Source organism: Pantoea sp. GD03673, from assembly GCF_029844725.1.
Classification (GTDB): domain Bacteria; phylum Pseudomonadota; class Gammaproteobacteria; order Enterobacterales; family Enterobacteriaceae; genus Pantoea.
Window position 1 is genome coordinate 283584 of sequence record NZ_JAOCKJ010000007.1, and the last position, 57671, is coordinate 341254.

Consider the following 57671-nt stretch of genomic DNA (forward strand, 5'->3'; position numbering starts at 1 on the left):
CTGCCGTTATCAGCCACATTAATCCTTATCCGGAGCAGAGCCATGTCAACACTTCCTCAGCAGTTAACCTTCGGCGTCATTATTGGCAACCGGGGTTTTTTTCCCAGCTATCTGGTGGGCGAGGCACGGCAGCAGGCCGTCGCGCTGTTTGAAAAGATGAACATCAATACGGTAATGCTGGATGAAACCCAGACCAGCCTGGGCGGCGTCGAGACGCGGCAGGAAGCCAAAATCTGTGCTGCGCTGTTTCGTCAGCATCGCGAAGCGATTCACGGCATTGTGGTGCTGCTGCCTAACTTTGGTGATGAAAAAGCGATTGCCGAGGCGCTGCGTCTGGCGGACCTGAATGTGCCGGTGCTGGTGCAGGCGGAAGAGGACAACCTCGATAAAATGGGGCTGGCGACCCGCCGCGACAGCTTCTGCGGCAAAATTTCGCTCTGCAATAATCTGCGGCAATATGGCATTCCGTTTACCCTGACCCGGCAGCATGTCTGCGCCCTGAGCGGCGAGATCTTTATGCAGGACCTGCAGCGGTTCAGCCAGCTTTGTCGGGTAGTGAATGCCATGCGCCGGGTGCGCGTCGGGGCGATTGGTGCGCGGCCCGCCGGATTCAACACCGTTCGCTACAGCGAAAAGCTGCTGGAGAAGATGGGCATCGCGGTGGAAACCCTGGATTTATCGGAGATTTTTACCCGCACTAACCGGCTGCGTGATGATGATATCCGCGTAGCAGAGAAGCGTGAGATCCTGGAAGCCAACGCCGATGCACGCGGTATTCCGGGTGACAAACTGCTGACCATGGCCAAACTGTTTGTCGTGATCAGCGAGTGGATCAGCGACAACGATATTGATACCACCGCCATTCAGTGCTGGACGTCCCTGCAGGAGAATCTGGGTATTAACGTCTGCTCAATCATGAGCGTTATGTCGGGCCAGCTGATGCCCAGCGCCTGCGAAGTGGATGTGATGGGCGCGCTGTCGATGTATGCGCTCGCCAGCTGTTCGCTGAGTCCCGCCTCACTGGCGGACTGGAACAATAACTTTGGCGACGAGCGGGATAAATGCGTGCTGTTTCACTGCGGGAATTTTGCCAGCGCCAGCCTGGAGTCACCGACTATGGGTACGGCGGATATTATTGGCACCACCGTCGGCAAAGAGAACACCTGTGGTGCGGTGCATGGCCGCATGAAGCAGGGCGATCTCACCTATTTCCGCCTCTCGACCGACGACTTCAGCGGCGAAATCAAGGCCTATGTTGGCGAGGGCGTGTCGGTCACCGATCCGCTGGACACGGTGGGCTGTCGTGCGGTCATTCAGGTGCCGCAGCTGGAGACGCTGCTGGCATGGATCTGCCGCAATGGCTTTGAGCATCATGTCGCGATGAATCACTCGGCGACAGCCGGTGTGCTGCAGGAAGCCTTCAGTGAGTATCTTGGCGTGAATTGTTACCGGCATCAGTAAGCGGTGAGCGTGAGCGGCAGAATCGCTGAACGTCACAACGGCCATGCAGGGGCAGCCTATGTGGCTCCGGTTCTGGCCGCAGCTGCTTTTATGCCCGCCCTCCCGAGAAGAGGAGAGCGGGCAGGGGCTTAACGCGCCATTCTGCGCACCTCGCCGTCGTCACTTCCCACGGCAACCAGATCCACTGGCGGCAGGTTGCCACCGCTGAACTCAACCTGACGAATCGGGAAGGCGAAGCGGATATTGCGCTCTTCCATGGCCGCCATCAGCTGCAGGTTAATCTCCTGCTGAATATCCATGTACTTGTTGTAATCCGCATCCAGCACAAAATAGACCACTTCAAAGGTCAGCTTCGAGTCCTCAAAGGCAAGGAAATGGGCGCGGTCAAAACGGGTGGTCTCAACGCCCTCGATAATCTCTTTCACCAGGGGACTGATCGACCGCACCTGTTCAGAGGGCGTGGCGTAGCTGATGCCGAACCTAAACACGATGCGGCGCTGCTGCATACGCTTGTAGTTGTGGATGGTCTGCTGCAACAGAATCGTGTTTGAGCAGACAATTTGCTCGCCACTCAGGCTGCGCAGTCGGGTGGTTTTCAGGCCGATGTGCTCAATGGAACCGGCAATATCACCAAAAACAATAAAATCGCCATGCTCGAACGGCTTATCGAAACCGATCGCCAGTGATGCAAAGACATCGCTCAGCACGGTCTGAATGGCCAGCGCGATCGCGATACCCCCGACGCCCAGGCTTGCGACCAGCGCGGTAATGTTGATGCCCATATTCGACAGAATGGCCAGGAACATCATAATCCAGACCACGACCCGCAGCAGAATGCCAAGGATCACCGTCGTCACCGGGTTGCGCACATGCAACGGGTCGCGCAGCAGGCTTTTCAGCCATAACCGGATGCCGCAATCAAGCCACAGGGCGAGCTGTACGATCAGCGCCAGGAACCAGCCGTGTGCGATGGTCACACTCCAGGACTCGGGCAGATCAACAAACTTCAGGGCAATCAGCAGCGAAAAAATCAGCAGCAGGGTCTGGCTGGTGCTTCGCAATATCTCCACCAGAATCGCGGTAGCGCGCACATGACGATGTTCGCTGTAAAGCGCAATCCGGTTGGAGATAAAGCGAATCAGGGTTCGTAATACCCAGTAAATCACCAGGGTGGAAACCACCACGATGGCGCTGTTGAGCCAGAGTTCCTGGTTAAAAAAGAGGGAGTGAAAACGACGTGAAGAGAGCCAGTTTTCCATTGGGGAGGGTCTCCTTGCTGGGTTCCGGTTTAAAAGAAAACAAGCAAGAAGCATAGCCTGGATGCGGCCCACCTGTGTGGCGCATCCCTGAAGCCGTTACTGGAAACGGGTCGATTTATCGCGAGCCAGCCGCTCAAGAGCAAAAATAATCTGCTGAAGCTGCCGCTCCTGCGCCGGGTTCAGCGTGGCAAATCGAAAGCTCAGTCGGGGAGTGACACGGGTTTCATTTTTGCGGTTTACCACGCAACGCTCGCCAATGTGCAGCAGCTTTACCGGCACGTCAAAATGACCATACTCGCCCAGCTCGACCCGGAACGAATTAAAGCTGTCGCCGTTCTGCAACCCCTCCGGTAGCGGTTCATCCACCAGCACGCCGATACCGCCCAGTGAGAGATCCTGCAACCGCAGGCGCGTTTTACTGCCATCCGGCCAGACGGTATGACACCAGAACTGCGGCTCCAGCGGGGCGCTGACGCGGAAAAACTCACGTCGCTGAATCTGCCACAGCAGCTCCGGTAACGGTGCGCTAAAGGCAGGCAAGCCTTCAAACGTCACCTTCTCCAGCGAGGCGAGGCTGAACTCTACTTTTGCGCCATAGGTTTCAGCGGTAATGCTGATATCGTCGCTGCTCAGGGCGTATTCGTTATCCAGATTGTTACTGCCCAGGTCAAACAACAGGCGATCTTCATCGGCAGCCAGCATCCGGCTGATAAACTGCCCGCGCGCGAAGCGCACCAGTAATGGCGTCTGCAAGCGCAGCAGATCTTTCATTACGCCCAGAACCGCCAGCGTGCCACGTTTTAAATATTGTTCCTGGTCGGCTTCTTTCACGTCCTGCTCCGCAAGGGTTACTTTATTGTGTTTTTTTGACTCATCCCGGTTATCGGCTCGGTTAAAAAAAGCTTTAGCCAGGGCCTCCCGAAAAATTAGTGTGAGCAGACAGGCATATTTCAGAAAGCTGACTATACTTATCGCAGTAAACCGCTTGATTAATCAGGCGTTCACGCTTTAATCATAAAAAGGAAGGAGCAACAGATGGGTATTATTTCCTGGATCGTCTTTGGCTTAATCGCGGGTATTCTGGCGAAGTGGATTATGCCGGGTAAAGACGGTGGCGGTTTCATTCTGACTATCGTTCTGGGTATTATCGGTGCCGTAGTGGGTGGCTGGATCAGTACGCTGTTTGGCTTCGGCCGCGTCGATGGGTTTAACTTCGGCAGCTTTGTGGTCGCTGTAATCGGTGCCATCGTGGTGCTGTTCGTATACCGCAAAGTACGCAGTTAACCGTAACGGTTTAAACAGAAAAGGGGACGCATCGCTGCGTCCCCTTTTTTTATCTTTCGTTTAATCAGAAGTCGTAACCGACAGTGGCCATCACGCTGCGTTCCGCGCCCCAGTAGCAATAGCCTGTGCCATAACAGCCCGCCACATAGGTCCGGTCGGTCAGGTTATTGGCGTTCACCTGTACCCAGGCACCTTTCAGGCTGCTGTTCCAGACGCCAAGATCGGCACGTACTGACGCATCAAACAGCGTCACGGATGGCACGCGGGTGGTGTTTTGATTGTCCGCCCACTGCTTGCCGATGTAACGCACGCCAGCGCCCGCACTCAGACCGTAATCAAACTGATAATGACCCCAGAGTGCAGCCATGCTGTTGGGGGTAACATACGGGGTATGTCCGCTGTTGCCATCTACCGAATCTTTAAAGCGCAGATGGTTCAGCGTGTAGCTCGCCACGGTGCTCAGACGCGGGGTTAACTGATTACGCGCTTCCAGCTCGATACCCTGTGAATGGACTTTACCTGAGGGGGTAAAAGTGCCGTCCTGGACATTGCGGTTCGCCACATCTTTCTGGGTCAGGTCATAAACGGCCAGGCTGTAGAGATCGCGGGTGCCATTAGGCTGATACTTCACCCCGGCTTCATACTGTTCGGCGGTGGTCGGCTTCAGCAGATTATTGTTGGGATCGGTGAGCGCAGTCGGGGTAATCGCCTGGCTCCAGCTCACGTAAGGCGAGATACCGTTGTCGAAGGCATAAAGCAGTGCCGCGCGTCCGCTGATGTGATCATCCTGACGGCGATCGCTGCCGCTGTTTTCGGCGACGATGCGGTCATAACGGCCGGAAAGATCCAGATGCCAGCGATCCAGCTTCATCTCATCCTGCAGATAGAGGCCGGTCTGGTAATAACGACGGGTGCTGTCTGCCCAGGTCTGAATCGGCATATCACCCACCTGCTCACCGGTCAGGGCATTAAGCTGGTTAGCCGGACCGGAAGCCTCGATGATCTCATTTTTATAGCGGTGATACTCGGCCCCCACGCTGACGCGGTGCTCCAGTTCGCCCGTGGCAAACTCTGCCTGTAAACGGTTATCGGTGGACCAGGCAGAGAGCGACGAGCGCTCGCCAGAGTAATAGCGGTTCAGCAGATCGGGATTATTTTCGTCCCAGCCAATCTGATAGACCTGATCGAGATCGACATTCGAGTGGCTGTAGCTGCCGGTTGAAGAGAATGACCAGACGTCGTTAAAGCGATGGGCAAAATCAAAGCTGTAGATCTGCTCGCGGCGCTTGAACTGGTCGAGATCGCTGTTGCCCTCATAAAAGCCGTTGCTCAGCTTATAGCCGTTGTGTTCGGTGAGGCTGCCATCGCCCGGAACGGAGCCGTGGTAGCCGCCCGAAGGATCTTTTTGCAGATACGCTTTCAGGATCAGATGGGTATCTTCGTCCGGCTGCCACATCAGCTGCGGCATCAGCGCATATTTCTCTTCGCGGGTGTGATCGTACTGTGTATCGCTGTTACGGGTCACGCCGGTCAGGCGAAACGCCCACTGGTCGTTGATCGCATTGGTATAGTCAAACATTGTGCCGGTGGTGGCATTGCTGCCTGCCTGCAGCTGGATATGACCCTCTTCGCTGAACTGCGGACGTTTGGTCACCATGTTCACCAGACCACCCGGCACCGTCTGACCATACAGGGCAGAAGAGGGGCCTTTGATCACGTCGATGCGCTCAAGGAAGGCATTATCGACCTGTAATACGTTGAAACTGCCGGCGTCGCTCATCAGCCGCATGCCGTCGAGGAAGGTATTGTCCACATCGCCGCCGTGGAAGCCACGCAGCGCAATGGTGTCGTAGCGCGTGGCGGCACCGCCAAAGTTAGTGAAGACGCCGGAGCTGTAGCCCAGCGCCTGATTCAGGGTCAGCGCGCCCTGATCCTGCATCTGCTGGCGGGTGACCACGGACACCGACTGCGGCGTGGTGATCAGCGGACGATCGCTTTTGGTTGCGCCCTGACTGGTGGTGGCCAGATAGCCCTGAGTTGGCGAGGTCGAGTCTTCCTGCGGTTGCGCAGTCACCACCATATCGGCAGCAAAACTCAGAGCAGGCGCGGTCAGCGCCAGGGTGCAGAGGCGAATATACCCTCTCAGCGACAGTGACAGTTTCATCAAAATTCCTTTCTTAGCAAAGGTTCAGGCAGGTGAGTAAAGTTATTAATAGGTAATCTCATTATCATAATGAGAATTATTACCTTTTGTAAATTGGCTGCAATTTTGCCTGTTGGCGTAAGAAGGTCAAGTAAAATTCGCGGAAATCGGGTGCGGATACCTCCGGCAAGGCCAGAGGTATCCAGAGGGGGTTAGGGTTGTGAGGCAGATGCCTGCGGAATATCGTGGGCGCTGTTACAGGTTTTATCTTTCGGGCAGTACTTGTCGAGCAGTTTCAGCGTGACGCCATTGGTCCAGCCGAAGCCATCCTGCAGCGGATACTCACCGCCGCCACCGCCGCCGAGATTGTTGCCCTCTACGACATATTTCTCCACCAGCTTATGCTCACGGTCATAGGTGTTCTGGACGTTTTGCAGGAAGCGTAACCCCACCTCTTTTGCCAGTTTCGGCTGGTTGTAGTGCTCCAGACCTTCCACGGCGACCCACTGCAGCGGTGCCCAGCCATTCGGTGCATCCCACTGCTGGCCGTTGTTCACGGTGGTGGTCACCAGACCGCCAGGTTTCAGCAGCTGCTTTTCAACCGCGCTGGCGGTGCTTTCAGCCTGCTTATCACTGGCGACCTGCAGATAGAGCGGGAACAGCGCGGCAGCCGTCAGCTGCCGATGAACCTGCTTTTTCTGCCAGTCATAGTCGGCATACCAGTTCTGTTTGCTGTCCCACAGATAGCGGTTGATCGCCGCCTGGCGCTTCTCCGCGCGATCGGCGTACTGCTTCGCCAGATCGCTCTGCTTGTTCATCTGATAGCCTTTCGATAGGGTCTGCTCCAGGTGGAACAGCAGGCTGTTCAGGTCAACCGGAGCCAGCTGGGTGGTACGGATTGTCGACAGGTTATGCGCGTCGGTGAACCAGCGTGAGCTGAAATCCCAGCCCGATGCGGCACCGGAACGCAGCTCGCGGTAAAGTTCCGCTTTATTACGCTGCGGCGCTTTCTGCGCGGTGGCAATGTCATCCATCCAGGATTCGGTGCGTGGTACATCGCGCGCATCCCAGTAGCGGTTGAGCAGGGTGCCATCTGCCAGCCTGATTACCCGCTTACTGGCTGCGCCCGCCGCGACGTTATCGCTGTCTGCCATCCAGTAGTCATACTCTTTCTGCAACTGCGGCAGGTAGTGGGTATAGGCTTTGCCGTCATCGTGCGTCGCCAGCAGATCAACCATCAGGCTGAAGAACGGCGGCTGTGAACGGCTCAGGTAGTAGCTGCGGTTGCCGTTGGGGATGTGGCCATACCGGTCGAGCAGCGAGGCGAAGTTATCCGTCATATCCTGGACTTTATCCCAGTGTCCGCTCTCGGCCAGGCCCAGCATGGTGAAGTAGCTGTCCCAGTAATAGACTTCGCGGAAACGCCCGCCTGGCACCACATAGGGCTTAGGCAGCGGCAGCAGCGAGTCATACTGACCGGCGCTGCTGGTGGTGCGGGTCAGCACCGGCCACAGGCCATCAATGTGTTCACGCAGGTTTTGTCCGGCTGGCGGCACATATTTGTCACCGGCAGCGGGCAGGGTAAAGTTAGCATCAACAAAACGTCTGAGATCGAAATTGCGCTGTTTCTTCTGCATCTGCCAGTCGGCAAGAATCGAAGCGGGATCGAATTTCGGCACCGCATCTGCAAAGGTCTTCTGATCGGGATAGAACTTCGCCTGCTGCACGGCATTAAACAGCGGCCCTAAACGAACGTCCGGCGGCTGCGGCTGATTATTCAGCATCCGGCTGTTGTCGTCGGCATGGACGGTGAAGGCGGGGACGCTCAGCAGCAACGTGAGCAGAAAAGGCGCATAACGCTGACGCCGTTCTGCGGCGTTTACCTCAATTTTTGTCATCGGTTTTTCTCCTTGTCCGAAACGCGGCCGCACGTAACGCATTGACCACAGGACCAACTTTAGACCTTATCTGACCACTTCACCCTGAAGCGAGCCGGAAATGTGAAGCCACGGGAATTATTTTTATGGAAAAAACCGCGTTGTCAGGCTGGTTTTTTCTTGCTCTCCCCCCGCTTTTCCCCGACGCTGAAAGAAAAAAGGAGAGCAGGATGGAGATCATCTGGTATCACCCGTCGCAGTCTGCAACGGCCTGGATTAACGGTTTACAACAGCGTCTGCCCCACGCGCGGGTGCGTGCCTGGCAGCCTGGTGACAGCGCTCCGGCGGATTATGCGCTGGTGCGTTCACCGCCCGCAGAGATGCTGCAGGGACGTGCCACACTGCGCGGCGTGTTTGCGCTGGGTGCAGGCGTTGACGAAATTCTGAAACAGCTGCAGCAGCACCCAGAGATGCTGCCCGACAGCGTACCGCTCTACCGGCTGGAGGATACCGGTATGGCGCGCCAGATGCAGGAATATGCAGTTCATACCGTGCTGAACTGGTTCCGTCGTTTTGATGACTACCGTCTTCAGCAGCAACAACAGTGCTGGCAGCCGCTACCCGCTTACCCGCGTGAAAGCTTCACCATTGGTATCCTGGGCGCGGGCGTGCTGGGACAAAGCGTGGCGGAAAGCCTGAAACCCTGGGGATTCCCGTTACGCGTCTGGAGCCGTTCCCCAAAAGAGATCGACGGCGTGACCAGCTTTGCCGGACGGGATGCCTTGCCCGCCTTTCTGCAGGATACGCGGGTGGTGATCAACCTGCTGCCGAGCACGCACGAAACTATCAATCTCATCGACCAGCACTTTTTACAGCAGCTGCCGCACGGCGCGTTCTTCCTCAACATCGCGCGTGGCGCACAGGTGGTGGAAGCGGATCTGCTGGCCGCGCTCAATAGCGGTCAGCTGAAAGCGGCGGCGCTGGATGTGTTTCAGATTGAACCGCTGCCCGAAGCACATCCACTCTGGTCGCATCCGCGCGTGACGATCACGCCCCATAATGCGGCGGTAACGTTGATCGACGAAGCTATCGACTACATTGCCCGCGCCATTACCCAGGATCAGGCAGGCGAGCCACCGCAGGGCAGGGTTGATCGTCAGCGCGGCTATTAATGAACCGGCCCCGTCAGGGGCACTCAGCAGGAGAAGAGGATGTATCCGGTAGATCTGCACATGCACACCATCGCCAGTACACACGCCTACAGCACGCTGCACGACTACGTGACCCAGGCGAAGCAAACCGGCCTGAAACTGTTTGCCATCACCGACCACGGCCCCGACATGGCTGACGCGCCGCACTACTGGCACTTCATTAACATGCGCGTCTGGCCACGGGTGATCGATGGCGTCGGGATTCTGCGCGGTATCGAAGCCAATATCAAAAATCAGCAGGGTGAGATCGACTGTTCCGGTCCGATGCTTGATGCGCTGGATTTGATCGTCGCCGGTTTTCATGAGCCGGTTTATGCGCCGCGTGACAGAAAGCATCATACTGACGCGATGATTGCCGCCATGGCGGGCGGGCTGGTTCATATCATCAGCCATCCGGGCAACCCGAAATTCCCGGTCGATATCCCGGCGATTGCCGAAGCAGCCGCACATTACGATGTGGCGCTGGAGCTGAATAACTCCTCCTTTACCCATTCACGTCCGGGCAGCGAACCCAACTGCCGGGCTATCGCCGCCGCCGTGCGCGATGCGGGTGGACGGCTGGCATTTGGCTCCGATTCCCATACGGCGTTTACGCTAGGCCATTTCGATCACTGCCTGCGGATTGCCCGCGAAGTGGATTTTCCTGAGGATCGGGTGTTAAATGTCACGCCGCGTCGCCTGCTCGACTTTCTGGAGCAGCGCAGCGGCAAACATATTGCTGAACTGGCTGACTTTTAATTTATTTTGCCTCAAGGAAACCTGACTCATGAATGAGTTTTCCATTCTGTGCCGCGTGATCGGCTCACTGTTTAATCGTCAGCCGCAGGATCCGCTGCTGGTGCCGCTGTTCACGCTGCTGCGAGAAGGTAAACTGCATTCGCAGTGGCCGCTGGAGCAGGACGATCTGCTGACGCGTCTGCAGCAGAACAGCGATCCGCAGGCGCTGGCCGCTGATTACAACGCGCTGTTTGTGGGCAGCGACTGCAACGTGCCGCCTTATGCCTCACAGTGGCCGGAAGGCAAGACGGAGCCAGACGTGCGTGCGTTCTTAACCTCACGCGGCATGCCGCTGAGCGATGCGCCAGCTGACCATTTTGGCGTGCTGCTGCTGGCCGCGTCATGGCTGGAAGATCAGTCAGCGGAGGATGAGAGCGCGGCGCAGCTGGCCCTGTTTGAAGAGTACCTGCTGCCGTGGTGCGGTGCGTTTCTGGGTAAAGTGGAAGCACACGCGACTACCGCTTTCTATCGCACGCTGGCGATGCTGAGTCGTGAAGCGATTCAGGCGATGTACAACGAACTGCTTGAGAGCCGCGAGCAGAATCCCGACGCCTGATTCACCACACCGCCGGGTGCGACCCCGGCGCACAGCCCGGTGTTGCGCAGATCTGCGGGGTGCCGGGCAGCCAGGCGGCCGCCCGCAGCCTGACCCCAAAACCCCACGGCGTTAATTCATAACAGGGCAGATTGTCTTTCACCTGTGGCGTAATACCGGACCCCGCGCTCGCCCCGGCAGGATGCTGCTGCAACAGCCACGCGGTGCGTGCCAGCGACAGCCGCACCTGGCTGCCGTGTCCTTCCGTCACGCGTCGTCGTAATCCCTCCAGCACCGCGGCGGCCAGCAGATACCCGGTGGCATGATCCAGCGCCTGCACCGGCAGCGGAACCGGTCTGTCGCTCTGCTGCCACTGCATGCCCCGTTCGGCAATGCCGCACCCCATCTGGACCAGACTGTCAAAACCACGGCGGTTGCGCCACGGCCCCTGCCAGCCCCAGGCATTCAGACCGGCGTCGACAAGGCCGGGTGAGAGACCCTGAAGCGTCTCCGCGTCAAACCCGAGCCGTTCCAGCGCATCTGCCCGGTAGCCATGCACCAGTACGTCCGCTTCGCGCAGCAGGTGGATAAACTGCTCGCGATCGGCAGACTGGGTCAGGTCGAGCACCGCACGGCGCTTGCCGCAGCTCATCTCCTCATCCAGCGTTGGCTCCTGCCAGCCGGGTGGATCGATGCGCAGCACGCTGGCACCCAGACTGGCAAGAAATCGGGTGGCGGCCGGTCCGGCAATGATCCGCGTCAGATCCAGTACCTTAATGCCCGATAACGGACGCGCTTCGGCCAGCGGCCACATCGGAGCCGCTGCCGCGTGGGTCGTTTTCCAGCTAAACAGCGGCTCGCGCTGCACGGCCTGGCCCTGCGGATGCTGCTGCCAGGCGGCGGCGCTGCGCATTTCAGCGGCACAGCCACCGGCATCAACTATTGCCTGCTCCAGTTCGCTGGCCTGCCACTGTTCCACCTGCTTCGCCAGCGCCGCGCGATCGGCGTGTACGCCCAGCACCTGCTTCATCGCCAGCCGGTGATGTGCAGCATTGGTGTGCAGGCGGATCCAGCCATCCCGACTGCGATAGTCACCGGCAAACGCATCCCACATGGCGGGCGCAGGCCTGTTCAGCGGGATAAAGCTCTGCTGAAACCAGCGTGACGCCAGGCGCACATTGACGGCGACGGGCGGAGAGAGATATTCAGGGCAGGAGGTGGCGATCAGTGCAGAAGAGGCCTGGGTTGCCAGACCGATGCTGGTGGCCGCCAGTTCACTGACGGCAAAGGCAGAGGAGAAGGTGTCGCGATCAACGAAAGCGGGAAGCGGCCAGACGGCTTCGCCGCATCCTCGTAATCCCTGCTGCATCTGCTGCCATAACGAGGCGGCGAGCTGTGAGTCCATGCTGTGCTTCCTGTGAGGGGAGATTTCTCAAGCATAGCATGCGCGATTAACGCCGCCGCAGGCGCGGGAAGCGGGCATGCATCCGCAGGTTTCGCAGGTTGAGCACTGCAATAGCCGTGCCCAGTATCACCAGCGATGCCCCGATAATCTTGAAGCTGTTGAGGCTGTCGCCCAGCACCACAATCCCCATCACCACCGATAAAACCGGCGTCAGCAGCGAGTAGGGCATGATCAGATTAACGTTATATTTCTTCAGCAGCATGTACCACAGCGTATAGGCCACAATCGACGAGGCGATGGCGCTGTAGAGAATGGCAAACCACCCGCGCCAGCCCGCATGTTCCAGCGCATACAGCTGATGTGATTCCATCACCAGGCTGGAGCAGCCGACGATGGGAATGGCCAGAAACGCAATCCAGCCGGTCATGGTCAGCGGTTTAATCGGCGGTGATTTTTTCACAATCAGGTTGCTGACGGCCCAGCCGGTGGCGCTGCACAACAGCAGACAGAGTACCCACCACGCGGGAATCGTCGGGCTGCCTGACAGCACCACCACGCCGCTCAGCGAGATCATAATGCCCATCAGCTGCACCAGCTTCAGCTTCTCTTTCAGCACCACCATCGCCAGCAGCATCGCAATCGGCGTGCCCAGCTGCACCACAATGGCCCCGGTCCCGGCATCGGTATAGCGCAGGCCAACAAACAGCAGCGAGAAGTGCATAAAGCCGAAGGTGAAAGCCAGCAGCAGCAGCCAGGGCAGCTGCTGACGGTTAATGCGGCAGAACGGCACCAGCACCACGGCGACGACCACAAAGCGCATGAATGTCAGAAACAGCGGCGGCAGCTCCATCAGCCCCCATTTCACCGCTACGTTGTTGAAGGCCCAGATAGAAACCACCATCAGAATCAGAAAAAAATGCCGCACAGCCACGATAATATCCTTTCGATGATTTTTGCTTAGCCCGCTAATGATGGCACGAACTGCGGCACTCCAGCCAATCGCATAAAAAATTTTCTGCGATTGCGGTGCAGTCAGGTGAGACTTTCAGACGTGTTGCTGGCAGACTGATTTGAAACGACTTCTTAAAGGAACCGATTTGGTATGACCCCTACGTCCGCCTTACCCCTTGCGTTAATTCAGCTTGAAGTCCCTCCCGCAAACGTCGTCTCGGAGATTGGTGAACAGCCGCGCTGGTTTATTGATGCACTGAATCTGCAACCGGATGAGTACCTGATTGTCCGGCCCCATCTGGGCGAAGCGCTACCCGATTTCGACCGGATTTCCGGGGCGATCCTCAGCGGTTCCTGGGCGATGGTCACCGATCACGCCGACTGGAGTGAACGCAGCGCCGCGTGGGTCAGGGCGGCGATAGATAAAGGGCTGCCGCTGCTGGGTGTCTGCTACGGCCATCAATTGATGGCTTATGCGCTGGGCGGCGAAGTGGCAGACAATCCCAACGGCTGGGAGCGCGGTCTGTTGCCGATCCGCTGCTCAGATCAGGCGCAGCGCGATCCGCTGCTGCAGAGGCTGCCCGCCGACTTCAGCGTCTGGCTGTCGCATCGCCAGTCGGTGATCAGCGCGCCGCCCGGTGCGCAGGTGCTGGCCGCGTCTGCACGCGATGGCTGTCAGATTGTGCGTTATTCACCGCAGGCGCTCTCGGTGCAGTTTCATCCCGAATTTTCACGGCACATCATGAATGTCTGTCTGCCGCAGGGCTGCACAGAGGATGGGGCAAACGCGATGGAGGGGAAAGACTGGGCGCGTGCGTTGCTGGTGGCATTCTGGCAACAGACGCGTCCGGCAATGGAGTGTGCTCAGGGCGCGTAGTGGCGCGTGCAGCGGTAGACCCAGGCGGGAGGGACATTTTTCAGCACCCGCTGGCGCTCCCAGGTGAAGTAGCGCGACAGATCAGGCTGGGTCAGCGAGGTGTACTGAAACTGCATGAAGACGCCGTCCGGGCCAAGTGCGTTAAACACCGCACGCAGAATGGCGTCACGCAGTTCGGGCGGTAATGACAGCAGCGGCAGGCCGGAGAAAATGACGTCATAGTTGCCGTTCAGGTACTCCGCAGAGCAGGTACGCACGGTCATGCGTGGGTCTTCCAGTGCGGTGAGCTTGTCTGCCAGCGTAGTGCAGATCTCAAAGGCATCCAGCGTCGCGTCGGGTGCCATCTGCGCCAGTATCTGCCGTGTCAGTACGCCATCCCCCGCGCCAAGTTCGGCAATGCGTGACGATTCAGGCCATTTCACCGACGCAATCATGGTCCGGCACAACGCTTCAGACGAGGGGGTAATGCTGCCCATCTTGCGCGGATTGCGGATAAACTGATGCACGAAATTGGCTTTAGCGCGCATCTGGGTAAAAGTTGAAGCCAGCATGCTCATCTCCAGAATGAATTCATCCTCAGGTTGACCCCCTTTATGACGCACAAGTTTCTCTTTGACGACGCTTTTGGGAAAAAGTCGGAATTTTCTCTAAGCGCAGCGTAAACGGCTATTCCTTCGGGGCGGTCACAGTTTCCGTTCAACAGACCTGACAGGCTCACAATGATCCTTCATGTTAATAATAAGTTTCATCATTGTTACGTCAGTCACCTGTCAGGAGAATGATCATGCGTTACGCTGCCCCCGGAGAACAGGGTTCTCTGATTACGCTACAGAAGAATTATGGCAACTTCATTAATGGTGAATTCGTCGCGCCGGTGAAGGGTAACTACTTTACGAATACCTCGCCGGTAAATGGCTCTGCGGCCGGTGAGTTTCCGCGCTCAGACGCGGCTGATGTGGATAACGCGGTGGCCGCTGCGGCAGCGGCAGCGGAGGCCTGGGGTAAAACCTCGCCACAGCAACGTGCGCTGGTGTTACTGAAAATTGCCGATCGGCTGGAACAGCATCTGGAAACGATGGCGGTTTATGAAACCTGGGATAACGGCAAACCGGTGCGCGAAACCCTGGCGGCGGATTTGCCGCTGGCGGTCGATCACTTCCGTTACTTTGCCGGGTGTGTCCGGGCGCAGGAGGGGAGCGCGGCAGAAATTGATGAGTTCACCGCCGCCTACCATTTCCATGAGCCGCTGGGCGTCGTGGCGCAGATTATCCCCTGGAACTTTCCGCTTTTAATGGCGGCATGGAAACTGGCTCCCGCGCTGGGCGCAGGGAACTGCGTGGTGCTGAAACCGGCTGAACAGACGCCGCTGTCGATCACTGTCTTTGTCGATCTGATTAAAGACCTGCTGCCGCCGGGCGTGCTGAATGTGGTGCACGGATACGGTAAAGAGGCGGGGGAAGCGCTGGCGTCCCATTCCGGCATCGCCAAAGTTGCCTTTACCGGTTCCACCGCCACCGGCGGGCATATTCTGGAGCTGGCAGCCAAAAGCCTGATTCCGTCCACGGTCGAGCTGGGCGGCAAGTCCCCGAACATCTTCTTTGAAGACATCATGCAGGCAGAGGAAAGCTTTATTGAGAAAGCAGCCGAAGGCGTGGTGCTGGGCTTCCTCAATCAGGGCGAAGTCTGCACCTGTCCGTCGCGTGCGCTGGTGCAGGAGTCAATCTATGAGCCGTTTATGGCGGCGGTGATGAAGCGGGTAAAAACCATCAAACGGGGCGATCCGCTGGATACCGACACCATGGTCGGCGCGCAGGCGTCGCAGCAGCAGTTCGATAAGATTCTTTCTTATCTTGACGTTGCCCGGCAGGAGGGCGCGGAAGTGCTGGTGGGCGGTGGCGTAGAGAAGCTGGATGACTCACTTAACAGCGGCTACTACATCCAGCCAACCCTGCTGAAAGGCAACAATAGCATGCGTGTTTTCCAGGAGGAGATCTTTGGCCCGGTGATTGGCATCACCACCTTTAAGGATGAAGCAGAGGCCGTCCGCATCGCCAACGACTCTATCTATGGGCTGGGGGCAGGCGTCTGGACCCGTGACATCAACCGCGCTTATCGGGTGGGCAGGGCGATCAAAGCCGGACGCGTCTGGACCAACTGCTATCACCTCTATCCGGCACATGCGGCCTTTGGCGGCTACAAAAAATCCGGGATTGGGCGTGAGACCCACAAAATGATGCTCGATCACTATCAGCAGACCAAAAACCTGCTGGTCAGCTACAGCATCGAACCGCTGGGCTTCTTCTGACGGTCTTAATCGTGCCGGACTAACCTTGCTCGTTCCCCGCTAAACCACGCTTCGGCGTGGTTTTTTTATGCCCTGTCCGCTGTGAGCTGCTGATGAAGCGAGCCGGTAAAGCACAATTAATCAGTCTGCGCTTAAAGCGGGCATGACCGGCTCCGCGCTTCGCTTAATGCCGTTTTATCGCCTTCTGTTTTCTGTTTACGTCACGTCAGGTGTAAACCCGATTAATTATCTGATAGACAAGCCTTTTTCGCGCTTCTGGCTGACGGAAAGTGCTGCAGTTGCCTGTCCGCACGACATGAACTTCCTCTGATTTGCCTTAAATCAGAACCATTCAAAACATGAGTGATTTTAATGGCAGTCTCAGAAAAAACGTATTGATGTTCAAAAATACTTCATATTTTCGCAAGTTGTTAAGATTAGTCCTAACTGCGTGCTTAAAAGTAACACATATTTGTATTAACTTAATTAGTTAAGCTTTACTTAAGTAAATTCTTCTGAAAGTGGCCCGTTGAAATTTTGTCAATCTTCTGTAAACTCGCAGCTTATATTTACACATGGATTGTAATTTCAGACACACGGGCAGGATCTACCTGACTCGTGCGGTAGCTATGAAATTTCCGCAAAAGTGTAATCTTATGAATTTAAACGAATTTTATTGAGATGACTCAGGCGTAATAAGTGATTTATCATCGCCGGTTACTGAGCATAGTGTGAATGGCTTAATTCAATTCGACGGTTTTTCGACCAGGGATGGCATAAGGAAAGCTTGGGTTTACTCCACCTTCTAAAATTTGCCGGGAATAAATTGATCATGTTTCTGATCATTGTTTGCCAGGTCAGATTCCTCCCGTTTTCCTTTCCCGTCCCCGGCGATGCTTTTTTATACTTAACTTTTGCTGATCGGTTGTCTTCTGGCTGCAAGGCGGTTGAGCGCTTTTCGTTTAAGGATTGTTTTTTAATCTGGCACTAAGTGGCTTCCTGTGAAGATGACATCCCCGATTTTCATTACTGACACCCGGCCTCTGGCCACTCTCCAAGGTATGAATGGAACACAACATGAAAAAAATGGTGAAGCTCCGTATGGCGTTAGGCCTGATGTTTGTTTTCTCTGTCGCGGGTTGTAAAACGCCGCCAAAAATGACGGATGACACGCTGGTCACCAGCACGGTGGACGGCGTGGCGATCAGCCACCGTTATGCGGTTAAATCGCCCGCGCAGTTCAGCCCGGTCAACGAAGCCTATCGCGCACTCTATCCCGGCTCGGTGATGAGCCAGCCGGGTTACGGCGGCAAGGTGGTGGAAACCCTGAAAACCGGCGAAAGCTACACCGTGATTGGTCAGGTAGAGAACAACTGGCTGGCATTGGGTGACGCTGCGCCAGCAGCAGCAGAGCCACAACCGGGCAACGCCACCGCCAAAGATGCGCCTCAGTCTGCCGCGCCGCAGGCAACCGTGCAGCTGACAGGCTATGTGCCGTTCCGCGCTGTGGTGAAAAGTGCACTCTACGATCAGACCGTTAAAGCCGATCAGCCGAAACGCCGCGTGCGCAGCAGCAAGAAAAAAACCTGCGTCGCTGTTAACGGCGACAGCACCGCCTGTCAGAACAGCACTAACGGAACCTGGATCATTAACTAAGCGTACTGAGCAGGGAGGGCTTGATGATGAGAACAACACAACTGCGCGGTGGGCTCATAATGCTGCTGGTGTGGCTGCTGACGGCCTGCAGCAGCAGTAAGCCGCCGGTGACGTACTACAACCTGGATTTTCAGGGGCAGAATCAGCTCAACGGCGGTGCGCCGCTGAAAGTCCGCGTGGTGTTACTGAGCTCTGATGCGGAGTTCATGTCAGCGGACTTCTACTCCCTGCAAAACCCCTCCGCCACCGCGCCGGGCAGCGCGCAACTCAATACCCAGCAGTTCTTCCTGACGCCAGACCAGCGCAGCAAAACGCTGCGGATCAAGAGTCTGCCAGAGGCACGCTTCATCGGCATCATGGCGGAATATCAGGCGCTGGATGGCAAGGTGTGGCGACTGTCGCTGCCGGTTCCCGAAGGGGAATCACCCTCATTCTGGGCATTCTGGAAACGTGACGACAGCGAGCTGAACGCGCGCATCGTGGCGGGAACGAATGGCCTTCGCGTGGAAAAACAGTGATGCCTATGAACAGAGCCGAAAAGGTCGTCTGGACCGAGGGGATGTTTCTGCGTCCTCACCATTTCCAGCAGTCAGAAAATTATCTTCTCAGTACCCTGCGTGAATGGGGCCAGTCGCAGCGCGTCTACACCTGGGGCTTTTACGATCTGGAGTTCGACGAAGCGCTGCTGCGTCAGGGCAAACTGGCGCTGAGTGCCGCCAGTGGCTGTCTGCCTGACGGCACGTTTTTTGCGTTCAGCCAGCCACAGCATGGCCCGGCCCCGCTTGATCTGCCGGACGCCGTTGACCGCAGCAAAGTCGTACTGGCGATACCGACCCGGCGCAATGGCCGTGAAGCCGTCGCCTTCCAGGAGTCGCAGGATTCTCTGGCGCGTTATCTGGCCTGGGAAGCAGAAGTGGAAGATGACAACGCGCAGGCCGTGGGCAGCGCGACGGTGCAGTTCGGCAGGCTGCGGCTGCGGCTGATGCTGGAGCAGGATCTGACCGCCGAGTGGACCGCGATGGGGGTGGCGCAGGTCATCGAAAAACGCAGCGACAACCACATCCGGCTCGACAGCGATTACATCCCGCCGATGCTGACCCTGAACAGCAGCCGTCCGCTGCAAAACATGTTTAATGACCTGCACGGACTGATCCAGCAGCGCAGCCAGCAACTGAGTCAGCGCGCACCCGGCACCGGTCGCTTCAACAGCGCCGATATGGTCGATTTTATGCTGCTGGCGCTGCTCAATCGCCAGCTTGGTCTGCACAGCCATCTGCAACATCTGCCGCTGCTGCATCCTGAAACGCTTTACAGCCACTGGCTGCAACTGGCCGCGGAGCTCAGCACCTGGACGCCTGCACGGGCACCGGAAGGACTGCCGCTTTACGATCATGACGACCTGCACAACTGCTTCAGCCGTCTGTCGCTGCTGCTGCGTCAGGGCCTGTCGCAGGTGATGGAAGAGAGCGCGATTCAGCTGCCGCTGATCCAGCGTTCCCACGGGCTTAACGTCGCCACCGTGCCGGAGAGCAGCATGGTGCATGAATTCGGCTTTGTGCTGGCGGTGAAAGCCAGCGTCCCGGCCGACACCCTGAAAACCCATTTCCCGGCGCAGATGAAAGTCGCGCCGGTCAGCAAAATCCGCGATCTGGTGCAGCTGCAGCTGCCGGGTCTGGCACTCCGGGCGATGCCCGGCGCGCCGCCGCAGATCCCGTGGCATGCCGGATACAGCTATTTCGAACTGGATAAGAACAGCGAGCTATGGAAAGAGATGGCGCGCTCGGGCGCTTTTGCGCTGCATCTTGCCGGTGAGTTTCCGGGCCTGGACATGGCGTTCTGGGCCATCCGCAATCAGTCAGAATAATAAACTGAGCACGCAGCATGATGCAGGAACAACAACATTCACACAGCGATCTTGCGCCGGATGCCAGCCACCAGAATGTGCTGGTCGCGGCGGCCAACCCTCTGATTAACGCGATTCCCCAGATCCGCCATTCGGTGTCGCATGAAGACCCGGCGCAACTGCGTCAGCAGCTGATTGACCAGATTCGTCGCTTTGAACTGAGCTGCCAGCAGTCGGGCCTCGGCTATGAAGTCATCATCGGGGCGCGTTACTGCCTGTGTACCGCGCTGGATGAGGCCGCGGCGCTGACGCCGTGGGGCAGTCGTGGCGTCTGGACCAGCAATGGTCTGCTGGTCACCTTTCACAATGAAACCTGGGGCGGCGAGAAGTTTTTCCAGCTGCTGGCCAAACTGTCGCAGAACCCCAGACGTCACATTCTGATGCTGGAGCTCATCTACTTCTGCCTGCTGCTGGGGTTCGAAGGTCGCTACCGCGTGCTGGACAATGGCCGCTCACAGCTGGAGACCATCAAACAGCGTCTGCTGCAGATGATCAAAAGCGTGCGCGGCAATTATGCGGCAGCGCTGTCACCGCATCCCACCGATCAGCCGGTGCTGCGCAAGCTGTGGCGGCCGATGATCCCGCTGTGGGCCTGTGCGGCCGTGGCCGGTCTGGCGGCCTGTCTGTTCTACATCGTGCTCAACTGGCGTCTGGGCGATTACACCTCGCCGGTGCTGGCCCGCATCTATCAGACAGCGCTGCCGGAAGTGAAAATCGGCAACCCGGCCCCTCCACCGCCTGCCACGCTGAACCTGCGCGCCTTCCTGAAACCGGAAATCGACGCCGGGCTGGTGGCGGTGCGTGACGAAGCGGACCGCAGCGTGGTGACGCTGAAAGGAGACGGGCTGTTTGCTTCTGCGGCAACCGAGGTGCGCGGAGGCTACATTGACGTGATCCAGCGCATCGCGGCTGCCATGAACAACGTCAGCGGCCAGATTCAGGTCATTGGCTACAGCGATAATGTGCCGATCCGCAGTGCGCGCTTCGCGTCCAACTTTGAGCTTTCGCTGGCGCGTGCCCGGTCGGTGCAGACCCTGCTGCAACAGCAACTGGCGCAGCCGTCACGGGTGAAAGCGGAAGGGCGCGGCGAAAGCAATCCGCTGGTGCCGAACACCAGCGCTGAAAATCGCGCCCGTAACCGTCGTGTTGAAATCACGTTACTGGTTGCGCCGGATGCGACGCATGCCGAACTCAACGGCCTGGCGAGAGGGAACTGATCCATGCTGAATATTCTGTTTGCGGTGCTGACCAGCCGCCTCGCGTGGGGCTTTGTCGGCATTACCGCGCTCTCATTTATTATCTGGGTGATTGGCCCGGTCTTCTCCATCGTCGATTCGCGGCCGCTTGAGCCCGAGCAGAACCGCATGATCAGTATTGCGCTGCTCTATCTGGTCTGGGGGCTGGGACAGGCGATACCGCGTCTCTACAATTACTGGCTTAACCGCAAGCTGATGTCGAGCCTGGAAACCGGCAAAAGCGATGCGCCGGACGCCGATCGTCAGCGCCTGACCAGCGAAGAGCAGGTGCTGGCGGGGCGTTTCTCTGAAGCTACTGAGATGCTGAGAAAGGCGCACTTCCAGCGCCACAGCAGCAAGGGCACGCCGTTCTGGGCGCAGCGCTTTGGCCGGCAGTACCTCTATCAGCTTCCGTGGTACATGATTATCGGCGCACCCGGTGCGGGCAAAACCACCGCACTGGTTAACTCCGGCCTGCAGTTTCCGCTGGCGGAGAAGTTTGGCAAGTCGGCGCTGCGGGGCATTGGCGGCACCCGCAACTGCGACTGGTGGTTTACCAACGACGCCGTGCTGCTCGATACCGCCGGGCGCTACAGCACCCAGGAGAGCCAGCAGGAGCGTGATGCCAGTGAATGGCATCATTTTCTTGATCTGCTGCGTAAATATCGCGGACGCCAGCCCGTTAACGGCGTCATCGTCACCCTGAGCGTCTCCGATCTGCTGAGCCAGTCACCTGAGGCGCTGCGCAACCAGGCGCTGGCGCTGCGTCAGCGGCTGGTGGAACTGCACGATCGGCTCGGCATCCGTTTCCCGGTCTATGTGCTGGTCACTAAAGCGGACCTGCTCAAAGGGTTCCGCAGCTACTTTGCGTCGCTGGATAAAGCGCAGCGCGAACAAATCTGGGGATTCACTTTTCCGTGGGCGAAGGCGTCAGCCGCTGATTTTGAGCTGAACAGCCAGTTTCAGCAGGAATATTCGCTGCTGCAACAGCGGCTTGATGCCGGACTGGCCGATCGGCTGCTGACAGAGAACGACGCGCAGGCGCGGGCCGAAAGCTATCTCTTCCCGCAGGAATTTGCCGCCTTGCGTCCGTTGCTGGCAGACGCGCTCGACACGCTGTTTGCCCGCTCCGATTTTGAAACCCAGTTCGCACCCCGCGGCATCTACTTTGCCAGCGGGACGCAGGAGGGGCTGCCGTTTGACCGGGTCATGGGCGAGCTGAACCGCGCACTGAATCTGCCAGGCCAGCAGGCGGGCGAATCCGGTCGCTGGGATCAGGTCGATAAAGACGCCCCGATTCCGCAGAACAAAGGGCAGAGCTTCTTCCTGAAAGGCGTGCTGGAAAATGTGATTTTCCAGGAGTCGGGTCTGGCGGGCAGCAACCGCTGGTGGGAGCTGCGCAACCGCGCCGGACTCTGGTCGGGCTATCTGGCGCTGCTCTTGCTGTTACTGGTCGCGGGCGGATTGTGGCTCACCAGCTACAGCAAGAACAAAGCCTATTTGCAGGAGATGGCTGCTAAAGCGCCGCAGGTGGAGCAACTCGGCGATCAACTTCAGCAGCAGGTCAATGGCGATCTCTTTGCGCTGGTGCCTTATCTCAACACCCTCTTGCACCTGCCGGAAAGCGCCGACTTCTCGCTGGACTCGCCGCCGCTGACGCGCCGCATGGGCCTTTATCGTGGGGCCGAAGTCAGTGATGCGACCCGTGCGCTCTACGAGAAAGCGCTGAAACAGCTGCTGTTGCCGCAGGTAGCGCAGAACATCACCCGCTGGCTGCGCAACGACAATGGCAGCGACGCGGACTACAGCTATGAAGCGCTCAAGGCGTATCAGATGCTCTATCAGCCGAAGCACTACGACGGCAAATTCCTGCAGGCCTGGCTGATGCTTAATCTTTCACGCGAGCTGCCGCAGAACGTGACGCAGCAGCAGGTGAAACAGCTGGCGTGGCATCTGCAACAGCTGCTGGAGACGCAGATTCACGCGTCGCCGTATGCGAAGGATGAAGCGCTGGTAAAGCGCGAGCAGGCGCTGATTAATCAGATGCCGCTGTCACAGCGCGTCTACGGACGACTCAAGCGCCTGCTGCAGCGTGATGACAGCCTGCAGCCGGTCACGCTGGCCGCGCTGGGCGGCCCCCAGAGTGAGCTGGTTTTTTCCCGCAAAAGCGGTAAATCGGTGAATGACGGGGTTGCCGGGCTCTATACGCCAGAGGGCTACTGGCAGCACGTGGACAAGCAGATAGGTCCGGTGACCCGGGCGCTTTATCAGGACGATCTCTGGGTGCTGGACGGCGCGGCACCGCAGCAGAAAAGTGAGCAGACCGATCTCGCGGTGCGTCAGCTTTATGTGCAGGACTACATCCGCCAGTGGGAGCAGTTCCTCAGCGATATTCAGCTTAACAGCAGCGCCGATCTCTCACAGCGTATCAACACCACACGGTTGCTGTCGGGGAATCACTCGCCGCTTCGCCAGCTGGTGATCAATCTCAGTACCCTGCTGACGCTGAACCGGGCGCAGCCCGATGAAAAACCTGCGCAGGCGGAAAAGCCGTCGGATAACAGCGCCACCCGCACTCTGGAAGCGCTGTTCACGTCGCCTGAAGCGGCGGCCGCACGTGGACAGGCGGCCGCGCAGGCGTCACCGGAGCAGGCGGTTGCCGTGCATTTTGCGCCAATCCTTGAGCTGGCCCAGCCGTTACAGCAGGGCAGCAAGGTGCTGGCGGTGGATGACTTCCTGCACCAGATTGACGATCTCTATCGCTACCTCACGGCGGTACAGGATGCGGCCAACAGCGGCATGCCGCCTCCGGCCAGCGATGCCATCAGCCGTCTGCAGGCGAGCGCCGGACGTTTGCCCGGTTCACTGCAGAATATGGTCTCCAGCATGGCGGTCGGGGCCAGCAGCGATGCACAGCGCCGCGACATGGATAACGTCCGCAAGCGCATCACTATGGAAGTGGGCAGCTTCTGCCGTCAGGCGATTGCCGGTCGCTATCCGCTGGTTCGCTCCGCGCGCAGTGAAGTCACACCCGACGATCTGGCGCGGATGTTTGCCCCCGGCAGCGGCATGATGGACAGCTTCTTCCGCGACAACCTGGCCAGCAAAGTTGATACCACCAACGCCTCATGGCGCTTTACGCCGGGTATTGACGGCAAAACACTGCCCGGCGGCGAAGCGCTGCTTCGTCCTTTCCAGCAGGCACAGTCGATTCGCGATGCCTTCTTTGCTAACGGCGCAACCACGCCAGGCTTCCGCGTCACGCTGCGCACCGTAAAAATGGACAACGATATCCTCAACCTGACGCTGGATGTGGATGGACAGCAATTGCGCTACAGCCACGGGCCGCAGGCCGTGCAGATGGTCAGCTGGCCCGGTCCGGGCGGCACCAGCCAGGTGCGGATGCAGCTTGGCCTGACCAATGGCACCACTTCAACGCTGGTCACCAGCGGCCCCTGGGCGCTCAATCGCTTTTTTGACCGTGCCCGTGTTACCGCGGCAGGCGGCCTGACCCGCGAAGCCACGTTCAGCGTGGAGGGGCATCAGGTCACGCTGTCGTTTACCCCTGGCAGCATTCGTAACCCGTTCCAGCTTCCCGGCTTTAGCTGCCCCTGAAACAGGACCCGACAATGACTCATTACGCTGCACCCTGCTGGTACGGCAAATTGCCCAGCGCGGGTGACTTTGTGAAGCGACGCTTTCCTGACGTGCTCTATCGCCAATGGTCCAGCTGGTTTCAGGTGGGCCTGCATCACTGGCAGAGCAGTCAGGAGGGGGATAACGCGCCGTCGCGCCCGTTCCTCAACGCGCCGGTCTGGAATTTTGTGGTGCCGCCGATGCTGGGCAGTCAGCTGATCCAGATGGGCTGCCTGATCGCGGCACGGGACAGCGTGGGGCGTAATTATCCCCTCTGCGCGTTGCGTCACTTCACCCCCGCCGAATGGTCGCCCGCTCTGCTGGCACGCTCCGGCGAGTGGTATCAGCAGGTGGGCAATACGCTGCTGCGGGTGGTGCAGGGCGGCGGGTCACCGGAGCAGCTGGATCAGGCGCTAATCAGCATTCCGCAGCCGCAACCCTCGCAGGAGACCGGCGAGCCGTCAGATATTCTCAACGTCATTGGGCATGGTGATACCCCCTCGACGCTGAACTGGACGCTGCCGGGCGAGAACTTCGATCCGCAGTTCTACACCAGTTTCTGGTGGACCAATCAGAGTGACGGTTTCCCGCTCTATACCCAGGTTCACAGCGGTAATTTTACCGCCCAGCTTTTTTCATTGCTGTTTGATCCGGCCGGTGGGGCAAAGCCGGGACGAAACGGACTTTATCCCCCGATGTTTGAATCCTGAGGCGACACGCATGACGATGAACACAGAGGCTTTGCTGGCTCCGGTCAGTGATGACAACCCCGGCGGCGATAACCTGGAATATGACGCCGATTTTCAGGCGATGGAGCAGGCCAGCGCCGGTAAAGCGGAACAGCAGTTCGGCAACACCATCATTCCGGCGGAACCCGCCGACTGGAACAAAGTTGAGAAACTGGCGATAGCGCTGCTGGCCCGCAGCAAAGATTTACGGGTGATGCTGGCGCTGACCCACGCCTGGACCGAGCTGAAAGGGCTGCCGGGTTATGCCCAGGGCCTGAAGCTGATTGAACAGGCGCTGTTGCTTTACTGGGAACCGCTCTGGCCCCGGCTGGAAGAGTTCGGCGAGCAGGACCCGTTCTACCGCATTAATGCCCTGGCGCTGCTGGGTGACAAGACGGCCCTGAGCGGTGCGGTGCGCCAGTGCTGGCTGCTGCGCTACCCCTCGGACGGCATCACGCTGCGCGATGCGGCTGCCCTGTGCGACGGCAGTAAAACCGAGGTGGCAGATTATCCCGGTGGCCTGCCGCGTCTGATCGACGAACTGGCACGCGGCGACCAGCCAGGCATTGAGGCGGTGCTGCAGATTCACGAACGGCTGCAGACCATCTGCGAAACCGTGGCCGAACGGCTGGGCGATGCGGCGGTGCCGGAACTGGCTCAGCTGCGCAGGCAGATTGCGCTGATTGCCGAACGCTGTCAGGCCACGGATCTCAGCCAGCTGATTCCCGTGGCGGCGGTGGCGCAACCCACAGACACCGCTGAACCGGTGGCAACCCCACGCGCTGCTGCCGACTGGCGCACGGTGCAGATCGCTTCCCGCGCCGACGCGCAGCTGATGCTGGAGAAAGTGAAGCTCTACTTCACCCAGCATGAGCCGAGTCACCCGGCCCCGCTGATGATCGACCGGGTGCAGCGTTTAATCGAGCGTGACTTCCTGGAGATCATCCGCGAACTGGCCCCCGATGGCGTGCATCAGCTGGAAACTATTTTCGGACGTCGCGACTAAGCAGGCGTGACGCACTCACACAGCGGGACCTGCGCGCCTGCTGTGACCCTTTATCCGCGCATCATTGATGGAGAAAACCATGGCAACAAGCAAATCCAGTGGGCAGAAGTTCATTGCCCGCAATCGCGCGCCTCGCGTTCAGATTGAATATGACGTGGAAATTTATGGCGCGGAACGCAAAATCCAGCTGCCGTTTGTGATGGGCGTGCTGGCGGATCTGGTGGGTAAACCGCTGGAGCCGCAGCCCGGCATCGACGAACGCAAATTCCTTGAGATCGACATCGACAACTTCGATGAGCGCATGAAAGCGCTGAAGCCACGCGCTGCGTTCCAGGTAGACAACACCCTGAATGGCGAAGGCAAGCTGAATATCGATCTGACCTTTGACAGCATGGATGACTTTTCGCCGGATGCCGTGGCCCGCAACGTTGAGCCGCTGAGCAAGCTGCTGGAAGCGCGTACCCAGCTGGCGAACCTGCTGACCTACATGGACGGCAAAAACGGTGCGGAAGAGCTGATTGGTAAGGTGCTGCAGGACCCAACGCTGCTGCAGGCGCTGACCCATCTGCCAAAGCAGGATGAGGCCACTGAAGGTAAGGAGCCGCAGGCATGACGCAGACTTCACAACAACCGCAGTCGCAGGGCGCAGCCAGTTTCAGTCAGGATGAGTTCAGCGCGCTACTGAACAAAGAGTTCCGGCCTAAGAGCGACCAGGCGCGAGCCGCCGTGGAAAGCGCGGTAAAAACGCTGGCGCAGCAGGCGCTGGAGAACACCGTCACCGTCTCCAGCGACGCCTATCGCACCATTCAGTCGCTGATCGCGGAGATTGACGAAAAGCTGTCGCAGCAGGTGAACCAGATTATTCACCACCCGGAGTTTCAGTCGCTGGAAAGCGCCTGGCGCGGCCTGAGCTATCTGGTGAACAACACCGAAACCGACGAGATGCTGAAAATCCGTTTTATGAGCATCTCGAAGCAGGAGCTGGGTCGTACCCTGAAACGTTACAAGGGCGCCGGCTGGGATCAAAGCCCGCTGTTCAAGAAGGTTTATGAGCAGGAGTATGGTCAGTTCGGCGGCGAGCCGTTTGGCTGCCTGGTGGGCGACTACTACTTCGACCACAGCCCGCAGGATGTTGAGCTGCTGGGTGAGATGGCACGCATCGGGGCGGCGGCGCACTGTCCGTTTATCACCGGCACCGCGCCGGAAGTGATGCAGATGGAGTCGTGGCAGGAGCTGGCGAATCCGCGCGATCTGACCAAAATCTTCCAGAACACCGAATATGCCGCCTGGCGCAGCCTGCGTGAGTCGGAAGATGCACGCTATCTGGGTCTGGTTATGCCGCGCTTCCTGTCGCGTCTGCCTTATGGCATCCGCACCAACCCGGTCGACAGCTTCGATTTCGAAGAGCAGACCGACGGTTCCGATCACGGCAACTACACCTGGAGCAACGCGGCCTACGCGATGGCGGCGAACATCAACCGCTCGTTCAAAGAGTATGGCTGGTGTACCGCAATCCGCGGCGTAGAGTCGGGCGGGGCGGTGGAAAACCTGCCGTGCCATACCTTCCCAAGCGACGACGGCGGCGTGGACATGAAGTGTCCGACTGAAATCGCCATCAGCGATCGCCGTGAAGCCGAACTGGCGAAAAACGGCTTTATGCCGCTGGTACACCGCAAAAACTCTGATTTCGCGGCCTTTATTGGTGCGCAGTCATTGCAGAAACCGATGGAGTATCACGACGCCGATGCGACGGCGAATGCCCGTCTGGCCGCACGTCTGCCTTATCTGTTCGCCTGCTGCCGCTTCGCGCATTACCTGAAGTGCATCGTGCGTGACAAGATCGGCTCCTTCCGCGAGCGTGATGAGATGGAGCGCTGGCTGAACGACTGGGTGATGAACTACGTCGATGGCGATCCGGCTAACTCCTCCCAGGAGACCAAGTCACGTAAGCCGCTGGCCGCAGCCGAAGTGAATGTGGAAGAGCAGGAAGATAACCCAGGCTATTACGCCGCGAAGTTCTTCCTGCGTCCGCACTACCAGCTGGAAGGCCTGACGGTTTCTCTGCGTCTGGTCTCTAAGCTGCCGTCACTGAAAAATGATAATGCTTAAGGGCTGAGTCGCAGGGTTATCAGGCGCAAAAGGGTTTTGCGCCTGATGCCTGGCAGAAAGGTTGCTGAATGAATGTCAGGGAGGATAAAAGAATGGTTAAAAAATTAGCTCTGTATTTATTCCATTATCTGCTGGTTTTTATTTCAGCCCTGATTTTATCCACATGCGCAGGTTATTACCTCTTCGTCTTTGACTGGAATGTCACGATGATGGAGAAAATAATCAACGGCATCCTGATTACTCTTTCAGTCACTGCGTCATTAGGTTTTTACTGGGCCGGGCACAAGCTTAGGGAAAGGTATTAATTGCTTCTGTGTTCCCTGACTTCCTGTTCAGAATTCCGATGTTCGTCATGAGAATTTAATACATTGCCCGGCCCGGAGCCCGGCAATGCACTATCTGAAATATGGTTTATGACGATATTTCAGAAGCAAGGCAAAGGTAAAATATGGACTGTTTTATTCAGCCCCATGCTTTTCTTTTTGCCATATCCTTGCTTTTTTTGAAAGCAATAATCTCAACCAATAAAGAGTGAAAGATAATGGCTATTGATATGTATCTGAAGGTGGACGGCGTCACAGGTGAATCTAAAGATTCAAATCATACTGGATGGATCGATATTGACTCCTTTTCCTGGGGTGCCAGCCAGCCAGGCAATATGAGCGTGGGCGGTGGTGGTGGTGCGGGTAAAGTTAATTTCAACGACCTGCACATCAATGCGAAAATCGATAAGGCTGTCACCGCGCTGCTGAAAAACTGCGCCAGCGGTAAGCACATTGCTAAAGTCGAAGTGTCTGTTTGCAAAGCGGGCGGCACACAAATCGAATACACCCGCATCACGCTGGAAGATGTGCTGGTGACTAACGTTCAGTTTGTGGGTTCTGAGCACGACGACACACTGGGCGTAACGTATGCCTTCCAGGCTTCTAAAGTGAAACAGCAGTACTGGGAGCAGAGCTCTTCCGGTGGTAAAGGCGCAGAAACCAGCGCTGGCTGGGATATAAAAGGCAACAAAGAAGCGTAAGAAGCGATACGCCTCCGTACAGGAGGCGTATTTCTCCCGGCCAGAGAAGTCGGCGTCGTCATGCTCATTCTCCAGCCGGTTTACAAGGACTCTCTGAATCAACAATATTGTGCGGAGATAGTAAATGAGTATTTCTGGCTCGGTTGGTGTCGGTGGCCGTAATCATTACGGCGACGTGAAGACAGTACAGCAGTTATTACAGCGCAATGGATATCCACAACTTCGTGCGGATGGCCGCATGGGACCGAAAACCATTGAGGCAATTAGGCAGTTTCAATCCCGTTTTATGTCTCGTCCGGATGGTGTTGTCGATATCCATGGCAAGACGTGGAGCAGCCTGATGAGCGGAAACGTGCCGGGTAATGCGCCGCCAAGGCCAGCAGCGCCACCAGTCAATAACCCGTCAACCGGTCCGCTGGTGGTGAGTGCCGGTCAGGTAACCTTTGACGCTGAAGGGGATGACTCTCCGACCAGCCGCTATTTTAGCCGTCATATTCACTGGCCAGAAAAAATGGAGTCCGGTGTGACTTTAGGTCGCGGCTACGATCTGGGTTCGCGTACTGAGGCAAGTATTTCTGCACAACTTCAGTCCGCTGGATTGCCGGCAAGTCAGGCGGCCATGATCGCCAAAGGAGCGGGTCTTAAAGGTGAACAGGCGCGTCAGTTTGTTCGTAATAACCAGGCCGCTATCGGTACAATCAGTCATCAGCAGCAAATTAACTTATTTGAAGCGATTTATCCGGGCTACGTCGAACGTGCACGGAAGAACTATGACAATTATACTGATAACCAGCCAGGTAAAGTCGCTTGGGAAAATCTTCATCCTGCTATCAGAGACATCATGGTGGACTTCGTTTATCAGGGCTGGACTAAAGGTCCCCGCCCGATGATGGCGGGCATGACCAACGATTTTGATACACTGATCCATTATATTGAAAGTACTCCAGCTATCAGTGCAGGTGAGACTGGCAGGCGTCGTGCAAATTATCTTCGTAAAAATCGTTAACAGGAGTGAGTATGAAGTTAGTACATGGATTGGCTTTAGCGGTTTTCTCTCTTGGCATTAGCGCTTCAGCGCTCGCTGAGGAACCTTGTGCAAAACAGCCTTCAGACGGTGCGCTGTTCCAGTGTACTGTTCAGCAGAAGAAGCTGGCGGAAGATGACCTGAACAAAGAGTACCAGACGGCTAAAAAACGCATTGTGCAGATGTACGGCACGCAGAAAAAACTGGCTGATGACTATGTCGCTACGCTGGTGGATACCCAGCGCAACTGGCTGAAGTATCGTGATGGTCAGTGCAGGCTGGAAGCCTTCGCCGCCGAAGAAGGCAGCAATGCGAATGCGGTGGCGACCAACCTCTGCGTTATCCGCATCGACAAAGAGCGTACTGCTATTCTTAAGCAACTGCCTTACTGATTATATCGTCGTGCTCAGACTTTTCAGACTGGGCACAATATTCTCTATAAAGTAACTCTCTGTACTACGCTGTTATCAATTTTATTCATCTTCAGTAAATAATTTCGTGTCGATTGAATCTAAACTGGTTATTCACAGTTAATTCTTATAATAATCAACCTCGGATCTATTTGAATTATTTGCCTCATCAATTTATTGAAAATTAATGTGTTGACGAAATGTCGTTTTTAAAAAAATAAGTCAGCGCTGCTATTTAAACAGATAAATAAACTCAGCGAAAAAAATAATAACCCCAACCCCAAAATTAAACTCTCCGCTCTCTATACCCCGCGCCTTTCTCCGAGAGGTGCGCGGTATAGATGCCGAACCGCTAACCGCAGGAATCCGTTATGCGCTTTACGATAATAACGACTAAACCGGGCCAACAGCCGCCGCAGACCCATTGTGACTTCTTCCCGCCTGGCGGCACCATTGGTCGCGGCGTGGACAACAATCTGGTACTGCCGGATGACGACCGCACGCTTTCGCGCCTACAGGCCATTGTGCACATCACCGCCAGCGGCGAATGTCGCCTGACTAACCGTGGCAATGTAACGCGCGTGCTGCTCAACGATATTCCGCTGGAACGCGGTCGTCAGGTTGAGCTGCAGGATGGCGACATTCTGGGTATTGATGATTACCAGCTGCGGGTCAGCGATCTCAACAGTGCGCAGCAACCGCAGGCTGAAAGGGCGATTCCGCGTCCTGAGCCGGTCCAGCCTGCAGCGGCTCCCCGTGAACCGGCAGCCGAAAACGCGAGCACCACTGCCGCCATCCCCAGCGAAATCTGGGACAGCCTGGCGAAAGAATTTTCGATTTCCGACGATCTCTCTAAACGCAAAGCCGCGCCGGAAATGCCGGATGCCCATCCGCTGACCGCGCCCGCTGCGGCAGACCGTAATCCGGAAGATCCGCTGGCACAGCTGATCAACGATGCGCCGCTGGATTATGGTCAGCAGCCTAAAAACAGCAGCCTGTTTGACGACGGCGATGCGCTGTTCGCGCAGCAGAGCATTTTTGAGGACCGCACGCCGAGCACGCTGTCGGCGCAGCAGAACACTGCGCCACAGCAGGCTGAAGCGCCCGCCGCTGAACTGGATCCGCTAAGCCTGTTCGACGGCGAGAGCAGTGCGGATGTGCGCAACCACGACGATCCGCTGGGACTGATGATGGGGAATGCCGTGCCACTGGCGCAGCCAGCGTTGACGGAGCCCGCGAAACCGGCCACGCCGCCCGTCACGCCTCAACCGGCGGCAAAGCCTGAGCCGGTCACCGCATTCGCACCCGAGCAGGCCTCCGTCAGCCTGAACGAACGGGATAACTCACCGCTGTTCAGCGGCGGCGACTTACCTGTTGATGACCATGCTCACCGCGATGCCCCGCGCCAGACGCCACTGGCGGATGATGCGGAGCCCGGCCAGACCGGTGCCGTTAATCCGCAGAACGACTACGGCGGCATTACGCTGCCGACACCCCAGGCGGTGCAGCGTGCGCCATCACCAACGCCAAAAGGCCGGTTGCGTATCGACCCGGTCGCGTCGGGTCATCAGCATGACGCCGCCGTGCAGCCGTCCACATCCAGCCAGAGCAGCGGTGACGCCCTGAAAGGTGAACTGCTGGATGCGCTGCTGGAGGGCATGGGCCTGCGTGATTTGCAGCCGACACCGCAATTTGACCGGGAGCAGATGCTGCAGTTTGGTCAGATGCTCAGCATGTTCTCACAGGGCACCGTCGCGCTGCTCTCGTCGCGTTCAATCCTCAAGCGCGGGGTGAAGGCCGACATGACGGTGATCCTCGACGACGCTAACAACCCGTTCAAGCTGCTGCCGTCGGGTAAAACCGTGCTGATGCAGATGTTCGGCAGCCGGATGCCGGGCTTTATGCCGCCGCGTCAGGCCGTGCGCGATGCGCTGATTGACCTGCAGGCTCACCAGCTGGGGATGATCGCCGGGATCCGCGCCATCATCGCCTCAATGCTGCAATCCTTTAACCCGGAACAGCTGGAAGAAGAGGCGCGTCAGGCGGGGTCGGTCTCACGCATCGGCCTGCCGGGCAGCCGGAAAGCGGCGCTGTGGGAGCATTTTGTTGAGCGCTACGGCGAGACGGCGGGCGAAATCGAGGACGATTTCCACACCCTGTTTGGTGAAGCGTTTCTGCACGCCTATGACCTGGAAGTCAATCAGTACAAAGACTCACAAACCCACACGGATGACGCATGAATATCACTATTGCCTCGACGTCGAATCAGGGCGATCGCGCCAGTAATCAGGATCAGATCGGTGATGTCATCGGCAAACGCTCCGCCTGCTTTGTGGTATGCGACGGTGTGGCCGGATTCCCCGGCGGCGAGATTGCGGCGTCGATTGCCCGCAGCAGCCTGCTGGAGGCCTTTGATGGCAATGCGCATCTCGATGCGCAGTCGATTCGCCGCTATGTCAATCACGCCAATCACGCCATACGTCAGCAGCAAAAAGCCAGCAGCGAACATGGCCGGATGGGAACCACGATGGTCAGCCTGTTCATCGACCGGGACTATCATCTGGCCTGCTGGGCCCATGCGGGGGACAGCCGCCTCTATCTGTTCCGGCGCGGCTATCTCTATCTCGTCACCACCGATCACAGTCTGGTGCAGCAGATGAAAGATGCCGGACACCGCACCGAAGGGATCAACAGCAACCTGCTCTATTTTGCGCTGGGGATGGGTGATGAGCAGCGCGACGCCAGCTACAGCGACGTGGTGGAGATTGAAGATGGCGATGCCTTTCTGCTCTGCACCGATGGTTTCTGGCACGGCGTATCGCTGGAGCAGATGCAGCAGTCGCTGCACATGGTGAACACGCCGGAAGAGTGGCTGACGCTGATGCAGCAGATCATTAAAAACGACCAGCCGGATGAGGGGCAGCAGGATAACTTCAGCGCGCTGGCCGTCTGGATTGGATCACCCCAGGACACCACTTTACTGCACTCGCTCTCTGAAGCGGCGCAGTTCTTCCCTCTGCGAGATTGAGAACGCCAACATGAAATATGGATTACTGGGTCTGGCAGCGCTGCTGCTCAGCACGCAGGCTTATGCTGAAAACTATCGCATCGTTCAGTCCCCGGCTCAGAAACTGGATGTCTGGATTGATAACGTCAAAAACAATCAGCTGGCGAGCTGGTGTAACAGCACCATTAACCTGCGCATTGTCACGCAGGGGGAGAAAGATCCTGCGGTGCTGAAAACCTTCCTGCCTCGCGTTGCGGGATTGATGGCGTCGCAGTGTAAACCGCTGCAGCAGCTGCACTGGCAGCTGACGGATGCAGAGGGCGGTGAGATCGCCACCGGCAGCGCTGCCCGCGCCCAGCAGTGGAAAACCGTGGTGACCCCGACCGCGCCGCCACAGCAACAGCCCGCCACGTCTGCCGTGCCCGCTGATGCATTGGCGAATGCCGCCCAGGCTGACACCTCGCCGTGGCTGCAGTTCAGTTTGCTTGATGGCTGTCATTTCCGCACCTGGTGGCAGCATCCGGCGCAGGGCAGCGCGCTGTTTGTGCCAGCAAAGCAGGGGCTGGTCTGCGGTTCTGATGGCTGGCTCAGCGGACACAGCCGCCTGACGCAGCAGGGTAACGGCGCACCGGCGGCCGTCGGCGTGACTTTCCTGCAGGGCTTCCCGGTGATGGGGCTGAACAGTCAGTCTCCCACCGCCGAACTGCACATCACCACGGTCAACAGTGAGCGCATGGTGCTGAGCAACGAAAAATCCCCGGAGAGCTGGCTGGTTCTGCCGTTCAGCAACCGCTTTAACGGCTGGCAGGCAACGCGTCAGGTGGTGGTGCAGATGCCCGCCAGTGAAGCCGCTGATGCGAGTGCGCTGCAGGCGCGTCTGCAGGAAGTTCGCAAAGTCTGGTCTCCGTGGGTCAGCGGTGATGCCACGCTGAGCGTACAGCTGGTGGAAAAACTGCACCCTGAACTGAGAGATCCCGCCGCTGCGGTCTATCGCACCCTTAACTGACGCAAAAGGAGTTTGCATGGAATCCTTACAACATCATCTTGCGAACGCCACGCTCAGCGAAACGCTGGCTGACGTCACCCGCCAGATTCAGGCAAATCCGGCGAATGCCGACCTGCGTGCCGCCTTTGTACAGCTGCTTTGTCTGGCGGGCAACTGGACGCGTGCGCAGACGCAACTGCAGTCCTGGCTGGCGCTAAGCCCGCAGGCACAACCCACGGTCAATCTGCTGCAGCAGGCGATTGCCGGTGAGCTGCAGCGCGACGCGGTACTGCGCGGAGAAGCACAGCCGGTGCTGCCGGGCAGCGCATGGCACTGGTGCGACACACTGCTGGCCGCAGTAAAGGCCGATATCGCGGGTGATGTTGCACGCGGCAGCGCATTGCGTGCCGACGCACTCGACCTCGCTGCCGCCAATCCCGGCACCGCGACGCAGCAGGATCAGCCCACCGCCTTCAGCTGGCTGATGGACGGCGACAGCCGTTTCGGGCCGGTGTGTGAAGTGATCAATCAGGGGCGTTATTACTGGATCCCGTTTGCCGCGATCCGTGAGATGCAGTTTCAGGCCCCCGTCAGCGTTACCGACCTTGTGTGGCGTCATACGCGGGTGCAGCTGGTGGACGGCAGTGAACAGGTGTGTCAGATCCCGGCGCGCTATCCGCTGCTGGCGGGTGGCGACGAGCGTTTTCTGCGTGCCAGCGTCACGGAATGGCAGCAACCGGGCGACGATTCGGAGCAGTTCATCGGCCACGGACAAAAAATGTGGCTCAGTGACAGCATGGAATTCCCGCTGCTGAGCCTGCAGCAGGTCGCGTTCGACAGCGTTGAGTCTGCCGATGAGCCATGATTCAGGCGCGCAGAACGACGGCTATGCCCAGCTGCATGGCGGCTTTCGTGCGCGCAAAAAGCGCGATGCGTTAACCGCCCGCGACAAGCTGCAATCCTCACTGCTTGATCGCCTCACCGACAACGCGCCGGACAAGCAGAAGGAGGCGGAGAACAGCATGCTGATCAGCCACAGCACGCTGCGCCGCCACGTATTACGCGATTTGCAGTGGCTGTTTAACACCATTAATAACGAAGCGCAGCAGGATCTGAGCGGCTTTGATCAGGTGCAGCGTTCTGTCTGGAATTTTGGCGTAGCGCCGCTGGCCGGGCAGAACGTCTCTGATATCGAATGGCAGGATATGCAGCGCAAAATGACCAACGCCATTCTGCACTTCGAGCCGCGCATTCTGCCGCAGGGATTGCAGGTGCGCTGCGTCAGCGATCTCGGCTCGCTCAGCCTGCACAACGTGCTGTCGATTGAGATCAAAGGGCGGCTCTGGTGCGTGCCTTATCCGCTGGCGTTTCTGTTCCGCACTCAGGTTGATCTGGAGAGCGGCCATTTCGAACTTCAGGATGCAGGGTAATCATGGACAGCAATCTGCTCGACTACTACAACCGTGAACTGGCTTACCTGCGCGAAATGGGCGCGGAGTTCGCCACGCGTTATCCGAAAGTGGCGGGACGCCTTGGTATGCACGGCATCGACGTGGCGGACCCGTATGTTGAGCGGCTGATGGAGGGCTTCGCCTTCCTGACGTCGCGCGTGCAGCTGAAGATGGATGCAGAGTTTCCGCGCTTCTCACAGCGTCTGCTGGAGATGATTGCGCCTTCCTATCTTTCGCCCACGCCATCAATGGCGATCGCCCAGCTGACGCCGGACAGCCGGAAAGGCGATATCACGCAGGGCTTTCGCGTGCCGCGTGGCACCATGATGGAGAGCCAGAACCTGAAAAAAACCGGCGTGACCTGCAGCTACACGACCGCGCAGGATGTCGCGCTGCATCCGCTGCATATCAGCGAGGTCAGCCTTGGCGGCGTGCCCGGTGATCTGCCCACGGGCGAGCTGAAACTGGGTGGACTGGGCGCGGCCAGTGCGCTGCGCATTCGCATCAGCTGTGAAGGTATCTCTTCGCTGAGTCAGCTCAACGTGGATGACCTGATGCTGTTCCTGAGCGGCCCGGATATCCAGGCGCTGAAGCTGCTTGAACTGCTGATGCAGCATCGGGTGGGCATCGTGCTTCAGTCGGCAGAGCAGCGGCCTCAGCGTCAGGTGCTGCCGGATGCTGCCCTGCAGCAGGAGGGCTTTGCGCCGGAGCAGGCGCTGCTGCCGGACGATCTGCGCAACTTCGACGGCTACCGGCTGCTGCAGGAATATTTTGCTTTCCCGGCTCGCTTCCAGTTTATCAGCCTGAACCAGCTTGCGCCGTTTCTGCGCCGCTGCGACAACGCTACCGCATTCGACATCATCATTCTGCTCGACAAAGCGGACAGCGCACTGGAAAGCGTGGTCGATAACACGCATCTGGCGCTGCACTGCACGCCGGTCATCAATCTGTTTCCGAAAACCGCTGAGCGCCTGAAGGTCAGCGACAGCCAGCATGAATATCATCTGGTGGTGGATAACATCCGGCCGCTGGATTATGAGGTGCATTCGGTGCAGCGGCTGTTCGCCACTGTGGAAGGCAAGCGGGAGGAGCAGATTTTCCGTCCGTTCTGGAGCACCTTCAGCGGCGATCAGGGTGATTACGGCGCTTACTTCTCGCTCCGCCGCGAACAGCGCACCCTGTCAGAACAGGCGCAGCGCTACGGTACGCGCACCGGCTACATCGGTTCAGAAGTCTTCCTGTCGCTGGTGGATGAGCATCATACGCCGTGGCGCGATGAGGTACGCTACCTCTCGGCTGACGTGATGTGTACCAGCCGCGATCTGCCGCTCATGCTGCAGCAGGATCAGGGCAACTTTGTGATGCCGGATTCAATTCCGGTCGCCGGGCTGAAACTGTGTAAGGGGCCGACGCCACCGCGTCCGGCGCTGGCCGAGGGACTTTCAGCGTGGCGGCTGATCAGCCACCTGCAGATGAATTACCTCAGCCTGATGGACAGCAGCGAGGGTGAAGGTGCGGCGGCACTGCGCCAGCTGCTCAGCCTCTATGCCAACCTTGCGGAAGCGCCGGTTGCCCGCCAGATCGACGGCATCCGCCACTGTACGCTCAGCGCGGTTAACCGCCGTGTGCCTGAACCCGGCCCGGTGGTGTTTGCCCGCGGTGTCAGCATTACGCTGGAGGTGGATGAGCAGGCGTTTTCAGGTGCCAGCCCGTGGTTGTTCGGCAGCGTGCTGGAGCGGGTCTGTGGCCGCCTCGTAGCGCTGAACAGCTTTACGGAGTTCACCCTGAACAGCCAGCAGCGTGGCGAAGTGGGCTACTGGCCACCGCGCATGGGCCGGAAAGCGCTGATATGAGTGGCGATAAAGTTGTTTCACTGCCACGGCTGACCCGTCTGCCGGAGGATTTCTGGCAGAAAGTGATGGCCGCACCGTGGCGCTATGACCTGTTTCAGCTGCTGCGGCGGCTGGATGCGCAGGGCGGCCAGCGCTATCCGCTGGGTCGTGCGCCGCTGCCGAAGTTCGAACCGGTGCGCATCGGTCAGACGCCATCACTGGCGTTTGCGCCCGCCACCGTCGCCAGCGCCACGCCGTGTGACGACACAGGGCGGCACGCGCTGTCGATTTACAGCTTTGGCCTGTTTGGCCCTAACGGCCCGCTGCCGACCCATCTGACCGAATATGTGCACGAACGCATCGTGCATCATCAGGATCACAGCCTGGCGGCGTTTGCTGACTTGTTTCACCATCGCGCCACGCTGCTGTTTTATCGCGCCTGGGCGGATGCGCAGCCAACCGTGTCACTGGACCGCCCTGATGACAGTCGCTTTCTCAACTACCTTGCCTGCCTGGCGGGCATCGGTTTACCGGCCCAGCAGCAGGCCAGCTCGCTGAGTCTCCATGCCCGCCTGATGCTGGTGGGGCATCTCAGCCGTCACGGTCACGATGCCGAAGGGCTGGTGCGCATCCTGCGCCACTACTTTGGCGTACCGGTCAGGCTCACGCAGAATCTGCCGCACTGGCTGACGCTGGACAGCCGCGATCAGGCCCGGCTGGGCGCGGGACGCCATATGCCCCGTCTGGGCACCTCGGCCTTTCTCGGTGTGGCGGTGCGTGACGTGCAGCACCGCTTCCGCCTGCATCTGGGGCCGCTCAGCGCCGCTCAGTATGCGCATTTCCTGCCCGATGCGCCCGGCGCGCAGGAAGTGCGCGACTGGGTGCGGCACTACCTCGGTATCGAAATGCAGTGGGATCTCAGCCTGATCCTCGCCGCTGACGCGGTGCAGGGTGTGGCGCTGGGTGGTGGTGCCCGACTCGGTTACACCAGCTGGCTGGGGCACGCGCCGCAGCCGCACGATCGTGAAGATTTTTTGTTTGAGGTTGAGGCTGCCCCGCGCTAGCCCAGCCGCTTTCCCTGTTACACAGCCTGCGTCTTTCATTGAAGAGAGTCCCCCTATGTCAGAAATCAGCCGTGCCGTACTATTCGGCAAACTGGATACGCTGTTATTTACCTCGCTGGAAAGCGCCACCGCCTTTTGCAAACTGCGCGGCAACCCCTATGTTGAGCTGGTGCACTGGCTGCATCAGTTGATGCAGCAGCAGGATGGCGATTTACAGCAGGTCATCACACATTTTTCACTGGATGAAAAGGCCCTGACGCAGGACATCGTTGCCGCGCTGGATCGCCTGCCACGCGGTGCCAGTGCGGTCTCTGACCTCTCCGAGCATATCGACAGCGCCGTCGAGCGGGCGTGGGTTTACGCCTCGCTGAAATATGGCGCAACCCGTATTCGCGGCGGCCATCTGCTGATCGGCATCCTCAAAACCTTTAACCTGGCCAGCGTACTGAAAGGCATCTCCGGCCAGTTCAGCCGCGTGAATGCGGATGCCCTGCTGGAGCAGTTCGACACGCTGCTCAGCAACAGCAAAGAAGCGCAGCAGGCGCTGAGCGCCCCGTCTGATGCAGGCGCACCGCCAGCGGCCAGCGGCACCACGCTGGAACAGTACGGGCAGGACCTGACTGCGCGCGCCCGTGAAGGCCGCATCGACCCGGTGACCGGACGTGACGATGAGATCCGCCAGATGGTCGATATCCTGATGCGTCGTCGTCAGAATAACCCGCTGCTGACCGGCGAAGCGGGCGTCGGCAAAACGGCGGTGGTCGAAGGCCTTGCGCTGCGCATCGCGGCGGGCGATGTCCCTGCGCCACTGCGCGAGGTGCAGCTCTGGCTGCTGGATATCGGCCTGCTGCAGGCCGGTGCCGGGATGAAAGGGGAGTTCGAAGCGCGATTGCAGGCACTGATCAATGAGGTGCAGTCCAGCCCGACGCCGATTGTGCTGTTTGTTGATGAGATCCACACCCTGGTCGGCGCGGGCGGGCAGCAGGGCACCGGCGATGCCGCCAACCTGCTGAAACCGGCGCTGGCACGCGGACAGCTGCGCACCATCGGCGCGACCACCTGGGCTGAATACAAAAAGTACATTGAGATAGATCCGGCGCTGACCCGTCGCTTCCAGACCGTGCAGGTGCAGGAGCCGGATGAAGCCAAAGCGATTCTGATGCTGCGCAGTACCGTCAGCGCGCTGGAGAAACATCATCGGGTACTGCTGCTGGATAATGCGGTCAGTGCGGCGGTAAAACTGTCGCATCGCTATATTCCGGCGCGCCAGCTGCCTGACAAAGCGGTGGCGCTGCTGGATACCGCCTGTGCCCGCGTGGCGGTCAGCCAGGGCGCACAGCCTGCGGCGCTGGAAGATTGCCTGCACCGTCTGGCCGCGCTGGAAATTGAAGCGGAGATCGTGGAACGCGAAATCAGGGTCGGTCCTGGCGATGTGACCCGCCAGCAGGCGATTGCCGGCGAACGCGCAGCGCTGGAAGCCGAACGCGATGCGCTGCAACAGCGCTGGCTGCAGGAGCGCGAGCTGGTCGAAACGCTGATTGCGCTGCGGGCCCGCTGTGTGACGGAAGAGGATCCCGTGCTGCGTGACCAGCGTGATGCAACGCAGCAGCAGCTCACAGCACTGCAGGGCGACACGCCGCTGCTGTTTGCCGCCGTCGATGCGGGCGTGGTGGCGGCCGTGGTCTCGGACTGGACCGGCATTCCGCTGGGCCGGATGGTGAAGAATGAGATCGACGCCGTGCTGAATCTGGCGGATACCCTGAACCAGCGCGTCATCGGCCAGCGTCACGGTCTGGAGCTGATCGCGAAGCGGGTGCGCACCACGCGCGCACGCCTCGATAACCCCAACAAACCGGCGGGCGTCTTTATGCTGTGCGGCCCGTCCGGCGTCGGAAAAACCGAGACCGCGCTGGCGCTGGCCGAGTCGCTTTACGGCGGCGAGCAGAACATCATCACCATCAACATGAGTGAGTTTCAGGAGGCGCACACCGTTTCGACGCTGAAAGGTGCCCCGCCAGGCTACGTCGGTTACGGCGAAGGTGGCGTGCTTACGGAAGCGGTGCGCCGTCGCCCCTACAGCGTAGTGCTGCTGGATGAAATTGAGAAAGCCCACCCGGACGTGCATGAGCTGTTCTTCCAGGTGTTCGACAAAGGCTGGATGGAAGATGGCGAAGGGCGTCACATCGACTTCCGCAACACCATCATCATTCTGACCTCGAATGTCGGTACGACGCTCATCAGCGCGATGTGTGCCGATCCTGAACTGATGCCGGATCCTGACGCCCTGAGCACCGCACTGCGTAAGCCGCTGCTGGAGGTGTTCCCGCCTGCGCTGCTGGGCCGTCTGCTGGTGGTCCCTTATTACCCGCTCAGTGACGCGATGCTGGCGGAGATTGTGCGGCTGCAGCTGGCGCGCATTGTGCGTCGTCTGGCCGACAATCATGGCATTGAGGCGCAGATTGACGAGTCGGTGGTGAGCCAGATCGTGCAGCGCTGCACCGAGGTGGAGTCGGGCGGTCGCATGGTGGATGCTATCCTCACCAACACGCTGTTGCCGCAGATGAGCCAGATACTGCTGAGTGCCCAGGCCCGCGATGAACGTTATCGCCGCGTTGAGGTGCGTTGTGAGCAGGGCGAATTTGTCTGCCAGTTCGCTGTTTAAAGCCTAGCTATCAGAGAGTTTTCGAAAATGTCGGAACATGATCAACCCCTGAATGTCCCCAATGCCCTGCCGCTGGGTTACCGCTTCAATGAATTTGAAATCAAAGAGGTCATCGGCGGTGGCGGCTTTGGCATCGTCTATCGCGCCTGGGATCACCAGCTGGAGCGGGATATCGCCATCAAAGAGTTTATGCCCGCCTCGCTGGCGGTGCGCAGCGATGACCTTAACCTGGTGCTGCGCAGCGAGCGGTTCAGCAAAACCTTTCACGCCGGACTGAACAGCTTTATTCAGGAGGCGCGGCTGCTGGCGCGTTTCAATCATCCGAACCTGCTGCACGTGCTGCGTTTTTGGGTGCAGAACGACACCGCCTATATGGGCACCGTATTTTACAGCGGCACCACGCTTTCCAGCTTCCGCGAACGTAATCCGCAGTCGGTAAATGAAACCTGGATTCGCCGCCTGCTGCCGCCGCTGCTGGGGGCGATTAAGACCATCCATGAGGCGGGTTATCTGCACCGCGATATCTCGCTGGATAACATCCAGATCCAGAGCAGTGGCGAGCCGATCCTGCTGGACTTCGGCTCGGCGCGTAAAACCATCGGCAACCTGTCGGATGAGAGCGAGACCATGCTGCGTCCCGGCTATGCGCCGATTGAGCAGTACAGCGACAACGATGAGAGCGAGCAGGGCGCATGGACCGATATCTACGCGCTGGGCGCGGTGCTGCATACGCTGATTACCGGTGCGCCGCCGCCGGTGAGCGTGGTGCGCAGCATTGAAGATAACTATCAGCCGCTGGAGCAGCGTCGTCTGGCGGGCTACTCCACCGCGCTGCTCAGCGCCGTTGATCGTGCGCTGGCGCTGAAGCCGGAAGCTCGCCCGCAGAGCATTGATGATTTTGCGGCGCTGATGGCGCTGCCGGAGCGCGAGCCTGAACCCCTGCTTAGCGCAAAAATGAGCGGGCCGGGCACCATGCTGGTGCCGATTGAAGAGGAGGCGGTCATCCCGCCCGCCTCACCGCTGAAAACGCTGCTGGGACACCGCTTTGCGCTGCCGGGCCTGGTGGCCGCAGGCGTGCTGGTCGGCCTGTGCGCCGGTCTGCTGATGTCGCGTGGTGATGAACAGACGGCACCGGCTGAGACTGCGCAAAACAGCGCGCCTGCCGCCACCGTCGCGCCGGTTAACCCGCCGGTGGCTGCGCCACCGACGCAGGCTGACGCCCCGGCAGAGACGGTTGCCCGCGCGCCGGCTCAGACTGCTGAGCCCGAACAGACCGCAGCACGTGAACCCGATCCGCAACCGGCACCGCCACCCGCGCCGGTCGCCCAGGTCTACATCCGTCTTCAGCAGGGTGAACGCGTTCAGGTAAACGGCCAGCCGCAGGCGCTGGTCCCGGCGGTGAATGGCTTCGCCACGCTGCAGCTGGCACCGGGTAACTACACCTTTGCCATCAGCGGCCAGAGCGGCACCCGCCAGCAGACGCTGACCATCAGCGAAGAAGGCGTCTGGTTGCTCGATCCACACAGTTAATAGTCAGGGATTACTTATGTTCTCACGCATTACTGCACAGCTGCCGGCGGACGGCCTGCTGTTCCATACGCTCACGGGCAGCGAGACGCTGTCCCGTCCGTTTGTGCTCACCGCTGAGCTGCTCTCCACCGACGCGCGCATCGACCGTCACGCCCTGCTGGGCCAGCCGGTGACGTTTACGCTGCCGACCGACGGCCTGCTGAACGCGCTGAGCCCGCGCTACCTCAACGGCAAAATCACCCGGGTGGCGGTGCGCAGCCAGGAGCTGAGCGGCACCCGCTACGCGTGCTACCAGCTGACGGTGGAGCCGGACCTGTGGCCCATGAAGCGCGACCGCAACCTGCGCATCTTCCAGAGCCAGACGGTGCCGCAGATTGTGCAGACGCTGCTGAAGGAGTACGCGGTCAACGTTGAGACGCGCCTGGCGGGCAACTACCGGGTGTGGGAGTACTGCGTGCAGTATCAGGAGAGCAGCCTGGACTTCATCAGCCGCCTGATGGAGCTGGAGGGGATGTACTACTTCTTCCGCCACGAGGCGGACAAACACACGCTGGTGCTGTGCGACGCGCCGGACCAGCATCAGGCGTTTCCGGGCTATGAGACCATCGCCTATCACGTCACGCCGTCGGGCGGCGTGGTCACGGAAGAGGGCATCAGCCAGTGGTCGCTGGCGGAGAGCGTGACGCCGGGCATCTACAGCACCGACGACTACGACTTCCGCAAGCCGAACGCGTGGATGCTGCAGGCGCGGCAGAACCCGGCGTCGCCGGTGCCGGGCTCGGTGGACGTTTACGACTGGCCGGGGCATTTTGTCGACCACAGCCACGGCGAGTCCTATGCGCGCATCCGCCAGCAGGTGTGGCAGGCGGAGCACCACCGTGTCAGCGGGTCGGGCACGGCCACCGGCATCGCGCCGGGCTTTACCTTCGCCATCATCAACGCGCCGCACTTCAGCGACAACGGCGAGTATCTGGTGACGTCGGCGACCTATGACTTCGCCGAGAACCCCTACGCCAGCGGCGACAGCGGCGAGAGCCGTCACAACATCGACTTCACGGTGCTGCCGTCGTCGGTGACCTGGCGCACGCCACCGGAGACGCCGTGGCCGAAAACGCACGGCCCGCAGACCGCGAAGGTGGTGGGGCCGAAAGGCGAGTCTATCTGGACCGACCGCTACGGGCGGGTGAAGGTGAAGTTTCACTGGGACCGGCTGGCGAAGGGCGACGACACCAGCTCCTGCTGGGTGCGCGTCTCCAGCGCGTGGGCGGGTCAGGGGTTCGGCGGCGTGCAGATCCCGCGCGTTAACGACGAAGTGGTGGTGGACTTTATTAATGGCGACCCGGATCGTCCGCTGATCATCGGCCGGGTGTACAACGAGGCGAGCATGCCGCCGTGGGCGCTGCCTGCTGCGGCGACGCAGATGGGTTTTCTGAGCCGATCGAAGGATGGCACGGCGGATACTGCGAACGCGCTGAGGTTTGAGGATAAGGCGGGTGAGGAACACTTGTGGATTCAGGCGCAGAAGAACATGGATACGCATGTTAAAAATGATGAGTCACATAGTGTTCTGAACAACAGGACGGTTTCAGTGGGTGCTGATAATGAGACTCGGGTAGAAGGCGACCATACTCTTGGCACACAGGGAAACAGTAAAACGCTCACAACGGGTAACCGTACTGAACAGGCTTTTGCTTCATACACAATTGCGGCCGGAGATACCGTAAGAATTGAATGTGGTCTCAGTGCTATTGAGTTAACTAAAGAAGGTGAGATTAATTTTATTGGTAAAAACTTCAATATTACCGTCAATGGTAATGGGGAAATTAATACCAAAGGTGGTGAACTGCACTTAAATCCTGCAGGCGGTAGTGCTGCAACAATTGCACCGGGTAGTGGGCATAAAAATAAAATAAAAAGTGAAATCGAAAACTACTTCTCATCATCAACAAAAGATAGCAAAGGATAAATATGGCTACTTATACTCTCCAGGAAGCGTCAATTGAATTACCTGATATATTCAAAGACAGAACGATGAATCTGTTTACGCTCAGCGAAAATAATGCGAGTGAATTTACCTTTGTGGTGTCTCGTGCATCTGCTTTCCATGACGATACAGTTCAAAAAGTAGCTGCGAGAATTATCAATGAAATGAGTGTCACTGTTCCTGCTTTCGTGAGTGTAACATCACAACTGATCGAAATAGATAACCTGCCTTCAGTTGAGCTTTTTTATCATTTTGAAAATGACGGTGTTGAGATCTGGCAAAAACAATCCATTGTTTTATTTGATGATGACGCTGGGGGCAAGAAAATCGTCTGCTATATTGGAACGTGCCCGGGTCGGTTTAATGATTACTATACTAAGCAATATCAGGAGATCATTGGCAGTATAAAATTTAATTCTCTCAAGTGTGATGATGAGCCGATGCCGGTCGCAGCAGATTCATCAGGAGTCTTCTTTTCTTTTGATAATGACACCAAAGTGCTTACTGCACATGAAACGGTGACAATACTTTATCAGAATGTTGATTTGAAAAGAGCACTGAATGGCAGTTATTTGTTCTTTGACTCAGCGGGAAGCCCATTACATATCGCCGCCTTAAATAATGAAGAACCATTACGCTATGCATTATGGACATCACCACGCAGAAAAAACTCATCTTTAAGAGATATTCTGGGTATGGCAAAAGCGTTTAAAGGACCAGCAGATCTCGCCAGCGAACAACAAATCCTTGCGTTTCTTCAGAGACATAAGGATGTATAAATCATGGCTGAATTCAATGCTGCCAGAGAGCAAGACGAGATAGCCCATACTGCTTCCAAAGGCTGGATGATCGCCGGTTTGATTGGCGGTGCCATATTAGGTGCAGCAGCCGTTGTTGTTACCGGTGGAGCCGCTCTGGTTGCAGTATCAGCGGCGGCAGCCGGTGCCTGTGCGGCCGGAGGGGTGGGAGAAGTGCTTGGAAGCATGTCGTGGGCCCCGCGACATAATACGGGCAAGCTCTTGTCCGGCTCGCCGAATGTTTTCACTAACAACAGAGCAGCAATACGGGCACATTTGTCTAAAGGCGACTGTGATGAGCACAGCGGTTCATCGCAACGGGTTGCTGAAGGTTCAGATAAGGTTTTTATTAACAACTTTCCTGCCGCCCGGATTGGAGACCGTTTGACCTGCAGTGCGGAGATATCTGGCGGTTCCACCAATGTGTTTATTGGCGGCGGCAAACTTCAGACTGACGATATCAACCCCGAAATCCCCGGCTGGGTAAACTGGTTAATGATGGGAGTCGGCACTGCAGCCGTTGCGGTACTGGCTTCACCTGCTATTGCGCTGTTAGGGTTAGCAGGCGCAATGGGCGGCGGTTACGCTGGCAATTGGGTCGGTGGCAGACTGTTCGGGGAAGGCTCTGACGGACAAAAATGGTCTATGCTGGCAGGCAGTTTTGCCGGTGGGGCATTGGGTGGCAAAGGGGGCATGAAATTTGATGACTGGCGTGCTGTCAAAACGGGTGAGAACGTTGAGGTGGTACCTGAAGTTGTTGCTGAACCTGTTGTTCCGAAAATGCCTTTGTCTGAGGCTGTTGGTAAAAGCACTGCTGAACGTTGGATTAGTGAAGGACGTTCAAATGCAATAAAAAACGATATTGAAACTTCAAAAGTCCTGACTGATGACCAAATTGGCGCCTTATATGGTTATACTACCAATGAGGGGTATTCGGCTATAAATCCAGCACTAAGGGGAACAGCTGAGTTAACCCCTCAATTAGAAGCTTTCGCAGCCCATGCTACTGAAGGGTTACAGCGTTTGCCAGCATATACTGCAGAAACAAAAAGAGGTATTTTCTCTTTGCCTGAATCAGTCCTTAATAAAAATCAGATTGGCAATGTTGTCTCTGATGCTGGATTTATGAGCACTTCGGCGAAGGAGCCTTTTATGGGATCGATATCAATTAACGTAAAAGGTGTTTCAGGAAAAGATATAAGCTTCCTTTCTGAATTTCCTAATGAGGCAGAAGTTTTATATCCACCAGGAACAAAGTTCAAGGTGATTGATCGTGTTGATTCTGATGGGAAAGTGATTTTGAATTATGAGGAGGTTCTATGATTGACCTAAGATTGCCGGATTTTGATCTTAATATTTACGCCAGGAAATATGCGCATCTACTTCCTGAGCTTTCGCCTCAACTTAGAAACAGGATGGCTTACGACCCGCAGCCTATGCCTGATGCAAAACCAGAAAAACCTGAGTGGATGTATTCACTCAACCAGCGAATCACTGACGCTCATGCATTAGATAAAGCTAAAGGCTTACTTCTTGGACTTGCTGTAGGCGATGCAGTAGGTACAACGTTAGAATTTCAATCTCGCGATAATTTCCACATAAATGATATGGTTGGTGGTGGTCCTTTCAATCTCAAGGCTGGTGAATGGACCGATGATACTTCAATGGCTCTCTGTCTGGCAGAAACCTACATTGAAAATAGATTTTGTGATACGCAATTATTCAGAAGGAAATTAATAAGTTGGTATAAATCAGGTCATAATAGTTCTAATGGAGTTTGTTTCGATATCGGTAATGCGACCCGCTATGCTCTTGAACAAGTGATTAAACATGGTACTGATTGGATAGGTAACACCGCCCCTGATACGGCAGGAAACGCCTCATTGATTCGTCATGCACCTGTAGCAATTTTTAGGCGAAAATCATTCATTGATGGCTGGCGTGATGCCAAAAGTCAGAGTACAGCAACACATCGAGCCCCAGAGTCAATAAATAGCTGTCAGTATTTAAATTCCATCTTACACTATCTATTAAATGGTTATGGGAAAAATGAAGCCTTCGCGCCTCATAAAATGTCTCTAATGGTAAGACTTCTGATCATCAATGCCGGTGAATATAAAGAAAAGCATCGTGATCAAATCCGCTCTTCTGGTTATGTCATTGACACTCTTGAGGCCGCATTATGGGCAGTCTGGCATACAGACAATTTCAAAGATGCCATTTTACTGGCGGCAAATCTTGCTGATGACGCTGATAGCGTGGCAGCCACCGCAGGTCAGTTAGCGGGCGCATTGTATGGACTGTCAGGCATTCCTGCAGAGTGGGTAGATAAAATAGTCGATAAAGACAGAATTCTTTCAATGGCAGAAGAGCTGTTTAAGCTTGCGCCTGAAGAAACTGATTGATGTCGACAACCTGTATTTCAGGTAGGGGTTTTGTCGCGCTGATATAACCCGACAGGGTCGCTGGCATTCGTCATGAATGTTCTCGCCAGCGGCCTGGCGTTGAATACTCCGTAAGCCATTATTTCTCTGTCCACCTGATTACACACGCCTCCCTCCTGCCCGAACACAATCTTTTTCCTATGACCCACCCCTACTTTTACTCCATTCCCTGTCCCAAACCCCCTGAAACACCCACCCATCATCACTATTACCTCTGACCATAACCTGCCGTTATACCCTCCTGCTAAACAAGCATTCGTCACCTTTCAGAACGCATGAAATAGTGGTTTCAGAACCTGATATTCTGGCTGAAACGAGAGACAACATGCTAATCCCACAACCTTATTTACTCTTTCTTGGCGATGTTACCGATCCCCTTGCGGCAAAAACAGCGCGCGGTGTTCATATCTGGCGGCCGGAGCAGTGCGTTGGCGAAATTAAACTGCCGGGCTGCACGGTCAGTCTGGGTCTCGATGAACTGGACATTCCCGGTGCCATAGCGCGCGGCGCGAAAACGCTGGTGCTGGGCACGGCCAATGCCGGCGGCTATCTGCCAGCGCACTGGCTGGAAACCATCAAAAGTGCCATCAAAGCAGGCATGAATGTTGCCAGTGGCCTGCACCATCGACTGGCAGACGAGCCGGAACTGGTCGCGCTTGCACAGGCCTCGGGCGTTGAGCTGTTTGACCTGCGTCATATGCGTCCGGCGCTTAATGTTGGCAGCGGTAAGAAGCGTTCAGGTAAGCGCATCCTGACCGTCGGTACGGACTGCTCAGTGGGTAAGATGTACACCTCACTGGCGCTGGAAGCGGCGATGCGTGCGCGCGGCATGAAAGCTGATTTTCGTGCCACCGGGCAGACCGGCATTCTGGTCGCCGGAGAGGGCATTGCCGTGGATGCGGTCATCGCGGATTTTATTGCCGGTGCCGCAGAAGCGCTGTCACCGGCGAATGACGCGGATCACTGGGATATCGTCGAGGGTCAGGGCTCGCTGTTTCATCCCTCTTATGCGGGCGTCAGTATGGGGCTGATGCACGGTGCGCAACCACACTGGCTGGTCATGTGCCATGAAATGGGACGCCCCCATATGCGTCATCTGCCGCACCAGCCGATGGTCAGCCTGCAGGCGTGCGTTGAAGCCAATCTGCGTGCCGCGCAGGTGACCAGTGAGTCGGTTCAGCTGGCTGGCTTTGCTATTAACACCTCCCGTTACAGTGAAGAAGAGGCGCTCGCTTATTGCGCAGAAATCCGCGCTGAGTTCGGCTTACCGGCCACTGATCCTGTGCGTTTTGGTATTGATGAGATTGCCGCACTGCTTCAGGAGCGTGGCTGAAATGAGACAGTTGCAGATTGAGGTGGTGGAGCTGCCACTGGCGCGACCCTTTGCTATCGCACGCGGTACCCGCATCGCCGTGACGGTCATCCGGGTCACGCTGGAACAAAACGGGTTTATCGGGCAGGGCGAATGTACCCCGACGGCCCGCTACGATGAGACGCCCGACAGCGTTCAGTCTGTGCTCGAAGCCGTGCGTACTGACGTGGAGTCTGGCCTGAGCCGTCACGATCTGCAACACCGGTTACCAGCCGGTTCAGCCCGCAATGTGCTGGACTGTGCGCTATGGCGACTTGACGCCGCACGGGCCCATCAGACCCTGTGGCAAAAGAGCCAGTGTGCTCAGCCAGCGTCGGTCATTACCGCAGAAACCCTTAGCCTCGATACGCAGGAATTGATGGCTCTGGCGGCGGCGGATGCCGTCTCACGCGGTGCCATCCTGCTCAAAATTAAGCTCGATCGCAGTGAGATTCTGGAAAAGGTGGCGGCGATTCGTGCAGCGGCACCGCGAGCCACGCTCATCATTGATGCCAATGAAGCCTGGTCGGGGCTGGAACTGGAAAGCCTGCTGGTGGCACTGAAGGCCTTCAATATCGCGATGGTTGAGCAACCCCTTCCCGCCGGACAGGATCATGATTTGCAGCGTTTTAAACATCCCATTCCGGTCTGTGCTGATGAGAGTTGCCATACGCGGGCGGACATTGCCGGATTACGCGATCGCTACGAGATGATCAACATCAAACTGGATAAGTGCGGTGGCCTGACGGAAGCGCTGGCGATGGTGGAGGAAGCCCGGACGCGCAATATGCGCATCATGGTCGGTTGCATGCTGGGCTCGTCACTGGCGATGGAGGCCGCATTGCCTGTCGCGGTTAACGCGGAGTTCGTCGATCTGGATGGGCCCATCTGGCTTGCCGCCGACAGTTCTCCTTTCCTGAGCTACTCCCAGGGCCGTATCTGGCTATAACGCTTCGAGGCGACGATGACGGACACACAACTTACTTCTCCTGCATCCCACACTGGCTCGCCATCCCCGGTGCTGGCGATTCAGGATCTCAGCGTCTCATTCCGTGGACGCAGCGGTGAGAATCAGGCACTCAAAGGCATCAGTTTTGCCATTAATCCGGGTGAAATTGTCGCCGTAGTGGGTGAAAGCGGCTCCGGTAAATCGGTCACGTCGCTGGCGGTGATGGGCCTGCTGGCCAGCAACGGCCGTGTCGATCGCGGCAGCATGCAGTTTCGCGATCGCAGCGGAAACCTGCACGCGTTAGAAACCCTGAATGAAGCACAGCGCCGCACGTTGCGTGGCAATGAAATGGCGATGATCTTTCAGGAGCCGATGACCTCGCTGAATCCGGTCTTGCGTATTGACGATCAACTCACCGAGGCATTACGCGATCATCAGCAGTGTGACAGAAAACAGGCCCATGCGCGGGTGCGTGAACTGCTGCGACAGGTACGTATCGCGGATGTGGATCGCGTGATGAAAAGCTATCCGCACTCGCTGTCCGGCGGCATGCGGCAGCGTGTGATGATTGCGCAGGCGCTGGCCTGTGATCCGCAACTTCTGATTGCCGACGAGCCTACCACTGCGCTGGATGTCACCGTGCAGGCGCGCATTCTGCATATTCTGCGTGACCTGCAACGCGAGAAACAGATGGCGGTGCTGTTTATTACCCATGATATGGGTGTGGTCGCGGAAATCGCCGATCGCGTCGTGGTTATGCTGCGTGGCGAAGTGGTCGAGCAGGGAACCGTGTCTGAGATTTTTGCTGCCCCGCAGCACGCTTATACCAGAGCGTTACTGGCGGCCGTACCCCGACTCGGCGATATGCGGGAACACGCGTGGCCGCAGCGCTTTTCCCTGCCTGGTGCGCCGGACGCTGCGCAAAGCGAACAGCAAACGGCTCGCTATGACGAGGCGCCGCTGCTGGATGTGCGCGGGTTGAAAGTCTATTACCCGATTCGCAGCGGCATCTTATCGGGCCTCACGCATCATGTGCATGCGGTGGAGCAGATTGATTTCACGCTGTGGCCGGGTGAAACCCTGGCCATCGTGGGTGAAAGCGGCTGCGGCAAATCGACAACCGGACGGGCACTGATGCGACTCATCAACAGTGACGCGGAAAGCATTCATTTTGAAGGAAAGGAAATCTCTGACCTCAAGGAGACAGCATTCCAGCCGCTGCGCCGTGAAATCCAGATGGTGTTTCAGGATCCCTATGCGTCACTGAATCCCCGCCTGACAGTAGGGTTCACCATTGCCGAGCCACTGCTGTTACATGGCATGGTCTCTTCGCTTGAACAGGCTTCCCCACAGATCGATGCGCTGCTCAAGAGCGTCGGTCTCCTGCCGGAGCACGCGCGTCGTTATCCGCACGAATTTTCTGGCGGTCAGCGTCAGCGTATTGCCATCGCCCGCGCCATGGCGCTGAAACCGAAAGTGATTATTGCGGATGAGGCGGTATCGGCCCTTGATGTCTCGATTCAGGCGCAGGTGGTGAATCTGATGATGGACCTGCAGCAGCAGACGGGCGTGGCATGGATCTTCATTTCTCACGATATGGCGGTCGTCGAGCGGATTGCGAATCGCGTCGCGGTGATGTACCTCGGCCAGATCGTGGAGCTTGGTCCGCGCCAGTCGGTCTTTAATCAGCCGCAACATCCCTATACCCAGCGTCTGCTGGCCTCCGTGCCGGTCGCCGACCCTGAGAACCGTCAGCCCCGTCTTTTCGATGACAGCGAAATTCCTTCGCCGTTGCGTAAGGTGGGCGAAACGGTCACTAAACCCCGTTATCGCCAGGTTGCGCCCCAGCACTGGGTCGCTGACGGCATTGCATTGCAGTAATCCTCAACGACCAGGAGATTTTATGAAAACGCTGTTTCGCCGTACCTCGCTGGCTCTCGCATTGACGACGACGCTGGTGATGACTGTGCAGGCACAGGATCTGCGCATTTCAATGTATGCCGATATTACGGGACTGGATCCGCACGATACCTCGGATAATGTCAGCTACTCGGTGCAGAGCGGCATCTTTGAGCGCCTGTTCCAGTTTGATCCTCAGATGAAGCTGCAGCCCTGGCTGGCGACCGGTTATACCTCCAATGAGAGTGCCACTGAATTTACGCTGACGCTGCGCAAAGGCGTTACTTTTCAGGACGGTACCCCGTTTAATGCAGAGGCTGTTAAAGCCAACCTTGATCGCCTGGCTGACCAGAAAAAGGGGCTGAAGCGTAACAGCCTCTACAAAATGATTGATAAGGTCACGGTGCTGGCACCCGACCAGGTAAAAATCGACCTCAATCAGTCGTTCGGGGCTTTTATCAACACGCTGGCGCATCCTTCAGCAGTGATGTGGAGCCCGTCAGTTCTCAAGCAATATCCGGATGAAGCGCAGTTGCGGCTGCATCCGGTGGGAACCGGTCCGTTTAAATTCGTCAACTGGACACCGGGCAAAGCGGTCACGCTGGCGAAGTATGACGGTTACTGGCAGCAGGGCTGGCCGAAAGTCGACAAGGTGATCTTCTCGCCGAGTCCGGAAGATGCGACCCGCGTCGCCGCATTAAAATCGGGGCAGGTGGATGCCATCTGGCCGTTGCCTTCCGACCTGATCGCGGCCGTGAAGCAGGACAGCCACCTTTCGATTCAGCGCGACCCCAGCATTTATCTCTATTACATGGCGATCAACACGCAGCACAAGCCGCTGGCCGATGTGCGGGTGCGTCAGGCCATCAACTATGCGATTGACCGTAATCTGTGGCTGAAAGTGGCCTTTGCCGGTCTGGGCAAACCAGCCACCTCCGCGATGCCGGAAGGCGTGCAGTTTTATCAGAAACAAACCGCTCCTGACTATCGCTATGCACCGGATGAGGCCAAAGCGTTGCTGAAAGCTGCGGGCTATCCGAATGGTCTGGATCTCAAGCTCTGGGTCACCAATGCCACAGCCAGCGTCCGTGCCGCGCAGGTGCTGAAAGCGCAGCTGGCCACTGTGGGCATTCGCGCCACCGTAACACCGATGGATTCCGGCACGCGCAACGCTAAATTGTGGGGCGTCAAGGATCCGAAAATGGCGGAGTTTGACCTCTATTATGGCGGCTGGTCGACCTCCACTGGCGATGCCGACTGGGCACTGCGTCCGCTGTTTGCCACCGAATCCTAAGTGCCGACCTCGTACAACGTCTCTTACTTCAGCAACCTGGATGCAGACAAAGCGATCGCCGCCGGGCTGGCGACCGCCGATCCGGCAAAGCGTGGCACTGCCTATGCCCAGGCGCAGACGGTGTTATGGAAAGAAGCACCGGTGGCGTTCCTTGGCACGCCAGACAATCTGGTGGGCAAGCGCAACACCCTGAGCGGCGTTTCGATGCTGCCTGATGGCAATCTGCTCTTCACTCAGGCGTCCTTTAAATAAGACGGTTTCTTCTTTCTCGTCTCCTGTCCGATACGGGTCGGAGACGTGAGGAGGCCAGTCACACCTCATTTCAGGGAATGGCATGATTGCATACATCCTTCGACGATTACTGGAGATGATCCCGGTTTTGCTGATGGTCTCGTTGCTGGTTTTCGGTTTTATCAAGCTCATGCCGGGCGACCCGGCGCGCATTTATGCCGGACCGGATGCACCCATTGAGGCGGTCGAGGCAGCACGTCAGCATCTCGGGCTTAACGATCCGCTGCCGCAGCAGTATCTCCACTGGATCGGCAGCCTGTTGCAGGGCGATTTGGGCACCACCTATCGCACCCAGCAACCGGTGCGGGAGGTCATCAGGGAAGGCTTCATGCCGACGCTGTGGCTCGCCTTAGCGGGTTTTACCTGGTCCGTTATTCTCGGTTTGTTATTTGGCGTGATGGCGGCCCTGAAGCGGGGACGCTGGCAGGACTGGACGCTGATGAGCGTGGCAGTGGGCGGTATTTCGATGCCCGCTTTCTGGCTCGGGCTGTTGCTCATCCAGTTCGTCGCAATGCCATTTGGGCTGTTTTCGGTCAGCGGCTTTAACAAAGCCAGCGATATTGTTCTGCCCGCTATTACGCTGGGGTCGTCGGTAGCAGCGGTGATGGCGCGCTTTACCCGATCGGCCTTCCTTGAGGTGGCGCAGGAAGATTACGTGCGTACCGCCAGAGCCAAAGGGCTGCGTAACCGCCTGGTGACATGGAAACATGTGATGCGCAATGCACTCATCCCGGTGATTACCATGCTGGGTTTGCAGTTCGGTTTTCTGCTGGGTGGATCCATCGTCGTGGAGAGTGTTTTCAACTGGCCAGGTTTAGGCTGGTTACTGATTGAGTCGATCAAAGCGCAGGATCAGCCGGTCATTCAGGCGCTGGTGATGCTGTTCGTGTTTGAGTTTATTGTGATTAACCTGCTGGTCGATTTGCTTTACGCGGTGGCTAATCCGGCCATTCGTCTGCGACAGGAGCCGAAATGAGTAGTCAATCGCTGACTGACAACCCGCCTCAGATCATTCGTTCGCCGTGGCGTGACTTCCTGCATGCCTTTGTGCGAAATCCTCTGGCACTGGTCTCTGGCGGCTTTGTCGTGCTGTTGATTGTGGTGGCGGTTTTTGCGCCCTGGCTGGCACCCTGGGATCCCATGGTGCCGGACTGGATGGCGCTGTCGTCACCGCCTTCCACGGCACACTGGATGGGGACCGACGAGCTGGGACGCGACCTGCTCAGTCGCATTATTTATGGCGCGCGTATTTCACTCTATATCGGCGTGCTGTCCGTGACGATCGGCATGCTTGTCGGGGTCATGCTGGGCTTACTGGCGGGCTATTACGGCGGTTGGGTCGATATGCTGATCATGCGCGGTGCCGATGTCTTGTTCGCGTTTCCCGGCATGTTGCTGGCCATTGCGGTAGTGGCGCTGCTGGGAACCGGTCTGAATAATGTCATTATTGCGGTCGCGGTATTCAGCGTACCGGTATTTGCCCGTATTGTGCGGGCGTCGACGCTCTCACTGAAGCAGGCTGCCTATGTTGAAGCTGTGCGCTGTGCCGGTGCGCCAGACCGCGTCATCATTCTGCGGCATATTCTGCCCGGCACGCTTTCCAGCGTGATTGTCTATTTCACTATGCGCATCGGCACCAGCATTCTGACGGCGGCAGGTCTGAGTTTTATCGGACTGGGTCCGGAGCCTGACGTGCCGGAATGGGGTAATATTCTGGCGATGAGCCGCAGCATGATGATGGCCGGGGCCTGGCACATGAGCGTATTTCCGGGGCTGGCGATCTTTATTACCGTGCTGGCATTCAATCTGCTTGGCGATGCGCTGCGTGACACGCTCGATCCAAAACTCAAAGGCTGAAGATGGATTATCAACAACTGCAGCGCGACCTGCTGCTGGATCGCTGGCGTGACAGGCGTCAGCTCGGGCAACCGCGAAGCGCATGCGGACCCACGAATCGCATCAGCGATGTTGCGGGTGTGCGTGTCGGACATTACACGCTGAATGAAGGCGAAAACCAGACGGGCGTCACCGCTATCGTACCGCCGGGCGACAACCTGTTTCTCACGCCGCTGCCGTGTGGGATTGAGGTGCTGAACGGCTTTGCGAAACCCGTCGGACTGGTTCAGATAGAGGAGCTTGGCGTACTTCAGACGCCGATTCTGCTCAGTAATACGCTGGCGGTTGGCACGCTGTTTACCGCGCTGGTGCGGGATGCCATCCATCGTAACCCGGAACTTGGGCGACGGTTGCCCACGGTCAACCCACTGGTGCTGGAGTGCAACGATGGCTGGCTGAATGATATTCAGGCGCTGGCCATCAGTGAGGCGATGGCGCAGGCGGCGCTGCAGACGGCCTCTGCTGATTTTGCGCGCGGCAGCGTGGGTGCCGGACGTGGAATGAGCTGTTTCAGCCTGAAAGGGGGCATCGGCACCGCCTCGCGGGTTATTCCCTCGCTTAACGCCATGTTTGGCGTGCTGGTACTGGCCAATTTCGGCGCACTGGAGGCATTAACGATCGATGGCGTCCGGGTGGGTGAGATGATTGCACCGCTGCTGGCCGGGGAAGCACCGCAGCGTGATGCCGGTTCTGTCATTATCATCATGGCGACGGATGCACCACTGGATGCACGTCAGCTGAAGCGCATTGCGAAGCGAGCCGGTGCCGGTCTGGGACGATTGGGCAGTTACTGGGGTCACGGCTCGGGCGATATTGCGGTGGCGTTTTCAACGCAACCGCTGCCGCAACCGCCACAGGACGACACGCTGGAGCCGCTGCTGGCGGCAGCAGCAGATGCAACCGAACAGGCTGTACTGGATGCCTTGTTGAGCGCAGAGGCTGTTACCGGCTTTCGCGGTCACTGTCGACCCACACTGACGCAGATTCTGGATAGATTAACCTCATGAAAATTTTTATTTCAGCCGACATTGAAGGTATTGCAGGGGTCATGCGCCCGGAACAGTGTACGCCCGGCCACCCGGAGCATCAGCTGGCTCGCGGTCTGATGGAGCAGGAAGTGAATGCCGCGATAGCGGGGGCTTTCGCAGGCGGGGCAACAGAAGTCGTTGTTGCCGATAGCCATGCTCAGATGACCAATTTACGTGCGGAAAATATTGATCCCCGCGCCCGACTGGTGCAGGGCAAACCCCGCTGCCTGTCGATGGTGGAGGGGATAGAACAGCAGTCATTCGACGGACTGTTTCTGGTGGGTTTTCACAGCGCCGCAGGTGAATCCGGCGTGCTGGCGCATACCATCAACGGGCGGGCATTCTGGCGTATCCATATCAATGATCGGGTGATGGGGGAGACGGATATTTATGCCGCCGCCGCCGCTGAACA

At 57.9% G+C, this 57671-nt stretch carries 48 protein-coding genes and 1 pseudogene (2 of these 49 cut by a window edge); 42 read left to right on the forward strand and 7 right to left on the reverse strand.

Annotated elements, in window-relative coordinates; genetic code table 11:
• Both N5J69_RS15910 and N5J69_RS15915 read left to right on the forward strand, forming a co-directional pair.
• Positions 1-22, forward strand: the 3' end of a protein-coding gene (locus N5J69_RS15910; protein ID WP_279771559.1) for an FGGY-family carbohydrate kinase. 1466 nt of this gene lie to the left of the window's left edge; 22 of the gene's 1488 nt are visible here — the last part of the coding sequence; its start codon lies off the left edge, out of view; its stop codon occupies positions 20-22.
• A gap of 20 nt (positions 23-42) precedes the next feature.
• Positions 43-1461, forward strand: coding sequence for an L-fucose/L-arabinose isomerase family protein (locus N5J69_RS15915; protein WP_279771561.1), 1419 nt, complete (start codon positions 43-45; stop codon positions 1459-1461).
• Positions 1462-1589: 128 nt separating this feature from the next.
• Here N5J69_RS15915 and N5J69_RS15920 read toward each other — a convergent pair whose 3' ends face one another.
• Entirely contained in the window at positions 1590-2720 is a 1131-nt protein-coding gene (locus tag N5J69_RS15920) for a mechanosensitive ion channel family protein (protein ID WP_279771562.1), read from the reverse strand.
• 96 nt (positions 2721-2816) lie between these two features.
• Positions 2817-3551, reverse strand: a complete 735-nt coding sequence (locus tag N5J69_RS15925) for a flagellar brake protein (RefSeq protein ID WP_279771563.1) — start codon at positions 3549-3551, stop codon at positions 2817-2819.
• A 204-nt stretch (positions 3552-3755) separates the two neighbouring features.
• On the opposite strand from N5J69_RS15925, the gene N5J69_RS15930 reads away from it, so the two are divergent.
• Positions 3756-4004: a GlsB/YeaQ/YmgE family stress response membrane protein gene (locus N5J69_RS15930; protein ID WP_013357556.1), complete on the forward strand. Its 249-nt coding sequence runs from the start codon at positions 3756-3758 to the stop codon at positions 4002-4004.
• 64 nt (positions 4005-4068) lie between these two features.
• Here N5J69_RS15930 and N5J69_RS15935 read toward each other — a convergent pair whose 3' ends face one another.
• Both N5J69_RS15935 and treA read right to left on the reverse strand, forming a co-directional pair.
• Positions 4069-6168, reverse strand: coding sequence for a TonB-dependent siderophore receptor (locus N5J69_RS15935; RefSeq protein WP_279771564.1), 2100 nt, complete (start codon positions 6166-6168; stop codon positions 4069-4071).
• A gap of 191 nt (positions 6169-6359) precedes the next feature.
• Positions 6360-8045 (reverse strand): alpha,alpha-trehalase TreA, encoded by a 1686-nt coding sequence (gene treA / locus N5J69_RS15940; RefSeq protein ID WP_279771565.1) that lies wholly within the window; start codon positions 8043-8045, stop codon positions 6360-6362.
• A gap of 209 nt (positions 8046-8254) precedes the next feature.
• Between treA and ghrA the strand changes: the two genes are divergently transcribed.
• The 3 genes from ghrA to N5J69_RS15955 are packed head-to-tail and all read left to right on the forward strand — an operon-like array spanning position 8255 to position 10568.
• A complete protein-coding gene (ghrA, locus tag N5J69_RS15945) occupies positions 8255-9196 on the forward strand; it encodes a glyoxylate/hydroxypyruvate reductase GhrA (protein WP_279771566.1) in 942 nt (313 codons plus the stop codon).
• Between the two features lie 39 nt (positions 9197-9235).
• Positions 9236-9973, forward strand: coding sequence for a phosphatase (locus tag N5J69_RS15950; RefSeq protein WP_279771567.1), 738 nt, complete (start codon positions 9236-9238; stop codon positions 9971-9973).
• Between the two features lie 28 nt (positions 9974-10001).
• Positions 10002-10568 (forward strand): molecular chaperone, encoded by a 567-nt coding sequence (locus N5J69_RS15955; RefSeq protein WP_279771568.1) that lies wholly within the window; start codon positions 10002-10004, stop codon positions 10566-10568.
• A 1-nt stretch (position 10569) separates the two neighbouring features.
• Here N5J69_RS15955 and N5J69_RS15960 read toward each other — a convergent pair whose 3' ends face one another.
• Complete coding sequence (locus N5J69_RS15960; RefSeq protein ID WP_279771569.1) at positions 10570-11952, reverse strand: CoA transferase; 1383 nt, start codon at positions 11950-11952, stop codon at positions 10570-10572.
• Between the two features lie 46 nt (positions 11953-11998).
• On the reverse strand, positions 11999-12883 hold the full coding sequence (locus tag N5J69_RS15965; protein WP_279771570.1) for an EamA family transporter: 885 nt from the start codon (positions 12881-12883) through the stop codon (positions 11999-12001).
• Positions 12884-13054: 171 nt separating this feature from the next.
• On the opposite strand from N5J69_RS15965, the gene N5J69_RS15970 reads away from it, so the two are divergent.
• Positions 13055-13780 (forward strand): glutamine amidotransferase, encoded by a 726-nt coding sequence (locus tag N5J69_RS15970; protein ID WP_279771571.1) that lies wholly within the window; start codon positions 13055-13057, stop codon positions 13778-13780.
• On the opposite strand, the gene N5J69_RS15975 is transcribed toward N5J69_RS15970, so the two are convergent.
• On the reverse strand, positions 13768-14331 hold the full coding sequence (locus N5J69_RS15975; RefSeq protein WP_279771572.1) for a methyltransferase: 564 nt from the start codon (positions 14329-14331) through the stop codon (positions 13768-13770). The genes N5J69_RS15970 and N5J69_RS15975 overlap by 13 nt on opposite strands.
• Before the next feature lie 233 nt (positions 14332-14564).
• Between N5J69_RS15975 and N5J69_RS15980 the strand changes: the two genes are divergently transcribed.
• The 35 genes and pseudogenes from N5J69_RS15980 to N5J69_RS16150 form a co-directional block, all read left to right on the forward strand.
• A complete protein-coding gene (locus N5J69_RS15980; protein ID WP_279771573.1) occupies positions 14565-16085 on the forward strand; it encodes an aldehyde dehydrogenase family protein in 1521 nt (506 codons plus the stop codon).
• A gap of 1044 nt (positions 16086-17129) precedes the next feature.
• On the forward strand, positions 17130-17720 hold the full coding sequence (locus N5J69_RS15985) for an SH3 domain-containing protein (RefSeq protein ID WP_279771574.1): 591 nt from the start codon (positions 17130-17132) through the stop codon (positions 17718-17720).
• Positions 17721-17743: 23 nt separating this feature from the next.
• Entirely contained in the window at positions 17744-18238 is a 495-nt protein-coding gene (tssJ, locus tag N5J69_RS15990; protein ID WP_279771575.1) for a type VI secretion system lipoprotein TssJ, read from the forward strand.
• A 5-nt stretch (positions 18239-18243) separates the two neighbouring features.
• Positions 18244-19584 (forward strand): type VI secretion system baseplate subunit TssK, encoded by a 1341-nt coding sequence (gene tssK, locus N5J69_RS15995; RefSeq protein ID WP_279771624.1) that lies wholly within the window; start codon positions 18244-18246, stop codon positions 19582-19584.
• A gap of 20 nt (positions 19585-19604) precedes the next feature.
• Positions 19605-20840, forward strand: coding sequence for a DotU family type VI secretion system protein (locus tag N5J69_RS16000; protein WP_279771625.1), 1236 nt, complete (start codon positions 19605-19607; stop codon positions 20838-20840).
• A 3-nt stretch (positions 20841-20843) separates the two neighbouring features.
• Positions 20844-24473 carry a type VI secretion system membrane subunit TssM gene (gene tssM, locus N5J69_RS16005; protein WP_279771576.1) on the forward strand — a complete coding sequence of 1210 codons (3630 nt, stop codon included), beginning with the start codon at positions 20844-20846 and terminating at the stop codon, positions 24471-24473.
• A gap of 14 nt (positions 24474-24487) precedes the next feature.
• The gene (gene tagF / locus N5J69_RS16010; protein WP_279771577.1) at positions 24488-25204 is read left to right on the forward strand and encodes a type VI secretion system-associated protein TagF; all 717 of its coding nucleotides are present in this window, start codon (positions 24488-24490) and stop codon (positions 25202-25204) included.
• A 16-nt stretch (positions 25205-25220) separates the two neighbouring features.
• Positions 25221-26228, forward strand: coding sequence for a type VI secretion system protein TssA (tssA, locus tag N5J69_RS16015; RefSeq protein WP_279771626.1), 1008 nt, complete (start codon positions 25221-25223; stop codon positions 26226-26228).
• Between the two features lie 79 nt (positions 26229-26307).
• On the forward strand, positions 26308-26841 hold the full coding sequence (tssB, locus tag N5J69_RS16020; protein ID WP_008925979.1) for a type VI secretion system contractile sheath small subunit: 534 nt from the start codon (positions 26308-26310) through the stop codon (positions 26839-26841).
• Complete coding sequence (gene tssC, locus N5J69_RS16025) at positions 26838-28337, forward strand: type VI secretion system contractile sheath large subunit (RefSeq protein WP_279771578.1); 1500 nt, start codon at positions 26838-26840, stop codon at positions 28335-28337. The genes tssB and tssC overlap by 4 nt, the downstream gene beginning before the upstream one ends.
• Positions 28338-28429: 92 nt before the next feature.
• Entirely contained in the window at positions 28430-28642 is a 213-nt protein-coding gene (locus N5J69_RS16030; protein ID WP_279771579.1) for a hypothetical protein, read from the forward strand.
• 236 nt (positions 28643-28878) lie between these two features.
• Complete coding sequence (locus tag N5J69_RS16035; protein WP_279771580.1) at positions 28879-29361, forward strand: type VI secretion system tube protein Hcp; 483 nt, start codon at positions 28879-28881, stop codon at positions 29359-29361.
• 124 nt (positions 29362-29485) lie between these two features.
• Positions 29486-30367 carry a pesticin C-terminus-like muramidase gene (locus tag N5J69_RS16040; protein WP_279771581.1) on the forward strand — a complete coding sequence of 294 codons (882 nt, stop codon included), beginning with the start codon at positions 29486-29488 and terminating at the stop codon, positions 30365-30367.
• Between the two features lie 11 nt (positions 30368-30378).
• Positions 30379-30777: a lysozyme inhibitor LprI family protein gene (locus N5J69_RS16045; RefSeq protein WP_279771582.1), complete on the forward strand. Its 399-nt coding sequence runs from the start codon at positions 30379-30381 to the stop codon at positions 30775-30777.
• 389 nt (positions 30778-31166) lie between these two features.
• Positions 31167-33035 (forward strand): type VI secretion system-associated FHA domain protein TagH, encoded by a 1869-nt coding sequence (gene tagH / locus N5J69_RS16050; RefSeq protein WP_279771583.1) that lies wholly within the window; start codon positions 31167-31169, stop codon positions 33033-33035.
• A complete protein-coding gene (locus tag N5J69_RS16055; RefSeq protein WP_279771584.1) occupies positions 33032-33823 on the forward strand; it encodes a protein phosphatase 2C domain-containing protein in 792 nt (263 codons plus the stop codon). The genes tagH and N5J69_RS16055 overlap by 4 nt, the downstream gene beginning before the upstream one ends.
• A gap of 10 nt (positions 33824-33833) precedes the next feature.
• Complete coding sequence (locus tag N5J69_RS16060; protein ID WP_279771585.1) at positions 33834-34808, forward strand: hypothetical protein; 975 nt, start codon at positions 33834-33836, stop codon at positions 34806-34808.
• Between the two features lie 16 nt (positions 34809-34824).
• Positions 34825-35652 carry a type VI secretion system accessory protein TagJ gene (locus N5J69_RS16065; RefSeq protein ID WP_279771586.1) on the forward strand — a complete coding sequence of 276 codons (828 nt, stop codon included), beginning with the start codon at positions 34825-34827 and terminating at the stop codon, positions 35650-35652.
• Positions 35642-36217: a type VI secretion system baseplate subunit TssE gene (gene tssE, locus N5J69_RS16070; protein ID WP_279771587.1), complete on the forward strand. Its 576-nt coding sequence runs from the start codon at positions 35642-35644 to the stop codon at positions 36215-36217. The genes N5J69_RS16065 and tssE overlap by 11 nt, the downstream gene beginning before the upstream one ends.
• 2 nt (positions 36218-36219) lie before the next feature.
• Positions 36220-38091: a type VI secretion system baseplate subunit TssF gene (gene tssF / locus N5J69_RS16075; protein WP_279771588.1), complete on the forward strand. Its 1872-nt coding sequence runs from the start codon at positions 36220-36222 to the stop codon at positions 38089-38091.
• On the forward strand, positions 38088-39134 hold the full coding sequence (gene tssG, locus N5J69_RS16080) for a type VI secretion system baseplate subunit TssG (protein ID WP_279771589.1): 1047 nt from the start codon (positions 38088-38090) through the stop codon (positions 39132-39134). The genes tssF and tssG overlap by 4 nt, the downstream gene beginning before the upstream one ends.
• A gap of 55 nt (positions 39135-39189) precedes the next feature.
• Positions 39190-41796 carry a type VI secretion system ATPase TssH gene (gene tssH / locus N5J69_RS16085; RefSeq protein ID WP_279771590.1) on the forward strand — a complete coding sequence of 869 codons (2607 nt, stop codon included), beginning with the start codon at positions 39190-39192 and terminating at the stop codon, positions 41794-41796.
• Positions 41797-41823: 27 nt separating this feature from the next.
• Positions 41824-43326, forward strand: a complete 1503-nt coding sequence (locus N5J69_RS16090; protein ID WP_279771591.1) for a serine/threonine-protein kinase — start codon at positions 41824-41826, stop codon at positions 43324-43326.
• Between the two features lie 16 nt (positions 43327-43342).
• Positions 43343-45292: a type VI secretion system tip protein TssI/VgrG gene (gene tssI, locus N5J69_RS16095; protein WP_279771593.1), complete on the forward strand. Its 1950-nt coding sequence runs from the start codon at positions 43343-43345 to the stop codon at positions 45290-45292.
• Positions 45293-45294: 2 nt separating this feature from the next.
• Entirely contained in the window at positions 45295-46089 is a 795-nt protein-coding gene (locus N5J69_RS16100; RefSeq protein WP_279771594.1) for a DcrB-related protein, read from the forward strand.
• A gap of 3 nt (positions 46090-46092) precedes the next feature.
• Positions 46093-47430 carry a PAAR domain-containing protein gene (locus N5J69_RS16105; protein WP_279771595.1) on the forward strand — a complete coding sequence of 446 codons (1338 nt, stop codon included), beginning with the start codon at positions 46093-46095 and terminating at the stop codon, positions 47428-47430.
• Positions 47427-48512, forward strand: coding sequence for an ADP-ribosylarginine hydrolase Tri1 (tri1, locus tag N5J69_RS16110; protein WP_279771596.1), 1086 nt, complete (start codon positions 47427-47429; stop codon positions 48510-48512). Before N5J69_RS16105 ends, tri1 begins: the two co-directional genes overlap by 4 nt.
• Before the next feature lie 364 nt (positions 48513-48876).
• The gene (gene dgcN, locus N5J69_RS16115; protein ID WP_279771597.1) at positions 48877-49884 is read left to right on the forward strand and encodes an N-acetyltransferase DgcN; all 1008 of its coding nucleotides are present in this window, start codon (positions 48877-48879) and stop codon (positions 49882-49884) included.
• Between the two features lies 1 nt (position 49885).
• Complete coding sequence (dgcA, locus tag N5J69_RS16120) at positions 49886-50851, forward strand: N-acetyl-D-Glu racemase DgcA (RefSeq protein WP_279771598.1); 966 nt, start codon at positions 49886-49888, stop codon at positions 50849-50851.
• 15 nt (positions 50852-50866) lie between these two features.
• Positions 50867-52732: an ABC transporter ATP-binding protein gene (locus N5J69_RS16125; protein ID WP_279771599.1), complete on the forward strand. Its 1866-nt coding sequence runs from the start codon at positions 50867-50869 to the stop codon at positions 52730-52732.
• A 22-nt stretch (positions 52733-52754) separates the two neighbouring features.
• A pseudogene (locus N5J69_RS16130) lies at positions 52755-54296 on the forward strand (glutathione ABC transporter substrate-binding protein).
• 82 nt (positions 54297-54378) lie between these two features.
• Positions 54379-55311: an ABC transporter permease subunit gene (locus tag N5J69_RS16135; RefSeq protein WP_279771600.1), complete on the forward strand. Its 933-nt coding sequence runs from the start codon at positions 54379-54381 to the stop codon at positions 55309-55311.
• On the forward strand, positions 55308-56192 hold the full coding sequence (locus N5J69_RS16140; protein ID WP_279771601.1) for an ABC transporter permease subunit: 885 nt from the start codon (positions 55308-55310) through the stop codon (positions 56190-56192). Before N5J69_RS16135 ends, N5J69_RS16140 begins: the two co-directional genes overlap by 4 nt.
• Positions 56193-56194: 2 nt before the next feature.
• Positions 56195-57238 carry a P1 family peptidase gene (locus N5J69_RS16145; protein WP_279771602.1) on the forward strand — a complete coding sequence of 348 codons (1044 nt, stop codon included), beginning with the start codon at positions 56195-56197 and terminating at the stop codon, positions 57236-57238.
• A protein-coding gene (locus tag N5J69_RS16150) for a M55 family metallopeptidase (RefSeq protein ID WP_279771603.1) crosses the window boundary here: on the forward strand, positions 57235-57671 show its 5' portion. 385 nt of this gene lie beyond the right edge of the window; the window shows 437 of its 822 coding nt (coding positions 1-437); its start codon is at positions 57235-57237; the stop codon falls past the right edge of the window. Before N5J69_RS16145 ends, N5J69_RS16150 begins: the two co-directional genes overlap by 4 nt.

Coding starts and splice junctions, on each gene's coding strand:
- N5J69_RS16055 (WP_279771584.1), top strand. CDS start 33,032: ATGAATATCACTATTGCCTCGACGTCGAATCAGGGCGATCGCGCCAGT.
- N5J69_RS16045 (WP_279771582.1), top strand. CDS start 30,379: ATGAAGTTAGTACATGGATTGGCTTTAGCGGTTTTCTCTCTTGGCATT.
- N5J69_RS16035 (WP_279771580.1), top strand. CDS start 28,879: ATGGCTATTGATATGTATCTGAAGGTGGACGGCGTCACAGGTGAATCT.
- tssB (WP_008925979.1), top strand. CDS start 26,308: ATGGCAACAAGCAAATCCAGTGGGCAGAAGTTCATTGCCCGCAATCGC.
- N5J69_RS16140 (WP_279771601.1), top strand. CDS start 55,308: ATGAGTAGTCAATCGCTGACTGACAACCCGCCTCAGATCATTCGTTCG.
- N5J69_RS15960 (WP_279771569.1), bottom strand. CDS start 11,952: ATGGACTCACAGCTCGCCGCCTCGTTATGGCAGCAGATGCAGCAGGGA.
- tssG (WP_279771589.1), top strand. CDS start 38,088: ATGAGTGGCGATAAAGTTGTTTCACTGCCACGGCTGACCCGTCTGCCG.
- N5J69_RS15970 (WP_279771571.1), top strand. CDS start 13,055: ATGACCCCTACGTCCGCCTTACCCCTTGCGTTAATTCAGCTTGAAGTC.
- ghrA (WP_279771566.1), top strand. CDS start 8,255: ATGGAGATCATCTGGTATCACCCGTCGCAGTCTGCAACGGCCTGGATT.
- N5J69_RS15935 (WP_279771564.1), bottom strand. CDS start 6,168: ATGAAACTGTCACTGTCGCTGAGAGGGTATATTCGCCTCTGCACCCTG.
- N5J69_RS15975 (WP_279771572.1), bottom strand. CDS start 14,331: ATGCTGGCTTCAACTTTTACCCAGATGCGCGCTAAAGCCAATTTCGTG.
- tssE (WP_279771587.1), top strand. CDS start 35,642: ATGAGCCATGATTCAGGCGCGCAGAACGACGGCTATGCCCAGCTGCAT.
- tssK (WP_279771624.1), top strand. CDS start 18,244: ATGAACAGAGCCGAAAAGGTCGTCTGGACCGAGGGGATGTTTCTGCGT.
- N5J69_RS16105 (WP_279771595.1), top strand. CDS start 46,093: ATGGCTGAATTCAATGCTGCCAGAGAGCAAGACGAGATAGCCCATACT.
- tssI (WP_279771593.1), top strand. CDS start 43,343: ATGTTCTCACGCATTACTGCACAGCTGCCGGCGGACGGCCTGCTGTTC.
- N5J69_RS16090 (WP_279771591.1), top strand. CDS start 41,824: ATGTCGGAACATGATCAACCCCTGAATGTCCCCAATGCCCTGCCGCTG.
- tssF (WP_279771588.1), top strand. CDS start 36,220: ATGGACAGCAATCTGCTCGACTACTACAACCGTGAACTGGCTTACCTG.
- N5J69_RS16100 (WP_279771594.1), top strand. CDS start 45,295: ATGGCTACTTATACTCTCCAGGAAGCGTCAATTGAATTACCTGATATA.
- N5J69_RS15915 (WP_279771561.1), top strand. CDS start 43: ATGTCAACACTTCCTCAGCAGTTAACCTTCGGCGTCATTATTGGCAAC.
- tssM (WP_279771576.1), top strand. CDS start 20,844: ATGCTGAATATTCTGTTTGCGGTGCTGACCAGCCGCCTCGCGTGGGGC.
- tssA (WP_279771626.1), top strand. CDS start 25,221: ATGAACACAGAGGCTTTGCTGGCTCCGGTCAGTGATGACAACCCCGGC.
- dgcA (WP_279771598.1), top strand. CDS start 49,886: ATGAGACAGTTGCAGATTGAGGTGGTGGAGCTGCCACTGGCGCGACCC.
- N5J69_RS16000 (WP_279771625.1), top strand. CDS start 19,605: ATGCAGGAACAACAACATTCACACAGCGATCTTGCGCCGGATGCCAGC.
- N5J69_RS16030 (WP_279771579.1), top strand. CDS start 28,430: ATGGTTAAAAAATTAGCTCTGTATTTATTCCATTATCTGCTGGTTTTT.
- N5J69_RS16145 (WP_279771602.1), top strand. CDS start 56,195: ATGGATTATCAACAACTGCAGCGCGACCTGCTGCTGGATCGCTGGCGT.
- N5J69_RS15985 (WP_279771574.1), top strand. CDS start 17,130: ATGGAACACAACATGAAAAAAATGGTGAAGCTCCGTATGGCGTTAGGC.
- N5J69_RS15980 (WP_279771573.1), top strand. CDS start 14,565: ATGCGTTACGCTGCCCCCGGAGAACAGGGTTCTCTGATTACGCTACAG.
- N5J69_RS15930 (WP_013357556.1), top strand. CDS start 3,756: ATGGGTATTATTTCCTGGATCGTCTTTGGCTTAATCGCGGGTATTCTG.
- dgcN (WP_279771597.1), top strand. CDS start 48,877: ATGCTAATCCCACAACCTTATTTACTCTTTCTTGGCGATGTTACCGAT.
- N5J69_RS15950 (WP_279771567.1), top strand. CDS start 9,236: ATGTATCCGGTAGATCTGCACATGCACACCATCGCCAGTACACACGCC.
- tri1 (WP_279771596.1), top strand. CDS start 47,427: ATGATTGACCTAAGATTGCCGGATTTTGATCTTAATATTTACGCCAGG.
- N5J69_RS16060 (WP_279771585.1), top strand. CDS start 33,834: ATGAAATATGGATTACTGGGTCTGGCAGCGCTGCTGCTCAGCACGCAG.
- tagH (WP_279771583.1), top strand. CDS start 31,167: ATGCGCTTTACGATAATAACGACTAAACCGGGCCAACAGCCGCCGCAG.
- treA (WP_279771565.1), bottom strand. CDS start 8,045: ATGACAAAAATTGAGGTAAACGCCGCAGAACGGCGTCAGCGTTATGCG.
- N5J69_RS16065 (WP_279771586.1), top strand. CDS start 34,825: ATGGAATCCTTACAACATCATCTTGCGAACGCCACGCTCAGCGAAACG.
- N5J69_RS15955 (WP_279771568.1), top strand. CDS start 10,002: ATGAATGAGTTTTCCATTCTGTGCCGCGTGATCGGCTCACTGTTTAAT.
- tssH (WP_279771590.1), top strand. CDS start 39,190: ATGTCAGAAATCAGCCGTGCCGTACTATTCGGCAAACTGGATACGCTG.
- tagF (WP_279771577.1), top strand. CDS start 24,488: ATGACTCATTACGCTGCACCCTGCTGGTACGGCAAATTGCCCAGCGCG.
- N5J69_RS15920 (WP_279771562.1), bottom strand. CDS start 2,720: ATGGAAAACTGGCTCTCTTCACGTCGTTTTCACTCCCTCTTTTTTAAC.
- tssJ (WP_279771575.1), top strand. CDS start 17,744: ATGATGAGAACAACACAACTGCGCGGTGGGCTCATAATGCTGCTGGTG.
- N5J69_RS16040 (WP_279771581.1), top strand. CDS start 29,486: ATGAGTATTTCTGGCTCGGTTGGTGTCGGTGGCCGTAATCATTACGGC.
- N5J69_RS16125 (WP_279771599.1), top strand. CDS start 50,867: ATGACGGACACACAACTTACTTCTCCTGCATCCCACACTGGCTCGCCA.
- tssC (WP_279771578.1), top strand. CDS start 26,838: ATGACGCAGACTTCACAACAACCGCAGTCGCAGGGCGCAGCCAGTTTC.
- N5J69_RS16135 (WP_279771600.1), top strand. CDS start 54,379: ATGATTGCATACATCCTTCGACGATTACTGGAGATGATCCCGGTTTTG.